The organism is Paenibacillus caui (assembly GCF_019904135.1).
Classification (GTDB): domain Bacteria; phylum Bacillota; class Bacilli; order Paenibacillales; family Paenibacillaceae; genus Fontibacillus; species Fontibacillus caui.
The window spans coordinates 1-57,671 of the sequence record NZ_JAIOGQ010000004.1 but is presented as its reverse complement, the minus strand read 5'-3'; the positions used below and the strand labels follow the sequence as shown (position 1 = coordinate 57,671).

The window sequence follows — 57,671 nt, the reverse complement described above, 5'->3', positions numbered from 1 at the left end:
TTGCTTGGTATGCAGCCTTTATGCAGACAAGTTCCCCCCAGCTTGTCCTGCTCCACAACAATAACGTCCTTCCCCAATTGGGCGGCCCGAATCGCCGCTATGTATCCTCCTGTACCGCCGCCAAGAACGGCCACATCACAGTTGATCGACATGTTTGTCATCCTCCACTCAAGGTCTATTGTTAATTAGTTCTTTTCTTTTTTATTCATAAAGCGCATCCCGCAGCTTGCTGGACATTCTGGGCGCTTTGCCCTGCCATTTAAGCAGCGCCTTGCGCAGCCGCTTGTTCTCAGCTGCCAGTTCACCTATCTCCCGGTACAGCCCAGCAATCAGCAGCCGCGTTTCTTCATTCCATTCAGGGTGGGCCGAAAGCTGTTTCGCAAGGAAATCGTCTTTCGGCTCCAGATCCGTTAGGTCTATTTGCATCCTTACACCTTCTTTGTCTGGTCTCGTCCAATACGATATTTTACCACAAGTAGAAACGGCAAAGCCGTCCTTTTGACAACCGCTCTGAAATTGAATGAAAGGACGTCCGCCGAATGTTAAAGTTGTCAGTGTTCAGTTTACGAATATATAATCAGTTATACAAGCTGTTCAGACGAAAAATCTGGAACTAGACCTAATCAAGGAGATCAACCTGATGAAATACGATGCCATCCTCCGATTTATTGCTGCTGTCGTTCTCTTTACGTTTGTTGCTTTTGTTCAGGATTACCCTTGGGCCGTTACCCTGTTCACGGCAGCCGGCATTTATGCCGCCGTCACCGGTTTATCGAAAATCATGAATTTCGGACGCCGGAGGCCTTAAGGGGGCCTTGTTTGCCAGTACAAAGAACACGAAAAACGCCTTGTCAGAAGCTACTCTGCAGGCAAGGCGTTTGTTGTTAAAGAATGCGAATTAACTGCTTGTTTCCTTGGGCATGGCAGCCGTATCCCGCTCGACAAAATACCGGTTGGTCATATAATGAGCGGGGCCCTTTGGCGTATCGACAAGCCCCTTTTTACTATCCAGAAAAACAATCTCATTACACTTGCTGCAATACCACTTCGTTCTCTTCAGCGATGAATTCGTCAAATAAGAAGCGCCGCACTTACATTCTACCTTGATTAATAATTCGTTTTTTTTGTAAGCGCTTGAGAGTTGTTGCTGTTGATTCAGATTCGGCAGTGCCTGAACAGGCAAAATCGCTTCCTGATAACTGGAGTACTTGTTATGTACCTTGAAATCTGCCACCAGTTCGGGGTTGAGCCCGAAAAATTCCTGCCCGATTTCGGTCAAGAACTTGCTGCCGTCCCTGTAACAGTTCATCCACGTTTTGATCTGGTCAGGCGATAAAGGAACGGTGCCTTTGATACCGCTGTTCAAGGTGTAAGTCATGATGTAAAGCGTATCATTCTGTTTGTTTGGTTGCATTACTATCCTCCTTTGATCATCAGATACTGTACTACATTTTGCGGGTAAAAACAAAATCTCCTCTTCTCCTAAAATAAACTTTTCTGACCAGCCATAAACATAAGGGCGGCTTTTATCCATATTATGAATTATTGCCGGCAAATATACAAATCTCTCTTTATGCTAGTTATACCAAAAAAATCCCCTGAGCCGGTTACTTGAGAACCAGTCAGGGGAGTAAATGATTTTCTGTTAACGATTTTTCATCCAGTCCGGTTTGGAGAAGCCTTTAAACTTGTCGTCAATCACTTTCTCAAAATCCGCAGATTCGACAACTTCCTTCAAATCCTTGGCAAGCTGGCTATCCGCTTCATCGGTGCGGACAACAACCTGGTTCCGGTAATTTTCAGGCATATTCTCCAGCTTGAGCGCAGTGGTCAAATCCAGTTTGGCGGCCAGAGCAAAGTTTCCGGGAATGGCAACCACATCGGCGCTGTCCAAAGTACGGGCAAGCTGCGCCCCTTCAATCGGCTCGATTTTAAAATTGTGCGGATTGTCCGTAACGTCTTTCTCGGAAGCCGTTGCCGGATCAATATTCGGATTCACTTTTACGAGACCGGCATCCTGAAGCAGTCCGAGCGTCCGGGCCAAATTGGTCGGATCGTTGGCGACCGCAATTGTGCTTCCGTCCGCGATTTGGTCAATCGAAGTGAATTTTTTGGAATAGATGCCCATTGGCGCCGTTGGAACGCTGATCAGGGCGGTCAAGTCCATTTTGTTGTCCTCGGCAAATTTCTTCATATAAACAATATGCTGGAACAGATTGGCGTCCAGTGATTTGTTGGCCAGGTTTTTGTTCGGCTGGATGTAGTCGTTGAACTCCACCACTTCAATTTTGTAGCCTTTCTTCTCCAGCAGCGGCTTAATTGCTTGGTTCACCATATCGCTGTATGGGCCTACAGTTGCCCCGATCTTGATGTTCTTGCTGTCTCCGCCGGAAGCGCCTTTACCGCCGCATGCAGCGAGCAGCACGGCAACAATAGCAAGCAGCAGCGATGCTTTCAACCATTTTTTCATTTCGTTTCTCTCCCCCTAAAATGTCTAATGCTGTATATTTCGTCAATGGACTTACCGCTTGTTTACTTTGCGGCTTGTCCAGTCGCCGATAAATTGGATCAGTTGTACGAGCACAATCAGAATGATTACTGTCGTATACATCACCTGATTGTCATAACGGTAATAGCCGAAACGGATCGCCAGATCGCCAATACCGCCGCCCCCGACAATTCCCGCCATCGCTGAATAGCTCAGCAGGCTGATCGCCGTGATCGTTAGTCCGGAGATGATCCCCGGTTTCGCTTCCGGCAGCAAAATGCCGCGGATAATGAGCCAAGGCTTCGCCCCTGCGGCGATTGCCGCTTCAATGACTCCTTTGTCCACTTCCCTCAGGGACGTTTCCACCAGCCGCGCGAAGAACGGGATGGCCGCTACCGACAACGGAACGATGGCTGAAGTTGGGCCAATCGTATTGTGAAGCAGCGCGAACGTAAAGGGAAGCAGCAGCACAAGCAGAATAAGAAACGGTACGGATCTGATAATATTCGATATGACGCCTAAAATAAAATTCAGCCACCGATTCTGCCAAAAGAGGCCCTTGCTCGTTACAAACAGCAGCACGCCCAGGGGAATCCCAAGAATAATGGCGATGATCATCGAGACCCCAACCATGTACAGCGTTTCCCAGAACGCTTTGATCATATCGGGCAAAATGCTTTGATATCTGTCAAGCCATTCGCTCATGGCTTCATCACCTCCACTCCGGCTGTCTTCTCATCCAGCAGCGCAACCGCCTTGTCCACTTCTTCCCGCTCGCCGGTCAGCTCCATCACAAAGAATCCAAGCGGGGCATCCTGAATGTATTCGATCTTCCCATGCAAAATATTGCCCTTAACCTGGCAGCTTTGCAGTACATCGGATACGACAGCCTCTTCCGCCTTCGCTTCGCGGAACAAAATTTTGACGATGGTCCCGCTGCTTGATTTCATCAGCCGATCCGGCAGCGAAAATTGCATCACCTTGTCGATAAAGTCGCGGGTGAGCGATTCCTTCGGATCGGAGAAAATCTGGTAGACTCCGCCTTCCTCTACGATACGTCCGCTCTCCATAACCGCAACCCGGTTGCAGATTTCCTTGACGACTTCCATCTCATGGGTAATCAGCACGATCGTAAGATTGAGCTTCTTGTTAATCTCCTTCAGGAGCTCCAGAATGGATTCCGTCGTCTTCGGATCAAGCGCGGAAGTGGCCTCGTCGCAAAGCAGAACATGCGGATCATTGGCAATCGCGCGGGCAATGCCGACACGCTGCTTCTGCCCTCCGCTAAGCTGGGCCGGATAGTAATCCGCTTTGTCGAGAAGGCCTACCAGATCGAGCAATTCCTTTACCCGACCGGGAATATCCTCCTTCTTCTTTCCGGCTGCTTTCAAATTAAACGCCACATTCTCGGCTACAGTTTTGCTTGTTATCAGATTAAAGTGCTGAAAGATCATGCCGATCTTCTGGCGCGACAAACGCAATTCTTCCTTGGAGAGCTTGGTAAGCTCCACTCCGTTAACGACTACCTCTCCCCGGGTCGGCTTTTCAAGCAAATTCATACAGCGAAGCAGGGAGCTTTTACCCGCGCCGCTATAACCTACAATGCCATAGATATCTCCTTTGGCAATATGCAGGTTAACTTCATCAACAGCCGTTATCATTTTTCCACGGGAACGGTACTGTTTGGTTAAACCGATTAATTCAATCAAATCCCTGACCTCCATATTGTCTAAAGCATATATGCGCAAAATGGACTGGCCATATCCCTAAATCTCTTCAATTAATCTTATAAGCTTACTAGGGTATAGTCAATCTTTTTTTCCGGCGTCTTTCGTTCCTGACTTGATTTATGCCGACCAGTCTTCTACGGTAAAAATAGCCTCTTTCAGCGCTTCCGAAGTCACTTCAAAAGGCATGTTGCCCATCGTCCCCTGCGGAGACAAAGCAATTCGGATAACCTCCGCCATTTCGTCTTCCGATAAAGCCCGGTTGAGCCCAAGCTGTTTCAGATTGGCGGGAAGCCCTGTCTCCGTATAAAAATCAAGCAGTTCCTTAACTTCTTCCATAGGCCGTTTTTCAAGTGCCAGCTGCACCAAAATCCCATAGGCCACTTTCTCGCCGTGGTATGCATGGTGCATTTCCGGAATCGCCGTCAGTCCGTTGTGAACGGCATGAGCGGCAGCTGAGCGGCAGTTATCTTCACCCAGGCCCGCGACAAGACCGCTGAACAAAAAGATGGCGTCGATGACTTGCTGCAGCGCCTTGGAAGAACGTTTCGCCTTTGCGTCTTCCAGCGCCTGGGCACTATGGGCAAGCAGCGTCTCATAGCAGATTTTTGCGGCCTGAATACCGCCGACGGTCGGCAGATGGCCGCTTACTCCCGAAGAGCTGGCGAGCGTTTCGTACCATTTTGCAATCGTATCCCCAATGCCGGCTGCCAAATATCTTACTGGCGCTCCCGCAATGAGACCGGTGTCCACCAGTACAAGCAGGGTGTTGCGGTAAAAGACCCGAAAATCGATATACACCCCTTCTTCCGTATACATCACCGATAAATTGCTGACGGGCGCACATGTTGCCGCCAATGTAGGAACCGCAACAAGAGGAAGCCGGAGATCGATGGACAACTTCTTGGCGGTATCAATGACCTTTCCTGCCCCTACGCCAACAATGAGTTCGGTCCCCTCCGGAACAAGCTTCCCAAGCCGTGCTACTTCTTCATAAGAACATTCGCCGCGATAATGCTCTATATGATAGCTGACTCCTGCTTTCTCCATACTGGCTGTCAGCCGTGTTCCCGCCTGCTCCCAGGACTTCCGGCCTGTTACGATAAACACGCTGCTGCCGTATTTTCCAATCCATTCTCCGGCTGTATCCAGCAGGTTGTCCTCATGAATGTAGGCATTCGGTGTTCCTGCAACAAAATGAACTCCATCCACGCTCGTCTCTCCCCCTCTTAAAAAGAATACAGTTTCAGCAATAAAAACATTTTATATCGATTTTATGCCTACTTGACCCCGGGGTAAAGACTTTTCGTGGATATTTATTAAAATTCCTGAATGTTCCTGTCGAATAAAAGCATTAAATTTCCAAACTTCTTCCCGCAAATTGATATTTTTCATTGTTAAGACCCAGGTTGAGTGTATAACATCGTGCTATTATAGCCTATTGGAACAATCATCTTGAATTATTGGAACCTTTTTTTCGCTACACATAACTCATCAGCCCTAAGCGATTCCCGTTCCCATATCATTCATGCGGATTTGGTTCAATGGCTGAAGCAAAACGATGAACACTACGACATCATCTGTTTAGATACCGGCAATGGGCCTGACTGGATCATTTCGGACACGAACGGTGGTTGCTTTTCCTTTATAGAATTGTTCAGCTCCACTGAAAACTTATAAATTCTATAATCTTCACAAAAACCTCCATCCCAATTTCGGATGGAGGTTTAATGTTGCCAGGTTTTTAGGCAATTTTTCAGTTATTACTTGCCGTTAACGGTAAGTTGTCCTTGTTCAAGGATTCTGTCTTTCACAACAGATGTTTTGGAGCCTTTAATGTTCAGCAGGAAGCTCGGTGCAAATGTGGAATGATGATCTTCAAAGTAGCCTCTGTTCGTCATGTAGCTGGTGATGACGACATTGTTGCCTTTGACTTGCGGAATTGCAAAGTGAGCGTATGTCCAAGTGATATCGTAAGGATTCAGATCCTGATGCAGTACAAGACCCGAGCCGTTGAGCGGCTTGTAAGGACCGGTCAAAGAATCCGCTACATAACCGAACATGTAGATGTCTTCTTTGTCGACACCATCCACGATCATTTTGGCTCCGCGCGAGCTGGTGAACAGATACCATTTGCCGTTCAGCTGGAATACGTTGGCCCGTTCGATCTCATCCGTGACGGTATTTGAAGCAAGCAGCGGCTTCAATTCTTTTTTAAACGTATAATCGTCATTCAGCTCAATGATACCGAGCGCACCGTTCGCAAGCTTCGCAAGTTCCTTGCTAGGGCTTTGCAGCAGCCAGTTTCTTTCGGCTTCGAAGAACTTTTTGTTGCCGCCATAGTAAGCCCGATTGTTGAACGAATCCTCACCCTGATAACCGGTTTCTGTACCCGTATTCGCTTCGAAAACAAGGTATTTGCGGCCGTTCTCTTCCACATAGTGAGGATCTCTCAGCGTATGGTTGTCGTTGTAGTTCTTATCTGCACCGCCGAAGGCTTGGTCAACCGTTTGATAGTTTTTGCCTTCTCCGCCGTCATAGATCGATTTGAAATCTTCCACGCCGTCGACTTTCAGAGTACCGGCATTCGGCTCGGATACATTGATTTGAGCCGTCGTCAACGTTTGCTTGCCGTAAAATCCGCGTCCCTCATCCCAAGGATGACGGTTCGTGTAGAACAAGCGAACTTTGCCGTCTGATGTCATGGTGGCGGAACCCGACCATTCTTCCGCTTGGTTGTTCAGAATCGTGTCGTTCGGTACGTATTTGTCGCTGTCTTTGAACACTCGACCGGCACATTTCCAGCTGTCCAGGGAGTTCTCGCCGGCTTTTTTATAGAACAGGTAAATAAATGTATCCGATCCTCGTTTCGGGTCTCCCGCCAAACCGAAGACGATATTGTAGCCTTTATAATTTGCTACGGTACCGTCCGCATTTTGCAGCGGCCAAGTGTCCCAAACATCCATTTCAATTTTGTTGCCATTTTCATCGACTTTTACTGCGGAAGGAATATTCCGGATTTTCGACGCGTCGAATTGAGGCACTTTGAATTGCTCGTTCTTTTGCTGCTCAGGCAATTTCAACATGTCGGAGCGGAGAATGTGGGAAAAGCCGTAATCCTCTTTGTAGACCGTCTTGCCTTGCGCGAAAGCTTGAGGTACGCCTCCTACCAGAATTGCTGTCGCAAACGTAACTGCCGTTGCTTGCTTGACCAACGTTTTGAGTTTCATGATGCATTCCTCCATTTTCTTAAAAAAATTTATAACTAAAAACTTGTAAATATGTATGGCATCCTCCATTGCTTAGTGAGGAGACGATACTTTTTGATTTACAGGTTCTAGTCAACCAATGATAGACTTTCGAAGTTTCCTCCTATCACGTCTAGCCGAGCTCAGGGCAATTGTAACAATTTTTTAACCTTTTTCATATTTGAAATTTTTAGCAATTATCTTTAGTCTATTTCGAAAAATAGAATTGCTATTTTTTCCATTTTTGATAGCAGCAAATTTTGTTTCAAGTAATGATCGTAATGTTACCGCATTCATAAATCTATGGAATTCAAGCTGCTTTATCGCTTCGCATGCGTTAAATCTCGTTTTCATCTCCAAATATTTTCTGCAAAGTCTTAAATTGCTTATTTCTTCTGTACCCATGATATTTAATTTTATTGAGTAGATTTTCGCAGCGATAATCAATGTTTTCTCTATTTATCTCTCGTTTTCTCTAGTATTCTATGTATTTCATTCGTGTTCCGAAACTGGTGGATAAAAAATGTAATTGAGTAATAATCATGCTGCAAAACGTTCAAATCGATTCTCACCTATACGGCTTTCCACAAGCTTATTTGGACAAATAAAAAAGCACTATCACTGGGATAGTACTTTTATCCATTAAAATTCGTAGCTGCTTTAAAAATGGCTTCTAATAATCCAGAAAAACGAGATTCTAAATCCCCTTTGCGAAGGGAAATGAATCGCTGTGTTCCTTCTATTCGTGTGTTAATTACTCCTGACTCTCTTAATACTTTTAAATGATGGGAAAGTGTCGATTTGGGGATGTTAATTTCAAATGCACTACAAGATTTTTCGGCAGTTTTTTGTAATTCCATTACAATCTTTAAACGAACGGGGTCGCTTAATGCGTACATGATTGTTGTCAGTTGAATATCTTCTCGATTAGGATGGTGTAATGTTCTCATACTTGTATTATAGCAGATGCTATGATATTATTCAAATGTTCGATTATATTGGAACATTTGAATATAAAATTTTGGAGGTAATAAAATGACTATTCTCGACCAATATTTTGAACTATCCTATCAAGCAGGGCATGACAAGGTAGCCTTTAAGGAATTAGTGAACTTATTTTCCGATAAAGCAGTAGTACGTCCAGCAGGTGGGGCAGAAATAAAGGGAAAAGAATCAATTGAAACTTTTTATAAAGAGTTTTTCAGAAAAAATGTAGTTCTCCACCATGTATGGGCAACTCAAACATCCGAAGACAAACTTACAACAGCTTGGGCTGTTGCTGGCCGTCGGGCTGATGGAACCGTTTTTGCTTTACAGGGAACTGATATAGCAAAACTTGATCCGGAAGGGAAAATTCAAACTTTGGATGTGCTTATTTCTAAATAACATTATCAATTACATAAGGCTATTGCTGACGAAGGCATTAGTTGAAATGAATGGAGAGTCATCATTATTTTGATGGCTCTCCATTCATAATAGGGCATTATATTCACATATTAGGCTTGTTTCTTGACTATTAATCTTCTCAAAATGCCTGAATGGATACAAGTTAAAACCCTTCATACACCCTTTCAAGACACTTTATGCTCGATCCGCAGCTTGTCGGCCACCATTGCGATGAACTCGGAGTTCGTTGGTTTGGATTTGCTGATGTTGATCGTATAGCCTAACAGGTGGCTGATCGAGTCGATGTTGCCGCGCCCTTGTGTATCAAGGGTTTGGACGGGCAATCGTGTACTGTCAATGAGGTTACTTCAATTATATAATCAAACCACTAAAAACGAATATTTATCGGGTTTCAGCAGAAGTGTTTATGAGCTTTAAGAGTAGTGGATGAATGTTTATTATGCCCTTCTGGAGGAGGTTTCATCAATAGCGATCCGCTTCACGTTTGACACATCCAGTTCCGACATGGCTTTGTCCACGTAGTAGTGGAAGATCCGCCACATACGGGTATCATGGAGCAGCGGCGTTAACCGGCATTTCGGACATCAAGCGCATAGCCCAGGCTTCGAACAGCAGCGTGAAATGCGAAAGAGGCCTGGCCCACTTGGCATAGACTTGAGTCAATTTGCTGCAGGAGGGACACTTTACCCGTGGCATTCTCGCATGCATGAACGTTTTCCATTGATGTCGCTGTCATAGGCCCTGCATGCAGCCCCGCACAGGGGCATGTAAATGCAGCGCCTCGTTCAAAATCCAAGTCCAAATGCCACGCTTGGTCCTGATCGTTGAATTCAACATGAGTTATCTTCCAAGGATCTTCCAATTGTAAGGCCAGTTTGAACATTTCCATGATGATGTTTTCATTACTGCTAAATGAGGTTCACATTTGCCAATCTGCTCCTATTCACGTATTACTGAGCAGTATTGACTACTTTTCTATGATTCAACCATTAAGTATAGCGACGAAGCAAAAAGATCGATAAACAATTAAACTAGTTTACCGATCTAGATATAATATCAATTTTTATCGTTACTCGCTGAATATATTAAAAGTACAGCAATAATTACTAATAAAATAGGTACAACAAACCATGAGGAACTAATATTAAAAAGATTATACCTGAATGCACCTACATTAACATTGTTGGAGTAATGTACTGACCTTAGCCCCGAGATGATAAATCCTGTACAAAGAATTATTACAGCGGAAATTAGCGATGTACATCCCAAAAAGATCCTAATCATAATTTACCTCCTTTTGAAAATAATTCTACCTAAGAGATATTATACTCTCTTAGGTAGAATGTCTAGTTAATTAGAAAGCGTAAGATAAATTAGTTGCAGTTGTGCTATACCATGTGAGACCGTTTGAATACATGTCACCATTTCCAAATTGATGACTGGCAGAGAAGGAAAGAATTTTATTGGTGGCGTTGATCAGTGCTCCATGACCTACCGTAAATTTGGAGCTCGCTAATCCGTATCCAGAATATAAACTTCCGTTTCTTAAGTAATAATTTGTAGTTAGTCCAGTAGTTTTGTCGCCTAATCCTTGCATAGTAGTTGATGATTTGCCTTGCCACGTATAATTAAAACTTAATTCAATTCCCGTTCCGCTAACATTTGCACCAATTTGATATTCAGTGCCACTATCCAATGACAGTCCAGTTGTATTAGGAGACCAACTTATAAGATAGTTTGAACTTGAATTGGTTCTAATGTTGGATTTATAACCAGCCGTCCAGACAGAATTATTTGAATCTGCTACTCCTGCTGGAGCTATCTGAGAGTCAGCTTTAACAAAAAAATGTGTGCCTGTTGAATTTGCGTACAAAATATAATCAGTTACAGCTTGACCAGCAATATAACTTACATTAGATCCCCCTGGTGGGGTATAGGAACCATTAACTGAAAATGTCTTCCTAATGCTGGTCAATATGTCGCCTACACTAGTGGTAGAGACAACATCTTGATTATTCTTAGATATTTTTCTATTCATATCGTCTTTAAATTCTTGAACAAATTGATTCTCATCTTCTGTATTCACAAATTTTTTAAATGATTTAACCTTGCTCATATCAGCAATAGGTTCCTCATTTTGAAGAACGGTAATTTTACCATTTGCATTATAAACAGCTATCAAAGTTGTTTTGCTTGGAACGATAATATTCTTTTCTTCATTTATCAATGAATTAGTGTCAGAATTTAATTGTGCGTCAGGATTAATTTTGGAAAACTCATCATCTTCTAAGAATAAAGGAATGTGAAGCGGTTGCAAAATCGCTCGATAAAGCGGTAATTTATCAATAACTTCTCCTTTGAATATGATGGTGTTCCCAGGAATATTTATAAAGCTTTTTAATTCATTTATGTTGTGACTAAATTCACTTAGTTTTACAGTATCTAGGTTGTATTCCATCGTAGTGGAATCTGTGGTGGCGGCTTTAGCGTTATTAATAGATGCAGAAGAATAAATAAAGGTTAATAAGCCAAGACATAGAACAAATTTAAAAATTCTCAAAATAACTCCTCCTTATATTATTTTCGTCGGCCCGACAACTATTATTATACACTAAAATTATACAAATGGAATAATATATGTAATATTTTCAAAATAAATAAAAATACATATTGTATTATAATATGTGTTTTACATACTGTCTAATGTGTCTCGATTGAACCCGTTTCGCATCTTCAATTTGAAAATGTTCCTTCAGGTAAACACCAAACAACTTTAACGTTTGCTCGTAACTCGCTAATGTCTTTTTTGCCAAGTTCCTTGATCTACAGTAAAGCATAAAATTTTTGATTTGGAACTGAAAATCCGTCATAAATAAAAACACTCCTTTGTTGGTGGTTTTTGCCCACAGTGAACAAAGGAGTGAAATTTATACATGTACCAAGAAGATATTTGTTGGTTTAAAACCAATAGAATCAAACATTTATACGCAAAATTGTTCTGAATGTAATCTTTTTTCCAAAACCAGTAATCCCTTGCTGTATCAGTCTTCTTCCGGCTTTCACGACACCTTATGCTCGATCCGCAGCTTATCCGCCACCATCGCGATGAATTCGCTGTTCGTCGGCTTCGATTTGCTGATGTTGATCGTGTAGCCGAACAGGTGGCTGATGGAGTCGATGTTGCCGCGCGTCCATGCGACCTCGATCGCATGGCGGATGGCGCGTTCCACGCGGGAAGGAGTTGTTTTGAATTTTTCGGCGATGGCCGGGTACAGCGTTTTGGTAATGGCGCCAAGAATCTCGATGTTGTTGTACACCATCGTAATCGCTTCACGAAGATACTGGTAGCCTTTAATATGAGCGGGGACACCGATTTCATGAATGATCGACGTAATATTGGCGTCCAGGTTTTTGCCTTTGGCAAGAGGAACTACATTATTGGATTTCACAAACAATGAAGAAGCCGGCGCATTTCCCGTAGTCAGTGCCTGAACGTTTACAAGCTGACGAATACGGCTGGCCAGTACGTCCATATCAAAAGGTTTTAAAATATAATAAGAGGCCCCGAGCTGTACGGCCCGTTGGGTAATGTTCTCCTGACCGAATGCGGTTAGCATAATAATTTTAGGCTGAGGATTCAAATTCATTTCACGCAAACGTTCAAGTACGCCAAGTCCATCGAGATGAGGCATAATGATATCCAGTATGAGTACATCAGGTAATTTAGCTGCCTGTTCAATGGTTTGAAGCACTTCTTCCCCATTATAAGCAATGCCCGAGACGATCATGTCGTCTTGTTCGGAAATATATTCCGCAAGTAAATTCGTAAATTCCCGATTATCGTCCGCCAACAATACCTCTATCTTTTGCAAGACTGTTTCCTCCTTAGAATGTGTGAATATTTCTGTAGTTTTTTCCTCTGGTAATATCTTTTCGACACTGCTGGCGGAATCCCTTCTGTCGAAAATTATTTTTCTTTATTTTTTTTTAATACTGAGATATAATTATTTATTTATCTACATAATCATTGTTTTTTCGTTTTGTTTCGACATATTCAGAAAGAAAACAATCTTAAGGGGTCATCCCGCCTTAAGATTGTTTTCTTTCTCGGGAGCGATTGTAATTCCGGCATCCCTCAGCATCCATTCAATAAAGCAGCCATATCCCGATTTTGGGTCATTCACAAAAACATGGGTAACAGCGCCGATCAGTTTGCCGTTTTGCATAATTGGACTGCCGCTCATTCCCTGCACGATCCCGCCTGTTTTATTAATCAGCTTCGGATCCGTAATCCGGATCACCAAGCCTTTCGTTGCAGGCGTATTCTGCTTCGTCACATGCACCACTTCTACTTTGAACCGTTCCACCTGCTGGCCGTTTACAACCGTCAGAATTTCGGCAGGGCCTTCTTTCACCTCTTCGGCAAAAGCGACCGGTACCGGCTCTCCGTAGAGACTGTGGTCAGGATTCCGATTCATTTTTCCGAAGATCCCGAAATTCGTGTTGCGTTCGATCGTTCCAAGCTGCTTGCCTTCTTTAACAAAGATAGCTCTTTTCTCACCTGGTTCCCCATTTTCGCTTTTTGAAATGGAAGTTACACTGGATTGCACAACCTGGCCGCTGCCCACCACAATCGGTGTCTGCGTGTTCATATCGGTAATGACATGGCCGAGTGCACCGTAGACTCCCTGCTGCGGCGCATAAAAAGTTAAAGTCCCAACCCCTGCAGCAGAGTCACGAATATAAAGCCCGAGTCTCCAAAGTTTGTCTTTCTCATCGTACCCCGGCGTCAGCTTGGTCGTTCTTACTTCATTGCCGCGTTTATAAACTACATCAATTGGTTTCTTGCTCCTGCCGGCTTTCTCCACAATGCCGGTTACTTCTTTGGCATCTTTAAGCTTTGTCCCATTCAAATGGGTAATTAAATCCCCCAGTTTGATTCCCGCTTCTTCACCCGGAGAAACTTTACCATGAGCACTTGTGATCTGATGATGTCCCACAACCAGAATCCCGTCCGATTTGACCTTTACCCCGATTGTTTGACCGCCAGGTATTACTTTCAAGTCTGGAAATACATCTACGCGTACGGTCTTATAAGGGAATTTGCCGAACAGCTTCAGCTTCAAATCGGTACGGCCGCTGGTCAATGATGTGAGCTTCAGAGGGTGCCCCGGTTCCACCTTAGCCTCAAGTCCAAGACGCCCATTCATGGCGACGACGCCCGGACGATTGAGTGTAGCCTGAGCCCCGGCCGGCAGCGTAAGCTGTGCTGCCTGTCCTTCGAACATGCGGAGCTCACTGGTCAGAAGTGGGTGTTCCGCAGCTGCTGTGCTGCCAAGGAAACAAAAAAAGAAAGCAACGAAAAGACCGAGAATTCTGTGCTTAAGGTTACGGTTCAATGGCTGTCACGCTCCCTTTGCTTCTTTCGCTTGACGAAAAGGTGGGTCGCCAATTGCGTAACCTTAAGATACCCCCGGCCAGTCGTTTTATTACTGTTAATCATTGTTCCAAGCTTAAAAAATACCCTTTTGAGCTTGGGCCATATTCAGCATTTCCTGAGCATGATGCAGCGTTCTTTCGGTAATTTCGACCCCGCCCAGCATGCGCGCAAGCTCCTTGATCCGCCCTTCCTCGCTAAGCGGTTCGACCACCGTCATCGTTCTGTCGTCCAATACCGTCTTCTCAATCAGAAACTGTTTATCGGCCATGCATGCCACCTGCGGCAAATGGGTGATCGAGAAGACCTGGCACGATGCCGAAAGCTTGCACAGCTTCTCCGCAATCGATTGGGCAGCTCTGCCGCTAACCCCGGTATCCACCTCGTCAAATATAAGCACAGGCACCTGATCATGCTTTGCAAATATACTCTTGAGCGCCAGCATCATCCGTGAAAGCTCTCCGCCGGACGCGATTTTGCTAAGCGGTCTTAACGGCTCGCCCGGGTTCGGGGATATGAGAAATTCCGCTGTATCCATGCCCTGCTTCCCCAAGCGGATTGCTTTGTCCTTCCATTCAACCCCGGAAGGATCTTCGATTACACCAAGCTCAACCTTTAAGGAAGTCCGCTGCATTTGCAGGTCCCTGAGTTCTCCTTCAATTTGAGCGGCCAGATCGGCGGCGCAGCTAGATCTTGCCGCGCTGAGTGCTTCGGCTTCATCAAGAAGTCGCTTAAGAAGCGTTTCCCGTTTAGCCTGCAGCTGATCCAGAATTTCATCTTTGTTCTCCAAAGTTTCGGTTTCCCGGCGAATGTTCTCATAATAATTCAGAATAGCTTCAACGGAATCGCCATATTTGCGGCGAAGCGAAGAAAGTTCGTCAAGCCGGTCTTCAACTTCCCGCAGCCGCTCCGGATTGAATTCCAGGCTGTCGCGGTAATCCCTGAGAGCAAAAGCCGCGTCCTCAAGCTGGTAGTAGGCAGTCTGAAGCTGCTCAACAAGCGGGCTGATCTTTTTGCTGTCGTAATCCGAAATGTCTTCAAGACGGGAGATCGTCTTGGCAATCGTATCCAGACCTTGCTGACCGTACAACAATTCGTATGCTCCAGAAACGGAATCCATCATCTTCTCGCTGTGGGATAGTTTGAGCTTTTCTTCGGCCAGTAATTCATCTTCGCCTATTTTCAGTTTCGCAGCAGCGATTTCTTCCAGCTGAAAACGGTACAGATCCAGCATCTGGAACATTTTCTGACTTGTGTTCCTCAGTTCGTTCCACTCCCGGTTTGTCTTGGCAAACTCGGCGTAAGTCTCCTGATATTTGGCTTTTAGCGGGGCAATCAAGGAGCCTCCGTAAGCATCCAGCAGATCAAGATGACGATCCGGCCGAAGCAGCGTTTGATGCTCGTGCTGGCCGTGAATATTGATCAGCCTTTCTCCTACTTCACGCAGCATGGTCAAATTGACCAGCTGTCCGTTGATGCGCGAAGTGCTTTTACCCTGAAGGCTGATGTCACGGCGGATAATCAAAAGTTCTCCCGGATCCGCGTTCAAGCCGAAATCCTTCAGCTTCTCCCAAACGGGATGGTTTGCGGGCAGATCGAAGGAGGCTTCCATCTCGGCCTTCTCGCAGCCATAACGAATCAGGTCCGCCGACCCTCTGGCGCCCGCGATCAAGCTGAGCGCATCAATAATAATCGATTTACCTGCACCAGTCTCCCCCGTAAGCACATGAAATCCCCGATCAAAGGTAATGTCGACGGCTTCAACGACTGCCAAATTGCGAATCGATAAAGAAAATAACACGCCAGCCCCTCCTAAATTCCTCTTATAGAGTGGAAGTAAGCAAAATACGAGAAAAAATATATTTTCATGTATTTCAAGAAATAAAGCCCATAATCTGCTCAACAACCGAAACGCTATTCTCCTCCGTACGGCAAATCAATAGAATGGTATCATCACCGCAGATGGTTCCCATTATTTCGGACCATTCCATATTATCGATCAGAACGGCTACCGAATTGGCCGTACCCGGCAAGCATTTCATGACAACAAGATTTCCTGTATAGTCGATATGGACAAAGCTGTCCACCAGGGACCTCTTCAACTTCTGTATGGGGTTGTACCGCTGATCGGTCGGCATTGAATATTTATACCGTCCGTCGTCCGTTGGGACTTTGATGAGCAGCAGTTCCTTGATATCCCTTGAAACCGTCGCCTGGGTAACCTGAAAACCGGCTTTCCTGAGCGCATCGACCAGCTCGTCCTGTGTTTCAATGTCCTGTTGGGATATAATTTCGCGAATTTTAATATGACGCAGACCTTTCATGCAATTCCTCCACCTGCCCAAGAGGGCTAGTACTCAATATTCTTCATCTTGAACCAAACGGATCTTTCGAATTTCATTGATTTCGCCATTTATATATAACAATCCTTCACAGTCCGGATAAAGCAGCAGATACGGCAGCAGAGCATCCCGAACCCCGCTTCCCGTCCAGTCCACCGGCTTCCTGTCACGCGCTTCCTTAACCAAAAAGTATTCCCCGTCTTTATGGGCGACATAATCGATAAAAAGCCGGCTGTACAGCAGCTGTTCATCACAATCGAAAGCAAGCGGAACCTTCAGCTTCCCGCTCACTACCTCATATCCGCGCTGTTCCAGCAGATCCACAGAAGGTGTTCGTTCAATCCGTTCATTGACCTCAAAGCCGATGCCCGGCTTGAAGGGAGCAGGTCTGTACAGCCATGATGAAAAAGATCTCCACAGGAGAACAACGACCAGAAGAGCCAATATCGCCATCAGCCATACATCAGATCCAGATCCCACCCGCTGCACCTCACTTTAATGTTTGGATTGCCAATAAAGGAAAGCCTAAACCGTAAGTACATAGCGCTTACACAATTATGCAGAATATTCATCTTTGCCTCTATATTATAGTCAAACAAACGTTCGTAAATCAATCCGAATTATCACAAAAGGCTTCCGGGAGAATGAAAAACTCCGCAGAAGCCTTGTTGTTAACCGCATATTCAGTTTCCAGTGGCACTCTGGAAGGTCCTTGACGCTTGTTCGACCGTTTCCTTGGCCAGTTCGGTCAAACGACCCTGCTCGGCGGAACCTGACCCCGGCACTTCTATATCATTTCCGGCTCTCAAGCCGAAATGAGCCAGAAATTCTATATTTCCTTCTCCCCCGGTAATCGGCGAAAACGTCAGTCCCTTTAAATCCAGACCGAGCTCATCTGCGAAGGTCAAAACGGTAACCAGCACTTCCTCATGCACTTTCGGATCCCTGACAACACCTGATTTGCCGACCTTTTCCCGCCCCGCCTCGAACTGGGGCTTGATCAGCGCGACTATATCCGCAGGCTTCTTAAGCAAGGCCATGAGCGGCGGTAAGATCATCCGCAGCGAGATGAAGGAAACATCAATGCTGGCGAAGTTTGGTGAAGGTCCGTCGAGATCCTCAGGGGTCATATAGCGGAAGTTGGTCCGCTCCTTCACATTAACTCTTTCGTCATTGCGCAGGCTCCAGTCAAGCTGGTTGTATCCCACATCGATGGCATAGACGTATGAAGCGCCATGCTGAAGCGCACAGTCCGTGAAGCCTCCCGTTGACGAGCCGATATCAAGCATGACCCTGTCTCCAAGATCGATCCCGAATGCCTTAATCGCCTTTTCGAGCTTGAGGCCGCCTCTGCTTACATATGGATGTACGGCTCCCTTAACCTTAAGGACACAGTCTCTGGAAAGCTTGGTTCCGGCTTTCTCCACACGTCCATGCTCATCATAGACAAGTCCGGCCATAATGGCGGCTTTTGCTTTTTCCCGACTGTCAAAATAACCCTGCTCTACTAGCAGTACATCAACACGTTCTTTGGAACTTGAACCTGACATTTCTTTCTCCTGTCTTTATCCGATTGATTCATCCCTGCCCCCGTGCTAAGACGGTAACGTTTTTTTGCCGTAAGCAAAAGCTTGTTCCGATCTCGTATGCAGAACCTTTTGAACAACGGCGTCGACTGTAAGTCCGACCTGCTCGCGCTGCTCTTTCACGCTGCCATGCTCGATGAAACGGTCCGGAATGCCCATCAGTTTAACGTCACAGCCTGTAACCTCATGTTCGGCATAAAATTCGAGCACGGCGCTTCCAAGGCTGCCGGCCTGGCAGGCTTCTTCAAGTACAATGACCGTCCGGTGGGTATTCGCCAGCTCCAGCAGCATATGATGATCGAGCGGCTTCAAAAACCGGGCGTTAACGACGGTTACTTTAATGCCGCTTGATTTCAGATGCTCCGCAGCTTCCTCGGCAATTTGCACCATTGGACCAGCGGCCGCAATGGCAATGCCTTCCCCTTCCCGAAGCTTCTCCCAGCTTCCGATCGGAATGGCCTGCAGCACTTGATCCAGTTTGACGCCCGTGCCGTTGATACGCGGATAGCGATAAGCAATCGGCCCATCGTCATAATCCAGCGCCGTCTTCATCATATGGCGCAATTCGTTCTCGTCCTTGGGCATCATCAGCACGATATTGGGAATATGGCGCATGAACGCAATATCATAGACGCCCTGATGGGTCTCGCCGTCGGCGCCGACAAAGCCAGCGCGGTCAATAGCAAACATGACATTGGCATTATGCCGGCAAATATCGTGGACAATCTGGTCATACGCCCGCTGCATGAAGGTGGAGTAAACCGCAAACACAGGTTTCATCCCCTCAAGCGCCAAGGCTGCGCACATGGTAGCCGCATGCTGCTCGGCAATGCCTACATCGATCATTCGATCCGGAAAACGGCCGGCAAACGGGATCAGTCCCGATCCTCCCGGCATGGCTGGAGTGACGGCAACAATCCGCTTATCCTGCTCGGCAAGCTCGATGAGCGTCTGCCCGAAGACTTCGGTATACATCGGGTTGCCGACCGCCTTCAGCACTTGGCCGGACTCGATCTTGTAAGGCGTAATGCCGTGCCATTTATGGGAATCCGCTTCGGCAGGCTTATAGCCTTTTCCTTTTGTTGTGCGCACATGGAGCAGGACCGGTCCGTCAACATTGTCGGCCTGCTTGAACGAATCGATCAGTTTCGTTATATCGTGCCCATCAACAGGTCCCAGGTACGTAAACCCAAGCTCCTCGAACAAAATGCCGGGCACCATCATATACTTCAGACTGTCTTTAACTTTCTCCGCGGTTTTGGCCAGCTTCCCGCCAATGGCCGGAATCTTCCTCAACAAGACTTCAATTTCATCCTTTGCCCTTAGGTAAGTGCGATCCGAACGAATCCGGGACAAGTAGTTATGCATCGCCCCTACATTCGGCGCGATCGACATTTCATTATCGTTAAGAATAACCATCAATTTCTTCTTCTCGTGGCCGATATGGTTGAGCGCTTCAAAAGCCATTCCGCCGGTTAGGGCTCCATCCCCAATGACGGGAATCACTTTGTTGTCTTCCCCTTTGAGATCTCTGGCCAAAGCCATGCCCATTGCGGCAGACAGAGAGGTGCTGCTGTGCCCGGCTTCCCATACATCGTGTTCGCTTTCGCAGCGTTTCACGAAGCCGCATAGGCCATCCAGCTTGCGAAGCGTATCGAATTTATCCTTGCGTCCGGTCAATATTTTGTGAACGTAAGCCTGGTGGCCCACATCAAAAATAAATTTGTCTTTAGGGCTGTCATAACAGTAATGGAGGGCGACTGTGAGCTCGACGACCCCCAGGTTGGAAGCAAGATGACCGCCTGTGACGGACAGCTTCTCAATGAGAAATTGACGGATCTCTGCCGCCAGCGGTGCAAGCTCATCTACGGACAAACGCTTTAAGTCTGCCGGCCCGTTGATTTGCGAAAGCAGCATCTAAAATTCCCCGCTTTCCTTTTGTTTGAAATAACTAACTGTAGTTTTGCCCCCAATTATAACATAAAAGACGGCATAGCAGAAATAACGGCAAAACCAGAGCCTATACTTCGAGATACGAGGTCATTCGGCGCCGGTTTTGCCGTTATCGGACTTATTTATGTTCATGTACGGATCAGTGATCCCGTTTCAGCAAATAATCGGACAATTCAAGCAGACGCTGCGGCTTCGGAATAATCCCGCCTTCAATAGCCTCCTTGGCTTCGGAAATCAGACGATCCGCTTCCTTTTGAGAGGCTTCCAGCCCCAGAAAAAAAGGATAGGTCACTTTCTGCATCTTAACGTCGCTGTTCGTTTTCTTGCCAAGCTTCGATTCGTCGCCAATCAGATCCAGAATATCGTCCTGAATTTGAAAGGCAGTCCCTAGGCAGCGGCCGAAGCGTTCAAGCGCCTCGAGTTGCTCTGAGGATGCCGAAGCGATGCGCCCTCCCGCTTTCAGGGAAAAAACAATGAGGTCGCCGGTTTTGTGCTCATGAATATAGCGGAGCCCTTCCAAATTCGTCGCTCCCTGCTCCGCTTCCATATCGGCAGCCTGGCCGCCGACCATGCCGCAAGGTCCGGCATAACGGGACAGCTCTTCAACGATGGCGAGCGTCTGCTCGGCGGGGACATGGTAACGCTTCGTGGACTGCACTACGCTGTAGAAAGCATGGGTAAGCAGTCCGTCTCCGGCGAGAATGGCCGAAGCTTCGCCAAACACCTTGTGATTCGTAGGCTTGCCTCTGCGGTAATCGTCGTTGTCCATAGCAGGGAGATCGTCATGAATCAGGGAGTAGGTATGAATCATTTCGACCGCACAGGCGACCGGCAATGCCGCTTCCCTGCTCCCACCGAGGCTTTCTGCCGCAGCGACAACAAGGACGGGACGAAGACGTTTTCCTCCCGCCGTAAGCGAATAATCCATCGCTTTCCTTAAGGTATCCGGAACGTTCCATTCATCCGGAAGAAAGCTTTCCAGTTCAAGATTGACAAGGTCACATATTTCTTGCATGTATATTTTGAAGGAAGCTGCCGGGCTCAAGCCTGATCACCGCTTCCCCCGTTAGGCTCTGTGTAAGGCTTCTTGGCGGGAGCCCCGTCAACCTCTACAATCATTTCGATCTTGCGTTCAACCTGCTCCAGCTTTTGTCCGCACAATTGGGACAGCTTCATGCCCTTTTGGAATAAGTCAATCGCCTTTTCCAGGGGCACATCCCCATTCTCCAGCTCGGAGACGATCGCTTCCAGCTGGTTCATGGCCTCTTCAAAGCTAATTTCCTGTTCCATCGTTCTCTCCTTCCGGCTTCATGCCCCATACCTGGCAGTCCAGTTCTCCGTCCGTCACTTTTACTTTCACAAGATCGCCGGGCTGAACCTGGCGAAGTGATTTAATCAGCCTCTGTCCGGCAGCGTCATAAACCAGGCTGTAGCCCCGGCTCATTACCTTTAGCGGACTTAGCGCGTCAAGCTGTCTGATCGCTGCATTCAGCTGCGCTGAACGATCCTTGAGGATCGAAGTCATGCTCTGCTTCAGCTGGCGGGTAAGCTCGGCTTCCCGCCGGGAGGCATGAAGCAGCTGGGATTCGGGATGAAAGCGAAGCAGCATTTCGTGCAGCTTTCCGTACCGCCCTGCCGCAAGCTTCACCTTGCCGTCCATCGTTCCGGACAACCGATGCTTCAGCATATCCAGACGCTGGACGTGCTGAAGCAGCTGGCGGCGCGGCTGGGTCAGGGCAGGAGACCGCTGCAGCCGGTCAAGCCGCTCGCGTTCTCTGGCCGCTTTATGCTGAAGCCCCTGCCGCAGCGAGCGCTCAAGCTTAAGCAGCGACTCCTTCAGCTCGGCGATATGGGGAACGGCCAGCTCGGCGGCTGCCGTCGGCGTCGCCGCCCTTAAATCCGCCACAAAATCAGCGATGGTAAAATCCGTCTCATGGCCAACCGCCGAAATGATCGGAATTACGGACTCGTAAATGGCCCGCGCGACCATTTCCTCGTTAAAAGCCCACAGCTCCTCAAGAGATCCGCCCCCTCTGCCGACAATAAGGACATCGGCTTCGTTCATGATATTCAGCTCACGGATCGCCTTCACAATTGAAGGGGCCGCCCCCTTGCCCTGAACAAGCACGGGATAAAGGACGATATGGGCCTGCGGATACCGGCGCTGAAGCGTGATCATAATATCGCGGACTGCCGCGCCTGTCGGCGAAGTCACTAGGCCTATGCTGCGCGGGAACTTCGGAATCTCTTTTTTGCGATCGGGATCAAATAGCCCTTCCAGCTCCAGCTTTTTCTTAAGCTGCTCATAAGCCAGGTACAGACTGCCAATACCGTCAGGCTGCATATGCGTGGCATAGAACTGGTATTGTCCATCCCGTTCATACACCGAAACATTGCCCCTGGCGATCACTCTCGCCCCTTCTTTCGGCATAAAAGGCAGCCGCTGGTTGTGCGAAGCAAACATGATGCATTTGATCCGGCTGTCCGCATCCTTCAGCGTAAAATACATATGCCCGCTCGAATGGTGCGTAAAGTTGGATATTTCGCCGCGGATCCATACCTCTGAAAGCAGCGGATCGCTTTCCATTTTCATGCGGATATATCGGTTCAGTTCCTTGATTGAATAGATGCGCTGTTCCATATAAGCCAAGCCCCCTTTTATCAGGCCGCTTTCATGCCGGAAAAGCCTCAGGCTAACCCGTTCAGCCGCTTGGCGGCAATCAAAGTATTCTTCATCAGCATCGTGATGGTCATCGGGCCTACACCGCCGGGCACCGGCGTAATCGGACCGGAAATTTCCTGAACACTGGCGAAGTCGACATCACCCGCAAGCTTGCCGCTGTCCAGCCGGTTCATGCCGACATCAATGACAACCGCCCCGGGTTTGACATAAGAAGCGTCCACAAAATTGGCCCGTCCAATTGCGACCACAAGAATGTCTGCCTGTTTGGTCAATTCTTTCATGTTGCTTGTGCGGGAATGGCACATCGTCACCGTTGCATTCTCGCGCTGCAGCAGCAGCGATACCGGTTTGCCGACAATATTGCTGCGTCCGATGACAACCGCGTGCTTGCCGCTCATCTCAATGCCTGTCCGCTTGATCAGCTCAATAACGCCTGCTGGCGTACACGGCAGAAGGCTGTCGTCCCCGATGACCAGATTGCCTACGTTTACCGGATGGAATCCGTCAACGTCTTTTTCAACCGCAATGGCGTCGATCACCGGCTTCTCGACAATATGGGACGGCAACGGAAGCTGTACAAGAATCCCGTGGATCGTGGCTTGTCCGTTCAGCTTGTCGATCAGCCCAAGCAGTTCTTCCTGGGTCGTCGAAGCCGGAAGGCGATGTACCTCCGAGTAGTAACCAAGATCGATGCAGGCCTTCTCTTTGTTGCGAACGTAAACCTGCGATGCAGGATCCTCGCCTACCAGGACAACGGCCAGACCGGGCTGAACGCCCTTAGCCTTCAAAGCATCCACTTCCTGACGCAGCTGGCTGCGAATATCTGCCGAAACCTGTTTTCCGTTAATAATGGTTGCGCTCATGATTCTCCTACTCCTTATGCATATGATTTGATTGTTGTTGTGATTGATCGATATCCTGGATCATCTTGCCCAGAACACCGTTTACAAACTTGCCCGATTCCTCGGTTCCAAAATGCTTGGAAAGCTCGATCGCTTCGTTAACAGCAACTTTAGCCGGAACGTCATCGCGAAAGACCATTTCGTATGCCGCAAGGCGAAGAATTTGACGATCGACACGGGACAAGCGGCTGATTTGCCACCCCTTCAGATACTGCTCCAGCATGCCGTCAATCGCCGTCTTGTTAGCGGAAACCCCGGCAACAAGCTCCAGGATCAATGATTGTGCGGCCTCAGGGTCTTTGATACTGCCCACCGCGCTTTCATTGTCGCCTGCGGCTTCGGCAAGCAGCATCGTAATCGCCTCTTCCGCGTTCACCTCATTCATTTCCATCTGGTACAAGCTTTGAACCGCGATTTCTCTAATTAAACGTCTTTTCACTGGATTTCCTCCTGATATTAATTCAATACTTGTCATAAAACGAAAAAACCTGTGACATGCTATTCTCCACCGCCAAATGAGGCATTATTCAGCTAAGCTCTGGTTTGCAGGGAGAAAAGCGTATCACAGGAATTATTTGAAAGGACGTCAGCGGTTGCCAAGCCAGTCCCTCAATTCTTTCCATGGTATCAAAGAGCCTTGGTCCAAATCTTTATATTTGCCTACCGTATAACCGATATAGAGGACAAGAGCGCAGAACAACATGTTCCAAAACCCGGAAATCAAATAAATGATAATCAAAAAAACAGCAGCTGCCACTCCCAGCAAGCGTCCCCTATAGCTGCTCCACATTTCTTTCCAAAACATCGGGACGTTCTCCCCCTATTCAACCCGGCTTTTGATGACAGGCGATTGTACAAGGTTGGCTATGTACACGGTGACAAAAGAAACCGGAATGCCAGTAATTTCCTCTACATGGTCATGAACCTGTTTCTGCACTTCTTCCGTAAGCGGCGGGATTGCCGTTTCTCCATCCACCAGCGCACGAATATGAATTTCGAGTCCTGCATCCGAGACGCGGATTCGGGTCTTGACATCTCTTACACCGCGAATGCGCGTAGCAGCTTTATAAGACAGATTCTCGATCGTTTCCACTGAAATCTGAATATCCCCATAATCCGTTCTTTGGTCAATCGACGGCAGCGAAGCCCTGTCCCGCCGGATGGAGATGTAAAAGAAGCGGACGCTCAGCAAAAACAGCACCGCAGCAATAACCAATGCGGAAATATAAAGAGTGTCCTTTTGAAGGGCATCAAAAGAAACCGGCACCGCATTTGTCAGCAGGAGGATTGCAATCACACATACTATGCCGATACTGAGACTGTATATAAACAGCAAAAGTCTGTCCAAAATTTTTGCCACGAAGCTTGCAGCCTCCTTAAATTATAGTAAACCCCTGACAAGAATCGTCGGGGGTTTAATTGTCATTTATTTTACCCTGTTGCTGAGGTCCGTTGTTTCTTCCGCCTTGTCAGCCGGCTTGAAAATCACATCATGAATGTGCACGTTCACTTCCACAACGGAAAGTCCCGTCATCTGTTCGATGGACCGTTTGACATTGCGCTGAACTTCTGTCGCCACTTCAGGAATCCGGTTGCCGTATTCCACAATAATCGAAACGTCAACAGCCGCTTCGCGCTGGCCTACTTCCACTTTCACGCCTTTGGACAAATTCTTTCGTCCAAGCAGTTCGGCAATACCTCCGGCGAAACCGCCGCTCATGCCGGCAACGCCCTTCACTTCCACGGTTGAAAGCCCGGCAATGACTTCAATGACTTCAGGCGCGATTTGAATTTCTCCAATATCGGTACGTTCAAATTCAGTCGGCAAAGTACTCATGTTCTTCTCCACCTCTCAGGTAAGTTGCGAAAGTCCCCGCATCGATAGAGGCAAGCGCACTTATTATAAATACTATATCATTTTGCCCCTATTATGACAAACTTGGTCCAGTTCTTTAGATCTCGTTCTCTTCCAGAAATTTGATATCAAAATCACCGCGGACAAATACCGGATGTTCCAGCAGCTTCTGGTGAAACGGAATAGTTGTTTGAATCCCTTCGATCGCAAACTCGGCCAAGGCGCGCTTCATTTTGACAATCGCTTCTTCGCGCGTCGGAGCCCATACAATCAGCTTCGCAATCATGGAATCGTAAAAAGGAGAAATGGTGTACCCCGGGTACGCCCCGCTGTCCACCCGAACTCCAGGACCGCCGGGAGGAAGATAGAACTGGATCTTCCCTGGAGCCGGCAGAAAATTGCGTGACGGGTCTTCGGCATTGATCCGGCATTCAATGGACCAGCCGTTCAGAACGACTTCGTCCTGCTTGAAGGATAGCGGATTGCCTTCGGCCACCGAAATCATCTCTTTAATCAAATCGACGCCGGTTACCATTTCCGTCACCGGATGCTCGACCTGAATCCGCGTATTCATTTCCATGAAATAAAATTGTCCGTCCGGACCAAACAGGAACTCAAGCGTCCCCGCGCCGGAATAGCTCACTGCGAGCGCCGCTCGGACGGCCGCTTCACCCATTTCTTTGCGTTTGTCCTCGGACAGAACAGGGCAAGGAGCTTCTTCCACCAGCTTCTGGCGGCGGCGCTGCACCGAACAGTCGCGCTCTCCGAGATACACCGCATTGCCGTGACGGTCCGCCATAATCTGGATCTCCACATGCTTCATGCCTGTCAGGTATTTCTCCAAATAAACGCCGGCATTGCCGAACGCCTTCTCCGCTTCCTGCTGCGCAGTCGTAATCTGCTGAATCAGTGCAGCTTCATTCTCCGCCAGGCGGATGCCTTTGCCGCCCCCGCCCGCCGTAGCTTTGATGATCACTGGATAGCCGATTTCCTTGGCAACTTTAACCGCCTCATCCAAATCCTCGATGATGCCGTCAGAACCGGGTATGACCGGCACCCCGGCGTCCTTCATCGTCTGCTTAGCTACGGACTTGTCGCCCATCCGGCTGATGGCGTTTGCCGAAGGGCCGATAAAAGTGATATTGCAGGAATCGCAGATTTCCGCGAAGTCCGCATTTTCGGACAAAAAGCCGTAGCCCGGATGGATGGCATCGCATTCTGTAAGCGTCGCAATGCTCATCAGGTTCGTGAAATTAAGATAGCTGTCTTTGGCAAGCGTAGGACCAATACAGTACGCCTCATCAGCCAGACGTACATGAAGCGAATCTTTGTCGGCTTCGGAATAAACCGCTACGGTAGAAATGTTGAGCTCCCGGCAGGCTCGTATAATCCGAACCGCGATTTCGCCGCGGTTGGCAATCAGTATTTTATGAAATTTCATCGTTTTATTCCTCCTGGTACCTTAATTAAAAGCGCTTTTATTCCGGCTTCACCAAGAAGAGGGGCTGACCATACTCCACAAGCTGGCCATTTTCAACCAATACATCGACGATCTGACCATTGATTTCGGCTTCGATCTCGTTCATCAGCTTCATCGCTTCGATAATGCAAACGACGGTCTTTGCGGAAACCCGGTCCCCTACATTGGCAAAAGGAGTTGCGTCAGGTGACGAGGCACGATAGAACGTACCCACCATCGGGGATACAATTGTATGTAAACTAGGATCCTGGGGCTTCTGCTCCGCCGGTTCAGCTGCGGCCTTCACTTCTTGCTGCACCTGAGGGACAGGAGCAGGAACGGCTTGTTGAACCGCTGGTTGTACCTGAACCACTTCCGTTTTGCCCGGTTTGCGAATCACGAGGCGCGTGCCCTCATTTTCAATTTCCAGTTCATGTACGGAAGTTTCATTCACCAATTTGATCAATTCTTTAATTTCACTCAATTTAAACATACCAACAAATCACTCCTTCAGCTTTTTTGAAGAACAGCCTTTCCTGAATCCGGCCAAGACGTGCAAAGGTTCAGGCAAGCCATTCTTGGTAAAGAAAGTAATCCCCGCTTGAGATGGCACCTGCAAACGCAACTTCCTTTAACACCTGCAAAAGCTTTTAGTACTGGATCAAGAACATAACTTTATGTATTATATCACAATGTGATGAAATAGAAAGAGCCCGAGGTTCGCCCTGGACTCTTTACGCTTTATTTTCGGTTGGAAACGATTACTTGGTGCTAATGTACTCCACTTTGACTTTTTCTTGGGAGACGCCAAGCTCGCTGATGACAAGATCAATAATGGACGCAGCCTCTTTGGCCTGCAGCTTGTCGTTCTTCACAATGACTTTATAGCCGCTGTCCCCTTCAGTGACTACCGTGTCGCCGAACTTCTGCGAAATTTGCTCTTCGATGCTCGTGATTTTTGACTCTTTGTCCTGCAGAGCATTCAGTTCATTGCCGGCCTTCGCATTCTCTTCAGGGGACTTGCTGAGGTCGCTCATGGCCTGGAGCAGTTCATCTTCCTTCTTGGCGTTGGCCGCTTGGCGCTCATATTGATAATTTGTGATGATGTCGCTGCCAGCCGTCCCTTGGGCCTCAACCGTTTGAAGCACTTCTTCGTCGGATTTGGACGTCTCACTTTGTTCAGCGGCTGCGGACTTGCCATCGGTTTCCGCTGCCGAAGCGTTGCTGCCATCCTTGCCGGCTGCCTGATCCTTGGAAGTGCCGCCGTCAGCTGTTTGGTTGCCCGCTGCTGCATTGTCCGCCTGTGTTTGGCTGCCGTCACCCGCGGCTGCGCTCTGGTCATCCGATGCGGAGGTAGAGGAAGCCGTTCCGTCTTGTGCTTCATCACCCGTGATTTCCGTAGCCACAGCGCCATCTTCCCCGGCTGGATCGTCCGCAGCCGTAGCATCGTCCGTTCCCTTGCCGTCGTTTACTGTAACCTGCTGCCCTTCAGCGGCTTTAGGGTTAGACGAACCGGAATCTTCCGTGAACAAATAATACGCCGAGAGAATGACCATCAAACTAAGCATGGAGACGAGCCAAATGGTTTGTCTTTTCGTTTTCATCTTTATTTCCTCCTAATTGGTTGGTTTTAAACTGCTCTGATACTTTTGTTACTCTGATACTTTTCTGGGGGCTACCGAGATCCTGAAGGACGGAACGTTTAGTCCCTTTTCCACCGCATCGATGATCATTTGCTTGACCAGCTTGTTTTCCGCCCCCTTGGCTACAACAAGCACGCCGCGGATCTGGGGCTTCACTCGCTTCGTTACGATCGGCTGCTGGTCGCCAGATACTTCATACGTCACGATTTCACCGTCTCTTGTATACTCCGTGATGTGCCTTTTCCCGCCGCTCGCATCAGTTTCGTCAGTTAACTGCTGACTGTCTTTCACATTGCGCTGAAAGACGGTTTCTTCTGTCGAATCAACCGTAACCATGACATCAACGGAGCCGACTCCAACAATTTTCTCGAGAATGTCCCTTGTTTTGCTCTCCATTTGGACTTCAATGCTGTCAAAGGGACTGCCGCCGGTTCCTTGCTCGGGAGCTTGTACGGAAGTATCAACCGCGCCGGAGGGAGGTTCCCGTCCGACACCGCCCGTGTCCATCTTTTTGACATGTACAAACGAATTGAACAGCATAAACGCGATGCCGATAAGACCGATAATAATGAGCAGCCTGAAGGTATGTAGTTTCTTTCTTCCGCCTTCACCCCCTCCGATCCACTCTTCCACCTTCTTCAGCCATTTCATCAAGCCTCACCTCCTTTACCGCTGATTTCCTTCACTTTCCGTCAGAAGCTGAATCATGCTCCGATCAATCCCCCAATTTCCTCCCAGAAGCGTATATATTTTTTCTGTGTCGGCCGTTTCCGGCGCAGCCGTCACTTTTTGATCATCACGATCATCCGGCCCCGCCTGGTTTTCAGCCGTTTTGCCCGAATCGCTCTGTCCCGTTACCCCCTTATCCGCATTCTGATCTGCAGCAATGATGCGACCAACTCCTATGTGAACCGGCTCAACTGCGGGAACCTGAATCGTTCCTTTGGATGAACCGGGTGATTTCCCGGAATTTGTATCCGCCATAACCGCTTCATCCGCTTTCTCCGGAGGGCTCAGATAAACCTTGACACTGCTGATGACCGGCTTGTCATATTCTTCCGCATCTTTTCCTTCCCCGGTTTTGGAACGTTCAATCTTTAAAGTGACGGCAACCTTGTCTACATCAAGCCCCGTTCCCGCCTCGATCTGATTCTTCATCTGCCGAGCCGTCTCCGAGCCCGCCCATTTCAGCGTATCTTCCTGCTGCGACAGCCTCAGCTTCTCGCCCTCCTGCAAAATCTGTTCGAGGCTTGACCGCTGCGATTGCTGAGGCTTCAATTGCTCTTCAATCGCCGCTCTCAGTTTTTCCGCGGGATTGCCCCTGAGAAGCTCCATCAGCGGCGTAAGCAGCGCCATCAGAATCAGAAGACTGAGCACCAGTTTCACATACCTTTCCATCGAGCGGTTTGGCAGCAGCATTTCGATAAAGACGGACAGCAATACAATAAAGATGATTTCTTTGAGCCACTCGCTGAGCCACGCCATGTTTGTCAATTCCCCCGCCTTTCAAGCTTTTAGCGCATCATAACCGTTATATTGCCGGCCGTAATCATGATCGTTATCGCCAGGAAGAACATCAGGCCCACCGCTGCCAAGACGGCGAATACATAGATCATGCTTTTGCCTATCGTTTCAAGGCAGGCGACGATCGGCGTGTCGCCCAGCGGCTGCATAACCGCCGCCGAAAAATTGTATATCAGCGCAAGCGTGAGGATTTTGATAGCCGGAAAAGCGCAAAGAAAAAGGATGATGACCACGCCGACCAGACCAACCGCATTTTTGACAAGCAGGGAAGCCGATATGACCGTATCCGTCGCATCGGAGAACACTTTGCCCACAACCGGAACAAAGCTGCCCGTTAAGAACTTGGCCGTTCGGATCGTAACTCCGTCCGCCACGGAGGCCGCCACCCCTTTGACTGAAATGACGCCCAAAAAGACGGTCAGCAGAACGCCGAGCAGGCCCATGGCCACTATGCGGAACAAATCGGCGAGCTGCGTAAGCTTGTACTTCTCGCTCATCGAGCTTACGATGTGCAGAACCGCCGAGAAGAACAGCAGCGGGAACACCACGACGTGAACAAGGGTTCCTACCGTATGGACCATGAAGACAACTAGCGGGTGCGTAACGGATACGGTAACGACGTTGCCCATAGAGGCCAGCAGCGCAAACAGCAGCGGCACCATCGCCATCATAAAATCAATCATTCCCGTAATGGCCTTGGTCGCGTAGCTTATGGCCACACGGAAGCTGTTGATGGCCAGAATAATCATGACCATATGACAGATGGAATAGGCGATTTTACCGACATTGCCTTTCTCAAAAGCGCTCTGCAGCGTTTCCAGCAGCATGCTCAAAACCGTAAGCACTACGATGGTCACCAGTATCTTTGCGCTATACATCACTTCATGCCACATGAATCTGAACAAACCGGTGAGCCCCGCCGAAATGCTGAAGCCGTCTCCTCCGGGAAGGATCATGTCCTTGAACGCAGGCAGGCTTCCTTCAGGAAAAAAGCCTCCGTACTCCTTCAACAGTTGCTGCCAGTAATTTTCAATTTCTTCTGTCTTCAGCTCTTGCCCGCCGGATTGATTTCCTTCCTGTTCGTCTGCCGGGGAAGCAAGAGCATGCGCCGGTAGCAGAAAAAGCAGCCAGAGCAGCGTTACCAGTGCCGCAATTGTAATGCAGAGCCGGTGTTTCATGAATGATTCCTCGTTTCTAGGCGGGCAGCAGATTTACAACCGTTTCGATAATAATGCCGATGATCGGGATAGCCAGCACCATGATCAGGACCTTTCCCGCCAGCTCGATTTTGGAGGCAATTGCTTCCTGGCCGGCATCACGTACGGTTTGGGCACCGAGCTCTGCGATGTAAGCAATGCCGATTATTTTGAGTATCGTCTTCAAGTAGATGGTTTGTATGCCCGATTCGGCTGCGAGCTGTTCCAAAGTGTCAATGATCGTGCCGATTTTTCCAATCAGAAACAAAAAGATCGCAATTCCCGCAAATGCCGCAATCAGAAAAGCAAAGATCGGTTTCTGTTCCTTCAGAACAAGCGACAGAATCGCTGCAATGAGTCCAAGACCGACAATCTGGATCATTTCCATTCCAGCTCACCTACTGAAACAGAAAGATCGTCTTAATTTGCTGAAATAGGCTGTCCAGCATGCGAACAACCATAAACAGGACCACGACAAATCCGATCAGCGTCACCCAATGTGCCATATCCTCTTTTCCCATCTGCTTAAGCACCGTATGAATCATCGCGATAATGATTCCGATACCGGCAATTTGAAATATAGCGTTCACTTCTATGTTCATGAAAAAGGCACCTCGCTGTTTTCTCCGTAAATCCGCGTCCGAGAAAGTCACTGTTTCTAGTAGATCAAGATCACAATGAATGCGCCGACAAGCAATCCAAGGCTTCTGGACATCTTCTCATAGCGCGACTGCTCTTCCAAAGCCTGAGCTTCCTCCGTCTCCAGTGCCCTGACAGCCGATTGGATGTGGCTTTTCTGGCTGGTCCGGTCGCTCGTTCCGAGTGTAAAAGCGAGCTGGTACAGCACTTCCCTTTCGGGCGTTTTCATGGAAGTATTGCTCCAGTTCGCTTTTAGGGCATGATGCATGCTGTCCTGAGCAGTCCAGCTGCGGGGAGCTTCCATCGCATCGGCCGCGTCTGTAAACAGCTTTTTGAGCGGCTCGCGGTTTTGGGCTCCGATTCGTCTCAGCGCTTCCGGGAGAGGGATAAAGCCATAGCCGATTTCCGTCTCCAGCCTTTGAAGCGATAAGATCAGCCGCCTGATCTCGCCGGGCCTGGCCGCAAACCTTCTCGCCTGAATCCATCCCGCCACCGTACCGGCCAATAAAATCATGATAGCCCCAAGCATTTTCAGCATCTGGTCCACCGCCTTTCCTAAAATCGTGATGACTTTTCACTAAAGCAGCGGTTTTTGCTCTCCGTCGAAAACCCTGAACCTAAAGCCGTGTTCTCCGCGGCTCAGCGACACAAATCGCTGAAACAGCTTCCCGCCGGCCATTTCGGCAAGCAGCGGACTAAGCGCGGCCCCGCTGCCAATGCCTTTTCCATGTGCCGTAGCGATCACCCGGACACCGGCATGGAGCGCTTCAACCAGGGCGACCGCATCTTCGGGACGCCCGATCTCGTCCACCATAATGACGTCAGGCGACATGGAGCGGATCATCATCATGATCCCTTCCGCTTTCGGACAGCCATCCATGACGTCGGTTCGGGGGCCGACATCAAAGCTCGGGACTCCCTTGCGGCTGCCGGCAATTTCCGAGCGTTCGTCGATGATGGCTACTTTAAGTCCCGGCCATTTCTCCCGGGCGGGTCCGAAGCTGCCGCTGCTGATCGCCCGGGCGAGGTCCCGCAGCAGCGTTGTCTTTCCCTGCTGCGGGGGTGAAACAATGAGCGTATGGAGCACGCTTTTTCCCCGGATGTCCAGAAGATGCGGGAGCACGCTGTCGGCTGCGCCTTTCACTTCTCTCGCAATCCGCAAATTGAAGCCGCTGATATCCCGGATGTGTTCCACGCGTCCCTTGCTCAGGACGGTTCGTCCCGAAAGCCCCATCCTGTGGCCGCCCGGCAATGTGATAAATCCCTTCCTCAGTTCTTCCTCCATGGTATACACCGAATGGTTCGTAATGAGATCAAGCAGGCGATGACTTTCTTCCCGGCCTGTCCGGACGGCTTCCCTGGCATTTACCGTCAGTCCCCCATCCGCCTTCAGGAAGTAAAAGCGGCCCCCTGCGTTGATCTCCAGCGGACGTTCTTCCCGAATCCTTACCTCCTCCAGTTCCTTGAGCAGCTGTTCCGGAAGCCGAAGCAGCAGAGAACGGATCGTCTCGGGAAAAACGGACAGCCAGGCTGCATCCATCCAGGCCACACCTCCATCACTGCAAGCTAGATTCTTGTTCTTCGAAGTCTATATCATTTTATGCTTGTACCTATCTTTTATGACGGAATCTATCTATCATTTCTTCAAAATTCCGATTAAGAGGCAGGCTACACCGCAAGCAATCCAGGCCATTTTGCTCCAGGAAAGCTTGTCAGCCATGCCGGCAAGTCCGATGGAGGTGGTTATAAGCAGGACGGTAGGACCGACAAAGGCAAGCGCCGAGTTGACAGCAAGCGCTTTGTCCACCCGCCCGAGCCTAATCATCAAAAGTGCGGCCAAAATCTCGAGCGAGCCGGATAGAAACCGGAGTGACGCCATGCCGGCGACGAATTTATCTAGCATATAAACCTCCTCTACTTGTCCGGATGTACTTAATCGATATGCAGCCTGGCCACTTTTTAGTCCAGTTTGGAGCATAAAATATACCTGCCAATTCCTCGTAAAGCGGCGCAAGGACAGCGTTAGATTTTCGCAAAAAAATAAAGAAGCTGCCCGGGGAGTCTTCGTTCAAAGACCCGGACAGCTTCCGAACAGCTTCTTCATATCATTAGTAAAGAGCCGCTTTATGATTTTTTATTCTTCTCTAAGAGTTCTGCCGCGATTTATTTAGCGGCGCACCTGCGGGCCGCCGACAAATGCTTTCTCAGCCGTATCCAATCCGTAAGCGGTATGGAGCGCCTTGACTACTTCGTTCAGCTTCTCGCTTTCGATTACGCATGAAGTTTTGATCTCGGATGTACTTACCATCTTGATGTTAACACCCTGTTTGGAAATGACACCGAACATTTGCGCAGCCACGCCCGGATGGCTGACCATTCCGGCGCCAACAATCGAAACCTTGACCAGATTCTCTTCCGAGGTAACTTCGCGATAAGGCAGCTCGCTGCGAATGCCTTCAATCACATCAAGCGCCTTCTGGCGATCATTAAGCGTTACGGTAAACGAAAAATCCGCTTCCCCGTTCTCAACACCGCTTTGTACAATGATGTCCACGTTGATTTGAGCTTCGGCCAAAGAGCCGAAAACTTTCGCTAGTACGCCCGGGACATGGGATACACCCATAATCGTAATGCGGGCGACATTTTTGTCATAGGCAATGCCGCTGACTACGACGCCTTGTTCCATCTTGACTTCCTCCTTCACAACCGTTCCTTCATTATGGTTAAAACTCGACCGTACCACCAGCTTCACTTGATGATGCTTCGCGTATTCCACCGCTCGAGGATGCAGAACAGCGGCGCCAAGATTGGCGAGCTCCAGCATTTCATCGTAAGAGATTTCGTTCAGCTTGCGGGCACAAGGTACAATGCGCGGATCCGTAGAGTAAATCCCGTCCACATCCGTATAAATTTCGCAGACATCGGCCTTGATGGCTGCGGCCAAAGCTACTGCAGTCGTATCGGAACCGCCTCTGCCGAACGTAGTGATTTCATTATTTTCGGTCATGCCCTGGAATCCTGCCACAACAACAATATGGCCTTCCTCGAGCGAAGCCAGCACGCGCTGAGGCTGTATGTCGGTAATGCGGGCATTGCCATGTACAGACTCCGTACGGAAACCGGCTTGCCAGCCAGTATAGGAAGTGGCTTTGCTGCCAAGCGCTTGGATTGCGATGGAGAGCAGAGCAATGGAAATTTGCTCGCCGGTGGTCATCAGCATATCCATTTCCCGTGCGGGCGGCTCAGCGCTAAGCAGCTTGGCCTGATCAATGAGATCATCCGTCGTATCGCCCATGGCGGACACAACAACGACGCATTGATGGCCTTCTTTTTGTTTCTCAACGACACGTCTTGCGACACGCTGCATCCGCTGGATATCCCCAACGGAGCTGCCGCCGAACTTCATAACGTATAAAGCCAAAATATTCACTCCATTTCAGGTCTTCAATCAATATAAAATGAAAGATCCCTATCACTGAAAATAAAGCCTTTAGAACACCCGTGCCGAATTATTCTATTATTTAGAATAGAACAAATCCGCTCTACGTTTATTTTAGTTATCCAGCGCTTCTTTGGTTCATTCATTTTATCTGACTTCCGCTGTTATGTTAACACTTTAAATCAGTATAATATGAAAGCAGGTAGAGAAGTCAATGATTTTGCTTCTATTCCAAAAAAATTCCTCCACCAGGCGGTGGAGGAATTCTTTCCGCCTGCAGACGGCGGCAAGCTGATACCCAAATTCCTAACCGGCTGCAGGACGAACTTGGGTTAGGCGCGGGAAATATATTTGCCCTCGCGCGTATCGATCAGAAGGACATCGTCTTCATTAATGAAGAGCGGAACCTGAACGCTCAGACCTGTTTCGAGTTTGGCGTTTTTGGTCGCCCCGGTTGCGGTATTGCCTTTGATTCCGGGTTCGGTTTCAACGACTTTCAACTCGACGTTAGTCGGCAGGTTGATACCTAGAATTTCGCCTTGGTAGCTTACAATCTTAACATTCATATTTTCTTTGAGGAAGTTGAGTTCCCATTCCAGCTGTTCGGAAGTCAGGCTGAATTGGTCATAAGTCTCGTTATCCATAAACGCATGCTCCTGCCCGCTTGCATACAGGTATTGCACGTCACGGTTCTCGATTTGGGCACGGCCGATGGTTTCGCCAGCACGGAATGTACGCTCAACCGTGTTGCCGTTGCGAAGGTTCTTCAGCTTGGTGCGGACAAATGCTGCACCTTTGCCTGGCTTAACGTGCTGGAAGTCGAGAACCGTAAAGATATCTCCCTCCACTTCTACTGTAAGTCCTGTCTTCAAATCGTTAACTGAAATCACACAAGTAACCTCCTCAAAATAGATGCAGCATGATGCTATGCTAAATGTTGTTCTTCTGTTCACCCGCTCAGCAGTGTGATATTGCCTGCCTGGCAATAATTACAGAATGATAAAGTCTTTGGGAGACTCTGTCAAGCGGCGAATTCCCGTCTCGGTAATGACTACGTCGTCTTCGATCCGTACGCCTCCAACTCCCGGCAGGTAAATGCCCGGTTCTACCGTAACAACCATGCCCGGCTTAAGAATATCGTCGCTCAGCTTGGACAATCTTGGAGCCTCATGAACTTCCATGCCGAGGCCATGGCCTGTGCTGTGGCCAAACTGCTCGCCATACCCGTATTTTGCGATAATATCGCGGGTAAGAGCGTCCGCTTCGCGGCCTGTCATGCCCGGGCCCAGTTTCGCCAGCCCGTTCAGCTGGGCTTCCAGCACGATATCATAAATTTCGCGAAGCTGATCAGACGGCTTGCCGACCGCTACCGTTCTGGTAATATCCGAACAGTACCCGTTCAGCAGAGCGCCGAAATCCATCGTCACAAAATCTCCGCTGCCGATTACACGCTCGCTTGCAACGCCGTGAGGCAGAGCGGAACGCTCGCCGGAAGCGATGATCGTATCGAAAGAAGAAGAGGTCGCCCCGTTTTTACGCATGAAAAATTCCATTTCAATGGCAACTTCCAGTTCGGTAAGACCGGGTTTGATGAATTCCAGCATGTGCATGAAAGTGCGGTCAGCCAGATCGGCCGCCTCTTTCATAACAGCCAGCTCCTCGTCGTCCTTGATGATGCGAATCTGCTCAACAAGCCCGCTCGCTGGAATAAGCTGAACACCCGCAAGCTCCTCCGCATATTTGTTATAAGCAGAGAAAGACAAGTTGTCGCTTTCAAAGCCGAGCCGGGTTGCCTTCTGGGCCTGAAGCAGTTCTTGAAGCGATTGCGATACGGAAGGGCCATGCTCGACAACGTCAAAACCGACAGCCTGCTGAGGCGCCTGCGTCATGTAACGAAAATCTGTCAGAAGATACGCTTTCTCCGCCGTGATCAGCACATAACCGGAGGAACCGGTAAATCCGGTCAGATACCGGCGGTTAATGGAGCTTGTGATTAATAAAGCATCCAGATTCCGCTGCTGCAGCGCTTCGCGCACCTTGATTACTCGTTTGTTAGCCATGTTCATATCTCCTTATTTCCCGCTGATGTATCCCGAATCAAGCGCAAAGAAAGCCCGTTCAACAGATGTGGCACGTTGCCAGATGGTTTATCAGCTTGGCACCGGCGGAAGAAGGTGTTGTATGCACATTACTTCAAACGCGCGGATGCCTGAAATATGTACGAAGGCAACCGGAATTTTCGCTCTCCTACAAGAGTACCGCATACTGGAGACATATAGCTTACAGAGTTTGCGTTTACCGGGTTCGGCAGGAATCCGTCAATGTCCCCTCAGGGCCGCTAGGAAACGGCGATCAGGGCTACTTCATCAGTAGATGGAATCTTCTAAACAACCAAAACCCATTTTAACACAGGAAAGCTAGAATTGAGAAGTATTTTCCCCTAAGCGGGCGATTTCTCGGGCTCCCTGAGCCGGTCCTCCGTAAATTCAAGCGCCGTCGTATATCCGATAAAAAGTCCCCACAGCACAAACAGGCAAAATTCGCTGATCACGCTGGTCCATCCCATCGTTCTCAAAGGCTCGGTCAACATAAGGCTTGGGGACAACACGCCATAGATGACAACCCACCACCATATGCCGTAGAGGATTCCGGGCCAGGGCCCCTTTAGCTTGCGAAGGATAAGTACATACAGCAAGGAGGCAATGACGGAGAATACGGTGAAGTACAGCCAACCGATAAAGTATCCGGGCTGTGTTTTCAAATACGCATGTTTAAAAAAAGGCTCCGCCAGAAATCCGGGAATCACGATCGTAAAGCGCATGAAATAAAAAAATCCGTGGACGGCGCCCCAAATGAGGCCCGCGAAAAAGCCGAGCTCAAGCGCGAACCAAACAGGATCCGTCTTCTTTTTTGTATTTTCATTTTTTTGCTGAGCCATTGGAATTCTTCCCTTCCTTCCCTATCTGCTGTTTGAATTTGGATCGCACCTTAGTATGACCAATTTGAATAAGCCTAAACCAACTAGAATTTATGCCCGAAATTCGATACAATGAAAAATACCAAAGGGAAGCCGGTTAACGCTTCATTTGGGGACGAAATCCGTCATACCATTTCATTGATTAGGGAAGGTGAAGTTGTGCCGAAAGCATCCAAACCGGGCATCTATGGCGGCCAGGCCGTTATTGAAGGCGTAATGTTCGGCGGAAAACATGTTAACGTAACCGCTGTGAGACGTAAATCCGGTGAAATTACATTCCTTGAAGTTCCGAGAGAGGACAAGGCGTGGGTTAAAACGCTACGTAAAATTCCGTTTGTCCGTGGAATTGTCAGCATTATAGATTCCAGCGCCAAGGGATCCAAGCATTTGAATTACTCTGCAGAGGCGATGGCCGATGACCAGATGAATCCCGAAGAGCGCGCCAAGCAGAAAGAGAAAGAGGAGTCCTCCTTCTCCCTGACCATGATCGTAGGGGTCGCTGTCGCGGGAATTTTGTCGTTTATAGTTGGCAAACTTATTTTTACGCTTGTTCCTGCAGTACTTGAAGACCTGTTGTTCAAAAGTATCATCAATCACCGCGTCCTCGACACGATCATTGAAGGGGTTATCAAAATCGTGCTGCTGCTGGCGTATCTGTGGATTATATCCCAAACGCCCGTCATCAAGCGCCTGTTCCAGTATCACGGCGCCGAACACAAGGTCATAACGGCATACGAGGCCGGCGAAGAATTAACGCCAGCCAACGTCCAGAAGTACAGCCGCCTGCATTACCGGTGCGGCAGCAGTTTTATTATTTTGACGGTGATTGTCGGCATTATCGTGTATTCCCTCTTCCCCTGGGACAATATTTGGGAAAGGGTATTCATCCGGATTCTCCTGCTTCCGGTCGTTATCGGTCTGTCCTTCGAGCTGCTGAAATTCACCAACTCCGTGCGTGACATTCCCGTTCTCCGGTTTCTCGGTTATCCGGGGCTTTGGCTGCAGCTTCTGACTACAAAGGAGCCTAGCGACGATCAGGTAGAGGTATCGATCGCCTCGTTCAACCGGATGCGGGAACTTGACGTCCAGTTGCAAAGCGAAACAGCGAAGAGCAGTTTGCCGGAAAGTCCAACACTTGATCCCGTGAAAGGGTGATAAAGCCATGAGAAGACATGCGATTATTTTTTGGACGGTTATGCTTTTGGCAGCGGCCGGACTGGTCAATTCGCTCATGTATAATTGGGTGTCTTTAATCATTCCGGTAGCGCTTCTCGTTCTGGTGTATGTTCTGTACAAATATCCGCCGAAACGTTACCGCAAAGGCCCAAAAATCAAGCCTTCCGCAAAAACCGCGGCTAAGATGGCCGCGTCGCAGCGGCGCTCGTCGGCTGCATCCCAAGGTTTGCCAGGCGGGAAGCGCAAAAGTTATCCTTTTCAGGTTATCGATGGCCAGAAAGGAAAGAACGACGACGATATTCCCAAATTTCATTAATTACTATCACACCTATCACGCATCACGAATCAAGCCTTAAATGCCTGCAGATATTTCAGGAATTGAACTTCATAATCCTTGGCGTTCCACTCGCCAAAAAATTTATGGCCTGCGCTTACTCCCGATTCAAAAAGCTGCAGGCTTTTTTCTTTTCCAAGATCAAATTGGGTGGTGCCGACGCCAAGCGTCGGTATTTTGATTGTACGGAACCGCTTGGATTGTTCGATATATCTTTGATCATGCGCGGACAGCATCGTTTCCACCATGGCTTGAAGCATCGTAAAAGGCCCCTTTATGCGATTGGGACGACCAGTCGTCTCTCCTACCATTTGGAAACCTACGGTGGGAATCAGCTGTCCTCCGGGCCGCGGTCCATCCTGGTCAAACAGCCATAAAGGCAAATTGCTGAGCATTCCCCCATCCACTACATAGACAAACTGGTCGGAAAAAGGGCGTGCCATCGCTTTCCTGGATGGAAGGCGCAGCATCACAGGATCAAAGAAATAAGGGATGCTGCAGCTCATCCTGACGGCACGGGCAACTTCAAAGCTCCCCGATTCGAGGCCCAGCTTGCCTAAATCATCCGGCAAAACGAGAATTTTCCCATTGGTAATGTCGGAAGCTACAATGGACAGCTTTCCTTTCTCCAAATCACGGAAAGTCCGGATTCCTTTCGCCGCAAGAATTTTTCGAATCCAGTTCTCAAGAGCTTCTCCGGAATACAAGCCTTTCTTAATCAATACGCGCAGCGCCGGACCGATGAGCCCCATGTTGAATATAGGGGCGCGTTTCAGAAAAAGGGTGAATGAGGTACCCATAATAATGTCCTTCATTTCATCCGCTGTGTACCCCGCGGCCAGCAAAGCCGCGACGATCGATCCGGAGGACGTCCCGGCCAGCCTGTTAAAACGCACACCGTGCAGCTCAGCCGCTTTGACGGCGCCCGCAAGTGAAATCCCTTTGACTCCGCCGCCTTGAAATACGCCGTTTATCAGCACAAAAACAGCCCCCATCCCTATACATAGGTAAACCTTTCGGTTACTGCTTATGTATGAGGCAAGGGGGCTGTCATATGCTAATAACTCTAATAATATTAGTTAAGTCCGTAATATGTTCTCAGGAGCTCAATTAGTCCGAGCGGATTTTTGCGCAGGTGGCTCGCATTGTAGAAAATGCTGCCCTGAATCTGGTCATACCTTTCATTATATTTCAGCTGATCGATAATTTCCTGGGCAGTCTGCCAACCTTTCTGCGGAGATCCGATCTTGTAAGGCGCATGCCCAATATACAACTTGACGGAGGTGCCGGAGACTTCATTCGCCCACCAATCCACAACTTTGTTGTAGGCTGCAACGGTATTGTCGAAGCTCCAATATACCTGCGGGGCGATATAATCGATGTATCCGTTTTGAATCCAGGTTCTGGCATCGGCATACATGTTGTCATAAGCGGGAGTTCCCGAAGTGTCCGATCCGGTCGGATCGGCCGAACTGTTGCGCCAAATTCCGAAAGGACTGATACCGAAAGAGACTTGCGGCTTGGCGCCGTGGATGCTCTGATCCAGATCGCGGACAAATGTATTGATGTTGTCGCGCCGCCAGTCTCCCTTTGTCTGGAAGCCCTTAGGATTATATTCTTTGAAAGCCAGGTCATCCTCAAAAGGATCGGAATCCGATTCATGAGGATAGAAGTAATCATCCAGATGTACCCCATCGATGTCGTATTGATCTACGACTTCCATGACAGCATCGATAATATGCTGCCTGGCGGCCGGTATTCCCGGGTTGATGTACAACTTTCCGCCCTGATCAATAATCCATTCAGGATGCTGAACCGAGACGTGGTTCGATGCCAGCTTGCTTGAATCGCTACCGCTGGCCGTGGCCCGGAAGGGATTGAACCAGGCGTGGAACTGCATGCCGCGTTTGTGCGTTTCCTCGATCACAAAAGCAAGGGGATCATAGCCCGGATCTTTGCCTTGGTTTCCGGTCAAATATTGGGACCACGGAATAAGCGAAGAACGATAGAGCGCATCCGCCGCTGGACGGACCTGTAAGAATACGGCGTTAATCCCTGCAGCCTGCAGATCATCCAGCAGCCTTGTATATTCTTGCTTCTGCATCTCCTCATTGCCTTTCGATAAGCTGCTGGGCCAATCAAGATTCATGACCGAGGCGATCCAGGCGCCGCGCAGGCTGTTGCTGCCGGTCAAATTGCCGCTTCCTCCACCATTCTCCCAGCCTGGGGTCGTCAGCGTAATGACCCGGGCGGCCTGGTTCCAACTGACGGTCAGCCCGAGGTGTTCGCCTACAAAACGCAGCGGAGCCATCGTCCGGCCTGCAACGGCCTGCAGCGGGACATCCAATGTGACGCTGCCGCCATTTACGGTTGCCGTCTTTTTCCCCAGCGTAAGCTTGATCGTGGAACCGTCCTTCTGAATGGTCACCGACTTGCTGGTTTGGTTCCAGACGACCGAAGCGCCGATCCCGTTCGAAATGACCCGCAGGGGAACCAGAGCCGTTCCCGACGTAACATAAGGAGCCACATCGCTGGCCAAGGCTTGGCCGTCGAGCATCATCGCGATCGGAGCTTCTCTTGCGTTTGCTTCCCCGGACATGGCGCTGAGCGGAAGCAGCACCATAAGCACCGTCATGGCCATGAGGGACCATTTCCAAAATTTCATTCCGTTTCCTCCCCAAATGACACGAATTACAAATTTAAAGTTTTGCTTCCGAAATAAATAAGCATCTGCCGCAAGACAGACACCTTATCAAGAACCGCTTAACAACTCATTATGAATATTGCTCAGCTCTTCCAGCCGGCTTTTGTCGCGCCGAAAATATTCAACCAAAGTTTCAATGCATGTAATGGAGTCCCAGCTTAAGTGATGCTCTATGCCTTCAACATCTTTATATATGTTCTCTTCCTGAACACCGATCATTTCCAGAAACTCTTCCAGAAGCGCATGACGGTCCACCAGCCGTTTTCCGACCTTCTTCCCTTTGCTGGTCAGCACCAATCCACGGTACTTCTCATAGATCAAGTATTCATCTTTGTCCAGTTTCTGGATCATTTTCGTAACTGATGATGGATGAACCTCCAGTCCTTCCGCTATATCGGACACGCGGGCATACCCTTTCTCATCAATCAGCTTATAGATGCGCTCCAAGTAATCTTCCATGCTGGGCGTTGGCATCTGCTTCCCTCTTTTCCTTAGTTCAAACGGTCACGGCCGCTCTTCTTCACTCTGTAATGATACATGTTTCTGCAACTTCTTGGCAAGTCCCGAAGCCCTGCGGCACAGTTCCGTGACAAATTTGCCACGACTTTGATGGCCCCAAGGGTGAAGGCCGCAAGGGACTAGAAATCGGACTGGCCTATGGCTAAAATAGAAATTATTTCCTCAAAATGCGAGCCATGCCGGCGTGATCTGCTGCAGCCATATCGTGATCCGCGTTAAACGTCCGCTAAACAGCAGAATGCCCATCAGAATCATGATCAGGCCACCGCATTTCATGATCCAGCCGGAATGCTTACTCAAATTTCTTGCCGACCCGACATAGAACGCGAACATAAAAAACGGCACTGCAAAGCCTGCCGTATAAGCGGTTATCAGCTTAAACCAAGCGGTGTGCTCGCTTGCGGCCAAAGCGATGACTCCGGCCAGTATCGGTCCGACACAAGGCGACCAGCCTGCCGAAAATCCGATGCCTAGCAGAAATGAACCGAGATATCCGGCAGAACGGCGAGTTAATCCGGGCTTCCATTCATGCATGAACAAACGCGGCTGAATGGCCCCTGTAAGAAAGAGTCCCATTCCGATCATGACAAGCCCTGCTGCTTTCCGAATCCAGTCCCTGTAGCTGTGGAACACGAAGCCGAATATTCCGGCGCCATAGCCGAGAGAGTAGAATACGGCAGAGAAGCCCAGAATGAACACCGCAGTATGCATGAACACCCTGAATCGTACGGAATTCCGGTTTAGCCCTGTCTTCAACGTATTTAGCGACAGGCCGGTTATGTATGAAATGAAAGACGGATAAAGCGGAAGACAGCAGGGCGATATAAACGAGGCCACCCCGGCTGCAAACGCCACGCCGACAGAAATATTCCCCAACCCAAAAACCTCCTCGCAGCTTTAGCTAAGCATCCTGTTAAAAACTTTCGCAAGTCTTATACAAGCTACTATCAGCTTACGCCGCAGGACAGGAGACAAGAACCGGCCGGGCCGGATGAAGCAGTCCAACACAACCTTTCACGGCTTTTTGCCGTGACAAGTTTGATTCGTACATAAGACTGTGCCGCAAGGATCGTTCCGCGCAAAATAAAGACCTTCCGAGGCGGAATCATGGTACCGCTTCGAAAGGTCCGATCCGAAATTTCAGGCGGGTTTCGCTTAAAGCTTTCAGCTCTTCGTTCTTCTGCTCGAAGCCCTATGCTGCGATCTACTTGACGATCGCTCCGTTAGGCATTCCTTCCGGTACAGACGCAATCGTCAGCTGGTCACCCTGTGAGGCAGCCAAAATCATGCCCTGCGACAGCTCCCCGCGCAGCTTGACGGGCTTCAGATTGGCCACGACAATGACCTTACGTCCGACAAGCTCTTCCGGCTTGTAAAATTTGGCGATGCCGGAAACGACCTGGCGCTGCTCAAAGCCCAGATCCAGCTGCAGCTTGAGCAGTTTATCCGCCTTCTTGACCGGCTCGCACGCCAGAACTTCAGCTACGCGCAGCTCCACCTTAGCGAAATCCTCGATCCCGATTTCTTCCTTGTGTTCCGCTTCTTCCTCCGCCTTCGCAGGCTCGGACGGTTTGGCAGCAGCTTCAGCCCCCTCTGCCTTTGCCGCCGGGACGCCGCCAGTCATCGACTCGGCAATATACGCAATTTCCTGTTCGGCATCCAGCCGCGGGAAGATCGGTTCCGCTGCGCCAAGCCGCGTGCCGGCCGGAATGAGGCCAAAGGTCTTTGCGCTTTCCCAGACGGTCAGCTCGCCTTGTTCAATGCCAAGCTGGCTCCAGATTTTCGCCGGAGCGATCGTCAGAAACGGCTGGAGCAGAATGGACGCAATCCGGAGCGATTCGAGCAGATGGACCATGACTGACGCAAGCTGCTCACGCTTCGCTTCATCCTTTGCCAGCACCCATGGCTGGGTTTCATCAATGTATTTGTTCGTCCGGCTGATAAACTGGCCAATGGCCGTCAGGGCCACCGAGAACTCCATGTTCTCCATGACCTCTTCGACCTTCTCCACCGTACGCTTTGCCGTAGCGGTCAGCTCCGCGTCAAATGGAGTGGCGTCCGGTACATAGGTCGGTACGACACCGTCAAAATATTTGCCGACCATCGCCACCGTTCGGTTCAGCAGATTGCCGAGATCGTTGGCGAGATCGGAGTTGACCCGCTCGACAAAGCTTTCCGGCGTAAAGCTGCCGTCTGCGCCGAACGGCACCTCCCGCAGCAAATAATAACGGGTGGCATCAAGTCCGTACCGGTCGATCAGCGTATTCGGATCCACTACGTTGCCCTTGGACTTGGACATTTTGCCGCCTTTCATCAGCAGCCAGCCGTGGGCGAATACCTTCTTCGGAAGCGGAAGGCCAAGCGCCATCAGCATAATCGGCCAATAGATCGTGTGAAAGCGCACAATTTCCTTGCCGACCAGATGAACATCGGCCGGCCAGTAACGGTCATAAAACTCCGTATTGTCCGATCCGTAGCCAAGCGCCGTAATGTAATTGGACAGGGCGTCGATCCAGACGTAAACGACATGCTTCGGATCGCCTTTCACTTTTACTCCCCATTCAAAGGTCGTACGGGATACCGCCAAATCCTCCAGACCCGGCTTGATGAAGTTGTTGATCATCTCATTCTTGCGGGATTCCGGCTGAATGAAACCCGGATTCTCGTCATAGAACTGAAGCAGACGATCCGCATATTTGCTCATACGGAAGAAATAGGATTCTTCCTTTACGAGCTCAACGGGATGACCGCTGTCCGGGCTCTTGCCGCCGATAATTTCGCCCTTTTCATTTTTGACAGGGTCAACGAGCTGGGTTTCGGTGTAATACGTTTCATCGGGAATGCTGTACCAGCCTTCGTATTCACCCTTGTATATGTCTCCTTGCTGCAGTAGGCGGTCAAAAATGTCCTGAACCGCTTTTTTATGCTTTTCATCGGTCGTCCGGATAAAGTCGTCATTGGAAATATCAAGCTTCTTCCACAGCTCCTTGATGCCCGCAACAATGCCGTCAACGAATTGCTGCGGCGTTTTGCCCTGCTCCTGCGCTTTGCGTTCGATCTTCTGGCCGTGTTCATCCGTCCCCGTCAAATAGCGCACATCATAGCCGCGAAGACGCTTGTAGCGAGCCATGGCATCGCCTGCGACCGTCGTATAGGCATGGCCGATATGCAGCTTGTCGCTTGGATAATAAATAGGCGTCGTAATGTAAAATGTCTTTTTTTCAGCCATTACTATAAACACTCCTCTTTCAAAATAAAGTTCCGGTAAGCGAAAAAAACTCCCGCCCCACATTCGGGACGAGAGAGTTCTCACGCGTTACCACCCAATTTTCCCCGCTTCTTCACAGTCAGCAGGCTTAGCAGGTTCATTTCTGAACCGTTCCGTTAACGCCGGATTTCGCGCCCCTCCCTTACCGCATGACCTGCGGCTCGAAAGGAGTTCCTCCCGGACCATCTTCCAGCGATTCTTCAGACCGGTTCCCAGCATTCCCGGCTCTCTGTGCTGATTCCTCACTGTACTTATCCGTTCAATGGACAACATATTCAAGCATTATTATTTCCTAATATATGAAAAGTAACCCTCACTGTCAAGCATGGCCGCCTTGTTTCGTTCCAATTTTTTCCTTGACGCCGCGTTTTGGCGGAACCGGGTCAATTCCCCCCGGATGAAAAGGATGGCATTTGGCAATCCGTTTGGCGGCAAGCCAGGTGCCTTTCAAAGCGCCGTGAACCTCGATGGCCTCAAGGGCATATGCCGAACATGTCGGATAAAATCTGCAGGTCGGCGGCTTCAGCGGCGAGATGAATTTACGGTAAACATGAATAGGAGCCTGGACGGCTTTTCTGGTGATCTTCATGATTTTGAAGTCTCATGGCCAGTCACGTCCTGGCCGGGAACGTTCTGTGCCGGATTCAGATTGGAACGGCAGTTCTTGCAATAACCGAATACTTCAAATTTATGCTTCACAACCTGGAACTGATCCGGCGCGTCGGCAAAGGTCATAGGGCAGAAATGAATCGGATATGTCTTCTCGCAGCCCAGGCAGATCATATGATGATGGTGATGTTCTTCACTGCAGCCTACCCGAAACTTCAGGCCATCCTCAAATACAACCTGTTCCAGGACCCCCATTTCTTCCATGATGCGCAAATTCCGGTACACCGTATCGAAACTGAGTCCGCTGTACTTCTTGCACATAAAGTCGTACACGTCTTTAGGCGTCAAGTAGCCGTCGGTATCCGCAAAAAGCTTGGCTAACGTTCTGCGCTGATCCGTGATCCGCAGACCTTGGCTGGACATCGTATGAATAATTTCGTCTGCAGAAAGCATAGAGGCGGTTCCTCCTTTTGGCATTGCTGTACATCCAATAAAAGTCTTTTATTCTCTGATATCTATAATGCCCCAAATCGGTTGGAGCGTCAATGAACCCTGCTCCTTCTCCGGCGAACAGACAAAAATGAAAGCGGCAGGCGGCATAACATGCCTTAACCTGCCGCTTTATGTTCAGCGCCTTCCCGGTCAATCGGTCATTCGGCTTTCATTTCCGGTAAAGGCTGGAAGAGAAGATTGATGGACAAATTGCTGCCCGGCGCTGCGGTAAACAGAAAATCAACCGTTTCCGTAGTATCTCCTGTACGATACAGGACGGCTGTATCGTTCGGAGCATTGAGCACGCCATTCACGGGAAGGTCGACGATCATGCCATTTACCATGATAGCCCCGGAGTAGGTGCCGCCGCGCGGATTAAAAGTAATCAGCGTATGCGGCGCCACATTCGTGGCTTTGATCTTGTAGAACACACCAAAGTTGCCCGCATTTTTCGCCTCCGTATAGTTCGGGGTATCGATTCCGGACTGGAACGGATCGCTCACATTATCTCCGATCAGCAGACGTTTCGGAACATCGCCGAGCAATTCGTCATATTGGATAATGCGTGTGGCATCAGGATAAGTGCCGCGATTGTGGACGCCGTCACGCGGCAGAACGCTAAGCGTAGGCAAGGTTGCAATCGGATCTTTATTCGCGTCGATCATAATGACATCGAACTGAATGGGATAGTCTGTATAGATGTCCGAAAGCAATGAAATGACCTGGTGCAGCTTCATTTTGCCGGCACTCAGTTCGCTGAAGATGACCTTGCTTTCTCTCGGGGCCAGGGTAATATCCTGTTCCGCCGAACGGGTCTGGATGGATGTGAAATAACGTTTCGCGGACAATTTGCCCGTTGCGGTCGCATTTTCATTTGGACCAGCAAATCCTAACGAGTCGATATACAAGCTGGCAGCCTCGTCATTCGTATTGGTTGCAATGACATACATCCGCACATCCTTGCCGGTTTCATTCGCATGATGGATCATGAAGCGGGCTCTTCCGACCGATGTTTCGGAATAGAGAATGCCTTCACTTGTCGTTGTTTCGGGACTGTTGCTTCGAATCAGCGTTACAGGCTCGGTCGAAAATGTATAATTGACCTTCGCCCAGCCTGGAACCTGGGTCCCGTCAAACGTATATTTATCGCCAACCGGTACAAACAGCTGGTTAAAATCCGATTCGTTGTAAAGCGTTTCGCCCGTTATATTAACGGTACGCTCTACAGTTGACGACAAGCCGTATTTATTCGTCACCTTCAGCCTGATCGTCTGAGGCCCCGGCTCAAAGAACGCTAATTTGTTGTTCTCCCATTGAACCTTGACGATAGAATTCTCTTCATCGGTGCTTTGATTCGTATAAGTAATCTTCTCGCCCATTCTATAAGTATCTTTGTCGGTTGTAAAAGCGGCTACCGGTGGTGTATGCGGTTTAACTACGTTGATTGTCAGCACGTACGGATCACTCCATTGGCCGGAAGCGTCCTGTACACGGTAAGTGACAACATAGCTGCCCGGTGCGGAAAAAATCTCTTCACGCCCGGTCCATTCCTCATTCACGATGGACTGCCCCGTCGGTGAAAAAGAAGACGTAATGTAATTGACCCGGGTCTCACCCGCAACGATCTCGCTTGGCCCTACCGTAAACTTGGCCACCGGCTTCGTGGATACGGTTAGGGTAATTTTCTTGGCTTTCAAATCCAGGGTGTAAGGCAAATGAAGCGCTGCTGTAATCGATGTGAACGGCACCATAAATACGTTCTTTTTCGTGGAATAGGATTTGCCTTTCATCGTTTGGATAACGCCGTTCACTTTGTAGGTATTGCTGTTCAGCTTGAAACGAAGCTCATCCGCTCCGCGCGTGATCACCGTTTCTTTGGTTGCGCTGTCATAACGGATCGCAAGCCCTGCGCGGTCAACCAGAGAACGGATGGCGACGTAAGAAACTCCGTTCTTCACGGTCATCGGTTCGGCCGCCTTGTACTGGATACCCCCCTGATACATTAAATTGCTGTTCAAGATCAGGATTAGCTGATCCGCTGACAAGGCGGATTGATAAGTGGCGGACACTGCACTTTCTGCCGATTGCGCGGCTTGACCTGACGTACTAGGGCTAATCGCCTCAGTCTGGCTGCTGTTCTGCGTTTCTTGCTCTGCTTGCTGAGAGTCTGTTTGCTGAGAGCCGGCTTGCTGACCCGGGTTCTGTGTATCTGAAGCTGAGGTACCGGATGAACTTGCATCCCCCTGACCATAGGTCTGCTGGGTAACTGTGTCTCCACTGCCATTCTCGGCACCCGCGCTGGGAAGGACCGTGGCAATCTGTGATGCGGCTAGGACAGTTGATAGTAATAATTTCCGGAATTTCATTGTAGGCTCCTTTATGTCTGTATTTGAACCAATCGTTCAAAAGTCACATTCTATTAAACGCTTTGCAGCCCGAAAAGTTTCTAAACTTCCGAAAAAAAAGAAAAATCCGGTAGAATTGCCGAGAATTAAGGCAGGTTCTTCCGATTGTTATACTTCGTCCAGACCTTCTAAACGATTCCCGTTTCGATTCTGTACATTTCATTCAAGCTGACAGGAAGCTTACCACTGGGCTGTTCCGCTCTGCTAGAACTTTACCAACGCGCATCTAAAAAACAAAAAGAAAGCGGTTCAGCCTCACACGAAGTGAGCGTTCACCGCTTTCGTTGTTATTTACGCATCATTTTATTGGCGGGACGTTATTCCGCTGATCACTTTGTCCACATATGCTTCTTTCATGCCTTGCTCAACAAGACGGTAGGCTCTGTCAACCTCTTCGGAAGTTGGAGAAGGCACGCCCTCAAGCGGATATTCCCACTTCAAGGCTTCCCATTTGTATACTCCCATTTGGTGATACGGTAAAATTTCAAATTTCTCTACCGCGTCCAAACCGCCCATAAATCGGCCAAGCCGGAGCAAATCCTCTTCATCCGTGTTGATGCCGGGAACTAGCACATGTCTGATCCACATCGGGCGGTTATGATCCGACAGCCACCGGGCCATTGCGAGCATGCGCTCGTTTGGTTTACCAGTTAGCTTGATATGCTTCTCGTTGTCGATGTGCTTCAGGTCAAGCAGCACCAGATCCGTTACATCGAGCAAATCCTTGATTTTGTCCCCATCATTATATCCGTTGGTATCCAGTGTCGTATGAAGATTCCAGCGCCGCTTCACTTCGCGGAACAATTCGGTAACAAACTGAGCCTGAAGGGTAGCTTCTCCGCCGGAGACGGTTAATCCGCCGCCGGAATTACGATAGTAACGGAGATACGGTTCAATTTCGGAGAGCACCTCTTCCAGCGTCATATCCTTGCCGCCTTCAAGATTCCATGTGTCCGGATTGTGGCAGTACTGGCATTTCAGGAGACACCCCTGCATAAAGAGTACGAAACGTATTCCGGGGCCATCGACCGTTCCGAAAGTTTCCAATGAGTGTATATGCCCTTTAATCATGTTACGTCATCCTTTCTGCAGGGGCTGCAGGAAATATATACCCTTGGATTACATCGATTCGTGGAATGTCCGGCTGATGACATCCAGTTGTTGTTCACGACTCAGTTTGATGAAGTTAACGGCATAACCGGATACGCGAATCGTAAGCTGCGGATAGTTCTCCGGATGCTCCATGGCGTCAAGCAGCTGCTCACGGTCAAAGACGTTAACGTTCAGGTGATGCGCATGGCCGCCGAAGTATCCGTCCATCATCGCTACCAGGTTGCTCTTGCGAGTTTCAGCTTCTTTACCAAGCGCCTTAGGAACGATGGAGAAGGTGTTGGAAATACCGTCAAGGCTGTGCTCGTAAGGCAGTTTCGCTACAGAGCTCAGGGATGCAAGAGCACCTTTCTTGTCGCGTCCGTGCATTGGGTTCGCACCAGGTGCAAACGGTTGACCGGCTTTGCGTCCGTCCGGTGTAGTACCTGTTTTCTTACCATACACAACGTTAGAAGTAATGGTCAGAATGGATTGAGTAGGCAATGCGTTCCGGTACGTTTTGTGTTTGCGAATCATGCCCATGAAGGTTTCCACAAGATCAACGGCAATGCTGTCAACGCGGTCGTCATTGTTGCCGTAGCAAGGGAATTCACCTTCGATTTCAAAATCAACGGCAATGCCTTGTTCGTTGCGGATCGGTTTTACTTTGGCATATTTGATAGCGCTCAGGGAGTCGGTTGCTACAGACAGACCGGCGATACCGCAAGCCATTGTCCGAAGAATGTCACGGTCATGGAGAGCCATTTCAATTCTTTCGTAAGAATATTTATCGTGCATGTAGTGAATGACATTCAGCGCATTTACATAAAGTTTTGCGAGCCATTCCATCATAGGAATCAAACGTTTCTTAACTTCATTGTAATCCAGCACTTCTGAAGTGATAGCCGGATATTCAGGTCCTACTTGAACGCCTGATTTTTCGTCTTTACCGCCGTTGACGGCATACAGCAGAACTTTTGCCAGGTTCGCGCGGGCGCCGAAGAACTGCATTTGTTTGCCGATTTCCATAGCGGATACGCAGCAGGCGATACCATAATCATCGCCGTAAATCGGACGCATCAAATCGTCGTTCTCATATTGGATGGCACTGGTTTCAATAGATACTTTCGAGCAGAATTTCTTGAAGCTTTCAGGCAGATTCTCGGACCAGAGAACGGTAAGGTTTGGTTCCGGAGCCGGTCCCAGATTGTACAAAGTATGCAAGAAGCGGAAGCTGTTCTTGGTGACGCGAGTTTTGCCGTCTACGGCCATACCGCCAATGGATTCCGTTACCCATGTAGGGTCGCCGCTGAACAGTTCGTTATATTCTGGAGTACGCAGGAATTTAACGATCCGCAGTTTCATTACAAAATGGTCAACCAGTTCTTGCGCTTCTTGTTCTGTCAATGTTCCTTCAGCCAGGTCGCGTTCGATATAAGCATCAAGGAAGGAGGATACGCGTCCAAGGGACATTGCCGCACCGTTTTGTTCCTTAACAGCAGCGAGGTAACCGAAGTATACCCATTGGAAAGCTTCTTTGGCTGTAGCAGCCGGTTTCGAAATATCAAATCCGTGCATGGCAGCCATTTCCTTCAATTCGCCAAGCGCGCGAATTTGTTCGGAAAGCTCTTCACGAAGACGAATCACATCTTCATCAATCACATCTACTTCAAGCTCTCTTTGTTCTTGTTTCTTTTGCGCAACAAGGAAGTCAGTACCGTAAAGAGCTACCCGGCGATAGTCGCCGATGATGCGGCCGCGGCCGTATGCGTCAGGAAGTCCGGTAATAATCCCGGCTTTACGCGCTGCTCTCATTTCAGGAGTATATGCATCAAACACGCCTTGGTTATGTGTTTTGCGGATATCCGTAAACATCTTCACGATTTGCTCAGGAACTTCAAAACCGTATGCTTTGCAAGCATCGATCATCATCCGGATCCCGCCGAATGGTTGAAGGGAGCGTTTGAATGGCTCATCGGTTTGCACACCAACGATTTGTTCTTTTTCTTTATCCAGATAGCCTGGTTTGTGGGATACGATCGTAGCTGGCGTATTCACATCAACATCCAGTACGCCGCCTGCTTCGCGTTCTTTTTTGGACAAATCGGATACAATTTTCCAAAGGTCTTTCGTATTTTGAGTTGCGCCTTGAAGGAAAGACTCATTTCCGTAATAAGGAGTGATGTTTTGCGCGATAAAGTCGCGGACATTCACTTCTTTTTCCCATTTGCCGCCTTTAAAACCTCTCCAACCCGGTTGTGCATTCGTAACTTCTCTTTCAATCACCGACATTTGTATTCCCTCCATTTATATAGTTTGGAGTACGAAGGCTTGAAGGTTATCCTCCGCCTCTAGATCCCTAAAATTTGTGATGTATTTCACAACTCAGAGTCTGATGAGGCCAGTTTCGATGCTATATCCGCTGTTCCCATCATGCCGTGCGGGATCTTTTATGCCATTATATTAGCTTATCCCCTGCGTAAAAGGATGTGACAAATATCACTTTTCGGGTGATATTTGTCACTTTTTTCACAATCTTTCTATTACTCTTCAAATCTGCCGTAGAAGGCGTCTCTGTACACTTCTGCCAGTTCGGTTACGAGCGGAAGTTTAGGGTTCGCAGTTGTACATTGGTCTTCAAATGCGCGGTCTGCAAGGTAGTCAACACGCGATTCGAAATCTTTCGGATCAAAGCCTAGCTCCTGGAAGGATTCAGGGATGCCCAGTTTTCTGTTCAGATCGCGAATCGCATTGATCAGGCTCTTCACGCCTTCCTCGGTTGTGCGCGCAGGCAGTCCCAGAATGCGGGCGATTTCGGCATAACGTTGGTCCGCCACGAAGTTTCTGTATTTAGGCCATGCTGCGAATTTCGTTGGTTTCCTCGCATTGTAGCGGATAACGTGCGGCATCAGGATTGCATTAGTGCGTCCATGCGCCGTGTGGTATTGTCCGCCCCATTTATGAGCCAAGCTGTGGTTAATTCCCAGGAAGGCGTTTGCAAAGGCCATACCTGCCAATGTAGAAGCGTTATGCATTTTTTCCCGGGCCAGCTTGTCGCCGGTCAGCGCCGATTTCTCCAGGTACCCAAATACCAGCTGGATCGCTTTGATGGCAAGGCCATCGGTATAGTCGCTCGCCATAACCGATACATAGGCTTCAATCGCATGTGTCAATACGTCCATACCGGTGTCGGCAACAGCTACTTTCGGCAAGCTGTAGACGAATTCCGGGTCGATGATCGCTACGTCCGGCGTAAGTTCATAGTCAGCCAAAGGATACTTGGTATTGCCGCTCTCTTTGTTCGTGATGACAGCGAATGGCGTTACTTCCGAACCTGTGCCCGAAGTTGTCGGAATCGCAACAAATTTTGCTTTTTGACCCAGGCTCGGGTATTTGTACGTCCGTTTGCGAATATCCATGAATTTTTGTTTCAAATTGTGGAAATCGGTATCCGGGTATTCATAGAACAGCCACATGCCTTTCGCGGCATCCATTGGCGAACCGCCGCCAAGCGCGATGATGCAGTCCGGCTGGAATTTGGCCATCAGCTCCGTACCGCGTGCAACGGTTGTTGTCGATGGATCCGGTTCAACATCCGAGAACACTTCGATGGCAACAGGCGTTTGGCGCTGACGCAGATAATGCTCCACTTTTTCCACATAACCGAGTTTGACCATCATCGGGTCGGTTACGATCATGACGCGGCTGATATCCGTCATTTTGGCAAGATATTGCGTAGCGCCTCTTTCAAAATAAATCTTGGAAGGTACTTTAAACCACTGCATGTTCACGGTACGATGATTCACCCTTTTCACGTTGATCAGGTTTACGGCTGAAACGTTCTGCGACAAGCTGTTGCGTCCGTAAGAACCGCAGCCGAGTGTCAGGGATGGCAGGTTCGTGTTGTAGATGTCGCCGATACCGCCTTGCGAAGAAGGTTGGTTCACCAGAATCCGGCAGGTTGGCATCCGATCCGAGAACTTTTGAATAATCTCTTCATTATTGGAATGAATCACCGACGAGTGGCCCATACCGCCAAAATGAACGATTTCTTCAGCAAGGTCAATGCCTTGTTCTGCTGTCTTCACTTTATAGCAAGCCAGTACCGGGCTGAGCTTTTCGGCAGACAACGGATATTTAGGTCCAACTCCCTCAATTTCAGCCACCAGGATTTTGGTTCCCGCAGGAACTTGAATCCCGCACATTTCAGCGATCTTAACGGCAGGCTGGCCTACAATCGAAGGATTTACGGCGCATTTATCGGCAATGATAGCCCCAGCCGTCAGTTTGGCGGCTTCTTCCTTGTTGACGAAGTAGCAGCCGTTCGCGATCATTTTCTTCTTCACTTGATCAAAAACAGGCTCTTCAATAATGACCGCTTGCTCGGAAGCGCAAATCATGCCGTTATCGAACGTCTTGGACAAGATCAAATCGTTAACCGCTTGATCCAGGTCGGCGCTCTTCTCAATGAAGCAAGGAACGTTGCCGGGTCCTACGCCGAGAGCGGGTTTCCCGCAGCTGTATGCCGCTTTCACCATTGCGGAACCGCCGGTTGCCAGGATGCAGGCTACGTCTGGATGGTTCATAAGCGCACCCGTTTTGTCCATGGAAGGAGCTTCGATCCATTGGATACAATCTTCGGGAGCGCCATGCTTGATTGCTGCTTCCAGCAGAATTTTGGCTGCTTCGCGGCTGCATTCCTGGGCTGACGGGTGGAAGCCGAAAATGATCGGGTTGCGTGTCTTGATCGCGATCAGAGATTTGAAAATCGTTGTTGAAGTCGGGTTCGTTACCGGAGTAATCCCCATGATGATGCCGACAGGTTCGGCAATCTTTTGGTAGTATTCGAATTCGTTGTCTTCAATAACGCCGACTGTTTTGTTGTTCTTGATGCTGTGCCAGATGTATTCTGTTGCAAACATGTTTTTGATGATTTTGTCTTCATATACCCCGCGTCCGGTTTCTTCTATGGCTTTCTTAGCGAGATACATGTGCTTGTCGAGTCCGGCCAGAGCCATGGCCTGCACAATATCGTCTATTTGTTCCTGGTTCATGCTGGAAAAAGCTTCGGAAGCTTTCTTTGCTTTGTCAATCAGACCTTGAACATACTCCGCTGCAGTTGGCTGTGCGTTGGTGGTCGCTTCATTTTTAACGGCCATCTCTCTCATCCTCCCAGGATATTACTTTGTAACACTTTGTTACAAAGTTTTTCGCTTTAAAATGTTTGTGAATTTATTCACGTACTCATCATAGCATAACAATTTTAATTTTGTAAAGTGAATTTTTTCACAAACATTATTTTTATGAAAAATAGTCTTTTCATCGTCTTCTTCCTTTTCGTTTCTGCCCCATTGACCCGGTTAAACCAGTTTTTTCGCTGCCAACCTTCCGTCTTAAGCTCGTTGCAATCATCCTCATTTTTTTGTTATGTTTAAACCAATGAATCCATATTTAAAGTGAAATTAGTCACAATGTTAAAAATTTCGCCACTTTTTCCGCCTGCAAAAGCCACACATCCCGTTTTATACAGGTTATAATTAATTTAAAATTTCAGAAAAATTTGGAGTATAAAGGGGCAACCAATAATGAGTGAACAAACCAATAGTGTTGAAACCCAAGGGAATACCAACTGTTTCTCGGAACAAAACTTCAATCGGCTTCTGGTTATGATGAAAGAAAAAAACTATCCACAAGGCTCCCATTTGTTCTGGGAAGGCGACTTGTCGGATAAGCTGTTCTATATTAAACGCGGCCGGGTTAAAATGACGAAATCGACGGATGAAGGCAAAGAGCTTATTCTCTACATGTATGGACGCGGCGACCTGATCGGCCAGGCCGACCCGTTCTTCAGCTCGAAGCACAGCTTTACGGCTGAAGTCGTTGATGATTGTGAAGTCGGCATTGTAGAGCATAAGGATTTGGAGATTCTGATTTGCCAGCATTGTGATTTCGCGATTGACTTCATGAAATGGATGGGGATTCATCATCGCTTGACCCAAACGAAATTCAGAGATTTGATGATGTACGGCAAGCCGGGGGCTCTTTGCTCCACACTTATTCGCTTGAGCAATACCTATGGCGAGCAGCATGAGGATACGATACTTATCAATAAAAAGATTACCCACACCGATCTTTCGAACATGATCGGCGCTACCCGCGAAAGTGTCAACCGGATGCTCAGCGACCTGCGCAAAAAGGATGCTCTGGATTATGAGAACGGGATGATCGTCATTAAAGATTTGGTCATGCTGCAGGATATTTGCCACTGCGAGCTTTGTCCAAATGAAATTTGCCGCATTTAATCAGGCTGCCATGGAAATATGCTAGAGTAAAGGGCAGAAAGTTCTGCCCCTCCTCATCAAACCGTACGTGAGGTTTTCCCTCATACGGCTTTCCGATGTTCGTCATTCATGTGCATGCAGATCACAAGAGCGTCTTTAGTTCGAGCTGGTTGGTCATGAACTTTACTTCGGCAAACGAGCTCATCCACTTCTTTCGCTGTCTCTTCTTGGCATACCATCGGGTCAGTCTTTGCAGGATGTACCAATCCAGTTTGGCCAGCTTTCCCTG

The 57,671-nt window shown here is 48.9% G+C and carries 58 protein-coding genes and 1 pseudogene (1 of these 59 running past the window's edge); 5 read left to right on the top strand and 54 right to left on the bottom strand.

Annotated features, from left to right (window positions below):
* Both lpdA and K7397_RS03535 read right to left on the bottom strand, forming a co-directional pair.
* A protein-coding gene (gene lpdA / locus K7397_RS03540) for a dihydrolipoyl dehydrogenase (protein WP_223066568.1) crosses the window boundary here: on the bottom strand, window positions 1-152 show its 5' end (the start). It extends 1,270 nt beyond the left edge of the window; 152 of the gene's 1,422 nt are visible here — the first part of the coding sequence; it begins with the start codon at window positions 150-152; its stop codon lies beyond the left edge, outside the window.
* 49 nt (window positions 153-201) lie between these two features.
* Window positions 202-426 (bottom strand): hypothetical protein, encoded by a 225-nt coding sequence (locus tag K7397_RS03535; protein WP_223066567.1) that lies wholly within the window; start codon window positions 424-426, stop codon window positions 202-204.
* Window positions 427-640: 214 nt separating this feature from the next.
* Here K7397_RS03535 and K7397_RS03530 point away from each other — a divergent pair, with 214 nt between their 5' ends.
* A complete protein-coding gene (locus K7397_RS03530; protein ID WP_223066566.1) occupies window positions 641-808 on the top strand; it encodes a hypothetical protein in 168 nt (55 codons plus the stop codon).
* A gap of 90 nt (window positions 809-898) precedes the next feature.
* On the opposite strand, the gene K7397_RS03525 is transcribed toward K7397_RS03530, so the two are convergent.
* The 7 genes from K7397_RS03525 to K7397_RS03495 all read right to left on the bottom strand — a co-directional run bounded on the left by K7397_RS03525 (window position 899) and on the right by K7397_RS03495 (window position 8,413).
* The gene (locus K7397_RS03525; RefSeq protein WP_223066565.1) at window positions 899-1,414 is read right to left on the bottom strand and encodes a hypothetical protein; all 516 of its coding nucleotides are present in this window, start codon (window positions 1,412-1,414) and stop codon (window positions 899-901) included.
* A gap of 231 nt (window positions 1,415-1,645) precedes the next feature.
* The gene (locus K7397_RS03520; RefSeq protein WP_223066563.1) at window positions 1,646-2,470 is read right to left on the bottom strand and encodes a MetQ/NlpA family ABC transporter substrate-binding protein; all 825 of its coding nucleotides are present in this window, start codon (window positions 2,468-2,470) and stop codon (window positions 1,646-1,648) included.
* A gap of 51 nt (window positions 2,471-2,521) precedes the next feature.
* Window positions 2,522-3,193 carry a methionine ABC transporter permease gene (locus K7397_RS03515; protein WP_223066562.1) on the bottom strand — a complete coding sequence of 224 codons (672 nt, stop codon included), beginning with the start codon at window positions 3,191-3,193 and terminating at the stop codon, window positions 2,522-2,524.
* A complete protein-coding gene (locus tag K7397_RS03510; RefSeq protein ID WP_237690644.1) occupies window positions 3,190-4,197 on the bottom strand; it encodes a methionine ABC transporter ATP-binding protein in 1,008 nt (335 codons plus the stop codon). The genes K7397_RS03515 and K7397_RS03510 overlap by 4 nt, the downstream gene beginning before the upstream one ends.
* Window positions 4,198-4,335: 138 nt before the next feature.
* A complete protein-coding gene (locus K7397_RS03505; RefSeq protein ID WP_223066561.1) occupies window positions 4,336-5,427 on the bottom strand; it encodes an iron-containing alcohol dehydrogenase family protein in 1,092 nt (363 codons plus the stop codon).
* Between the two features lie 551 nt (window positions 5,428-5,978).
* Complete coding sequence (locus K7397_RS03500) at window positions 5,979-7,445, bottom strand: glycoside hydrolase family 68 protein (RefSeq protein ID WP_223066560.1); 1,467 nt, start codon at window positions 7,443-7,445, stop codon at window positions 5,979-5,981.
* A gap of 653 nt (window positions 7,446-8,098) precedes the next feature.
* Complete coding sequence (locus tag K7397_RS03495) at window positions 8,099-8,413, bottom strand: ArsR/SmtB family transcription factor (RefSeq protein WP_223066559.1); 315 nt, start codon at window positions 8,411-8,413, stop codon at window positions 8,099-8,101.
* 85 nt (window positions 8,414-8,498) lie between these two features.
* Between K7397_RS03495 and K7397_RS03490 the strand changes: the two genes are divergently transcribed.
* Window positions 8,499-8,849, top strand: a complete 351-nt coding sequence (locus tag K7397_RS03490; RefSeq protein ID WP_223066558.1) for a nuclear transport factor 2 family protein — start codon at window positions 8,499-8,501, stop codon at window positions 8,847-8,849.
* Window positions 8,850-9,034: 185 nt separating this feature from the next.
* On the opposite strand, the pseudogene K7397_RS03485 reads toward K7397_RS03490, so the two are convergent.
* The 34 genes and pseudogenes from K7397_RS03485 to K7397_RS03320 all read right to left on the bottom strand — a co-directional run.
* Window positions 9,035-9,163 (bottom strand): annotated as a pseudogene (locus K7397_RS03485) (sporulation initiation factor Spo0A C-terminal domain-containing protein); the annotation flags it as partial.
* A gap of 256 nt (window positions 9,164-9,419) precedes the next feature.
* A complete protein-coding gene (locus tag K7397_RS22130) occupies window positions 9,420-9,566 on the bottom strand; it encodes a helix-turn-helix domain-containing protein (RefSeq protein ID WP_420488748.1) in 147 nt (48 codons plus the stop codon).
* Window positions 9,567-10,224: 658 nt separating this feature from the next.
* The gene (locus K7397_RS03475; protein ID WP_223066556.1) at window positions 10,225-11,430 is read right to left on the bottom strand and encodes a hypothetical protein; all 1,206 of its coding nucleotides are present in this window, start codon (window positions 11,428-11,430) and stop codon (window positions 10,225-10,227) included.
* Between the two features lie 115 nt (window positions 11,431-11,545).
* Window positions 11,546-11,707 carry a site-specific integrase gene (locus tag K7397_RS03470; protein ID WP_237690661.1) on the bottom strand — a complete coding sequence of 54 codons (162 nt, stop codon included), beginning with the start codon at window positions 11,705-11,707 and terminating at the stop codon, window positions 11,546-11,548.
* A gap of 222 nt (window positions 11,708-11,929) precedes the next feature.
* Window positions 11,930-12,742: a sporulation transcription factor Spo0A gene (spo0A, locus tag K7397_RS03465; protein WP_223066554.1), complete on the bottom strand. Its 813-nt coding sequence runs from the start codon at window positions 12,740-12,742 to the stop codon at window positions 11,930-11,932.
* A gap of 207 nt (window positions 12,743-12,949) precedes the next feature.
* Window positions 12,950-14,269, bottom strand: a complete 1,320-nt coding sequence (spoIVB, locus tag K7397_RS03460; protein WP_223066553.1) for a SpoIVB peptidase — start codon at window positions 14,267-14,269, stop codon at window positions 12,950-12,952.
* Window positions 14,270-14,383: 114 nt separating this feature from the next.
* Complete coding sequence (recN, locus tag K7397_RS03455) at window positions 14,384-16,108, bottom strand: DNA repair protein RecN (protein WP_223066552.1); 1,725 nt, start codon at window positions 16,106-16,108, stop codon at window positions 14,384-14,386.
* Window positions 16,109-16,181: 73 nt separating this feature from the next.
* Window positions 16,182-16,631, bottom strand: coding sequence for a transcriptional regulator AhrC/ArgR (ahrC, locus tag K7397_RS03450; protein ID WP_223066551.1), 450 nt, complete (start codon window positions 16,629-16,631; stop codon window positions 16,182-16,184).
* A 33-nt stretch (window positions 16,632-16,664) separates the two neighbouring features.
* Window positions 16,665-17,129 carry a hypothetical protein gene (locus tag K7397_RS03445; protein WP_223066550.1) on the bottom strand — a complete coding sequence of 155 codons (465 nt, stop codon included), beginning with the start codon at window positions 17,127-17,129 and terminating at the stop codon, window positions 16,665-16,667.
* A gap of 203 nt (window positions 17,130-17,332) precedes the next feature.
* Window positions 17,333-18,199: a TlyA family RNA methyltransferase gene (locus tag K7397_RS03440; RefSeq protein ID WP_223066549.1), complete on the bottom strand. Its 867-nt coding sequence runs from the start codon at window positions 18,197-18,199 to the stop codon at window positions 17,333-17,335.
* A gap of 45 nt (window positions 18,200-18,244) precedes the next feature.
* Window positions 18,245-20,152, bottom strand: coding sequence for a 1-deoxy-D-xylulose-5-phosphate synthase (dxs, locus tag K7397_RS03435; RefSeq protein WP_223066548.1), 1,908 nt, complete (start codon window positions 20,150-20,152; stop codon window positions 18,245-18,247).
* A 175-nt stretch (window positions 20,153-20,327) separates the two neighbouring features.
* A complete protein-coding gene (locus K7397_RS03430) occupies window positions 20,328-21,203 on the bottom strand; it encodes a polyprenyl synthetase family protein (RefSeq protein ID WP_223066682.1) in 876 nt (291 codons plus the stop codon).
* A gap of 26 nt (window positions 21,204-21,229) precedes the next feature.
* Window positions 21,230-21,478 (bottom strand): exodeoxyribonuclease VII small subunit, encoded by a 249-nt coding sequence (gene xseB / locus K7397_RS03425; protein ID WP_223066547.1) that lies wholly within the window; start codon window positions 21,476-21,478, stop codon window positions 21,230-21,232.
* Window positions 21,462-22,829, bottom strand: a complete 1,368-nt coding sequence (xseA, locus tag K7397_RS03420; protein ID WP_223066546.1) for an exodeoxyribonuclease VII large subunit — start codon at window positions 22,827-22,829, stop codon at window positions 21,462-21,464. Before xseA ends, xseB begins: the two co-directional genes overlap by 17 nt.
* Window positions 22,830-22,876: 47 nt before the next feature.
* Complete coding sequence (folD, locus tag K7397_RS03415; RefSeq protein WP_223066545.1) at window positions 22,877-23,734, bottom strand: bifunctional methylenetetrahydrofolate dehydrogenase/methenyltetrahydrofolate cyclohydrolase FolD; 858 nt, start codon at window positions 23,732-23,734, stop codon at window positions 22,877-22,879.
* Window positions 23,735-23,741: 7 nt separating this feature from the next.
* Window positions 23,742-24,212: a transcription antitermination factor NusB gene (gene nusB / locus K7397_RS03410; RefSeq protein ID WP_223066544.1), complete on the bottom strand. Its 471-nt coding sequence runs from the start codon at window positions 24,210-24,212 to the stop codon at window positions 23,742-23,744.
* Between the two features lie 147 nt (window positions 24,213-24,359).
* Window positions 24,360-24,578 carry a DUF2273 domain-containing protein gene (locus K7397_RS03405; protein WP_223066543.1) on the bottom strand — a complete coding sequence of 73 codons (219 nt, stop codon included), beginning with the start codon at window positions 24,576-24,578 and terminating at the stop codon, window positions 24,360-24,362.
* A gap of 15 nt (window positions 24,579-24,593) precedes the next feature.
* Complete coding sequence (gene amaP / locus K7397_RS03400) at window positions 24,594-25,133, bottom strand: alkaline shock response membrane anchor protein AmaP (protein WP_223066542.1); 540 nt, start codon at window positions 25,131-25,133, stop codon at window positions 24,594-24,596.
* A 66-nt stretch (window positions 25,134-25,199) separates the two neighbouring features.
* The gene (locus tag K7397_RS03395; RefSeq protein WP_223066541.1) at window positions 25,200-25,610 is read right to left on the bottom strand and encodes an Asp23/Gls24 family envelope stress response protein; all 411 of its coding nucleotides are present in this window, start codon (window positions 25,608-25,610) and stop codon (window positions 25,200-25,202) included.
* Between the two features lie 115 nt (window positions 25,611-25,725).
* On the bottom strand, window positions 25,726-27,069 hold the full coding sequence (gene accC / locus K7397_RS03390; RefSeq protein ID WP_223066540.1) for an acetyl-CoA carboxylase biotin carboxylase subunit: 1,344 nt from the start codon (window positions 27,067-27,069) through the stop codon (window positions 25,726-25,728).
* Window positions 27,070-27,106: 37 nt separating this feature from the next.
* Entirely contained in the window at window positions 27,107-27,580 is a 474-nt protein-coding gene (gene accB / locus K7397_RS03385) for an acetyl-CoA carboxylase biotin carboxyl carrier protein (protein WP_223066539.1), read from the bottom strand.
* Window positions 27,581-27,848: 268 nt separating this feature from the next.
* Window positions 27,849-28,691 (bottom strand): SpoIIIAH-like family protein, encoded by an 843-nt coding sequence (locus tag K7397_RS03380; RefSeq protein ID WP_223066538.1) that lies wholly within the window; start codon window positions 28,689-28,691, stop codon window positions 27,849-27,851.
* A 48-nt stretch (window positions 28,692-28,739) separates the two neighbouring features.
* Window positions 28,740-29,381, bottom strand: a complete 642-nt coding sequence (gene spoIIIAG / locus K7397_RS03375) for a stage III sporulation protein AG (protein WP_420488743.1) — start codon at window positions 29,379-29,381, stop codon at window positions 28,740-28,742.
* 15 nt (window positions 29,382-29,396) lie between these two features.
* A complete protein-coding gene (gene spoIIIAF, locus K7397_RS03370; protein WP_223066536.1) occupies window positions 29,397-30,215 on the bottom strand; it encodes a stage III sporulation protein AF in 819 nt (272 codons plus the stop codon).
* Window positions 30,216-30,244: 29 nt separating this feature from the next.
* Complete coding sequence (gene spoIIIAE / locus K7397_RS03365) at window positions 30,245-31,432, bottom strand: stage III sporulation protein AE (RefSeq protein ID WP_223066535.1); 1,188 nt, start codon at window positions 31,430-31,432, stop codon at window positions 30,245-30,247.
* A 16-nt stretch (window positions 31,433-31,448) separates the two neighbouring features.
* Window positions 31,449-31,838, bottom strand: a complete 390-nt coding sequence (gene spoIIIAD / locus K7397_RS03360; RefSeq protein WP_223066534.1) for a stage III sporulation protein AD — start codon at window positions 31,836-31,838, stop codon at window positions 31,449-31,451.
* A gap of 10 nt (window positions 31,839-31,848) precedes the next feature.
* On the bottom strand, window positions 31,849-32,052 hold the full coding sequence (spoIIIAC, locus tag K7397_RS03355; RefSeq protein ID WP_068696094.1) for a stage III sporulation protein AC: 204 nt from the start codon (window positions 32,050-32,052) through the stop codon (window positions 31,849-31,851).
* 56 nt (window positions 32,053-32,108) lie between these two features.
* Window positions 32,109-32,627, bottom strand: a complete 519-nt coding sequence (gene spoIIIAB / locus K7397_RS03350) for a stage III sporulation protein SpoIIIAB (RefSeq protein WP_223066533.1) — start codon at window positions 32,625-32,627, stop codon at window positions 32,109-32,111.
* Between the two features lie 39 nt (window positions 32,628-32,666).
* Entirely contained in the window at window positions 32,667-33,629 is a 963-nt protein-coding gene (gene spoIIIAA, locus K7397_RS03345) for a stage III sporulation protein AA (RefSeq protein WP_223066532.1), read from the bottom strand.
* 96 nt (window positions 33,630-33,725) lie between these two features.
* Window positions 33,726-33,992 carry a YqhV family protein gene (locus K7397_RS03340; RefSeq protein ID WP_223066531.1) on the bottom strand — a complete coding sequence of 89 codons (267 nt, stop codon included), beginning with the start codon at window positions 33,990-33,992 and terminating at the stop codon, window positions 33,726-33,728.
* A gap of 264 nt (window positions 33,993-34,256) precedes the next feature.
* The gene (locus tag K7397_RS03335; protein WP_223066530.1) at window positions 34,257-35,510 is read right to left on the bottom strand and encodes an aspartate kinase; all 1,254 of its coding nucleotides are present in this window, start codon (window positions 35,508-35,510) and stop codon (window positions 34,257-34,259) included.
* 350 nt (window positions 35,511-35,860) lie between these two features.
* Complete coding sequence (gene efp / locus K7397_RS03330) at window positions 35,861-36,418, bottom strand: elongation factor P (protein ID WP_223066529.1); 558 nt, start codon at window positions 36,416-36,418, stop codon at window positions 35,861-35,863.
* 99 nt (window positions 36,419-36,517) lie between these two features.
* A complete protein-coding gene (locus K7397_RS03325) occupies window positions 36,518-37,588 on the bottom strand; it encodes a M24 family metallopeptidase (protein WP_223066528.1) in 1,071 nt (356 codons plus the stop codon).
* A gap of 380 nt (window positions 37,589-37,968) precedes the next feature.
* Entirely contained in the window at window positions 37,969-38,466 is a 498-nt protein-coding gene (locus K7397_RS03320) for a YqhR family membrane protein (RefSeq protein WP_223066527.1), read from the bottom strand.
* Window positions 38,467-38,664: 198 nt separating this feature from the next.
* Between K7397_RS03320 and K7397_RS03315 the strand changes: the two genes are divergently transcribed.
* Both K7397_RS03315 and K7397_RS03310 read left to right on the top strand, forming a co-directional pair.
* A complete protein-coding gene (locus tag K7397_RS03315; RefSeq protein WP_223066681.1) occupies window positions 38,665-39,660 on the top strand; it encodes a DUF1385 domain-containing protein in 996 nt (331 codons plus the stop codon).
* Between the two features lie 7 nt (window positions 39,661-39,667).
* Window positions 39,668-39,997 carry a hypothetical protein gene (locus K7397_RS03310; RefSeq protein WP_223066526.1) on the top strand — a complete coding sequence of 110 codons (330 nt, stop codon included), beginning with the start codon at window positions 39,668-39,670 and terminating at the stop codon, window positions 39,995-39,997.
* Window positions 39,998-40,026: 29 nt separating this feature from the next.
* On the opposite strand, the gene K7397_RS03305 is transcribed toward K7397_RS03310, so the two are convergent.
* The 11 genes from K7397_RS03305 to adhE all read right to left on the bottom strand — a co-directional run bounded on the left by K7397_RS03305 (window position 40,027) and on the right by adhE (window position 56,260).
* The gene (locus K7397_RS03305) at window positions 40,027-40,995 is read right to left on the bottom strand and encodes a patatin-like phospholipase family protein (RefSeq protein WP_223066525.1); all 969 of its coding nucleotides are present in this window, start codon (window positions 40,993-40,995) and stop codon (window positions 40,027-40,029) included.
* Between the two features lie 95 nt (window positions 40,996-41,090).
* On the bottom strand, window positions 41,091-42,680 hold the full coding sequence (locus tag K7397_RS03300) for a family 10 glycosylhydrolase (RefSeq protein ID WP_223066524.1): 1,590 nt from the start codon (window positions 42,678-42,680) through the stop codon (window positions 41,091-41,093).
* 87 nt (window positions 42,681-42,767) lie between these two features.
* Window positions 42,768-43,193: a transcriptional regulator MntR gene (gene mntR / locus K7397_RS03295; protein ID WP_223066523.1), complete on the bottom strand. Its 426-nt coding sequence runs from the start codon at window positions 43,191-43,193 to the stop codon at window positions 42,768-42,770.
* Between the two features lie 207 nt (window positions 43,194-43,400).
* Window positions 43,401-44,114, bottom strand: coding sequence for a cytochrome c biogenesis protein CcdA (locus tag K7397_RS03290; protein ID WP_223066522.1), 714 nt, complete (start codon window positions 44,112-44,114; stop codon window positions 43,401-43,403).
* A gap of 328 nt (window positions 44,115-44,442) precedes the next feature.
* Window positions 44,443-46,467: a methionine--tRNA ligase gene (metG, locus tag K7397_RS03285; RefSeq protein WP_223066521.1), complete on the bottom strand. Its 2,025-nt coding sequence runs from the start codon at window positions 46,465-46,467 to the stop codon at window positions 44,443-44,445.
* A 358-nt stretch (window positions 46,468-46,825) separates the two neighbouring features.
* Window positions 46,826-47,095: a membrane protein insertion efficiency factor YidD gene (gene yidD / locus K7397_RS03280; protein WP_223066520.1), complete on the bottom strand. Its 270-nt coding sequence runs from the start codon at window positions 47,093-47,095 to the stop codon at window positions 46,826-46,828.
* Complete coding sequence (locus K7397_RS03275) at window positions 47,092-47,568, bottom strand: Fur family transcriptional regulator (protein WP_223066519.1); 477 nt, start codon at window positions 47,566-47,568, stop codon at window positions 47,092-47,094. The genes yidD and K7397_RS03275 overlap by 4 nt, the downstream gene beginning before the upstream one ends.
* 197 nt (window positions 47,569-47,765) lie before the next feature.
* Window positions 47,766-49,973, bottom strand: coding sequence for a stalk domain-containing protein (locus K7397_RS03270; RefSeq protein WP_223066518.1), 2,208 nt, complete (start codon window positions 49,971-49,973; stop codon window positions 47,766-47,768).
* Between the two features lie 342 nt (window positions 49,974-50,315).
* Complete coding sequence (gene pflA / locus K7397_RS03265) at window positions 50,316-51,083, bottom strand: pyruvate formate-lyase-activating protein (RefSeq protein ID WP_223066517.1); 768 nt, start codon at window positions 51,081-51,083, stop codon at window positions 50,316-50,318.
* Window positions 51,084-51,131: 48 nt separating this feature from the next.
* Entirely contained in the window at window positions 51,132-53,393 is a 2,262-nt protein-coding gene (pflB, locus tag K7397_RS03260; protein WP_223066516.1) for a formate C-acetyltransferase, read from the bottom strand.
* Window positions 53,394-53,644: 251 nt separating this feature from the next.
* Window positions 53,645-56,260, bottom strand: coding sequence for a bifunctional acetaldehyde-CoA/alcohol dehydrogenase (adhE, locus tag K7397_RS03255; protein WP_223066515.1), 2,616 nt, complete (start codon window positions 56,258-56,260; stop codon window positions 53,645-53,647).
* Window positions 56,261-56,686: 426 nt separating this feature from the next.
* Here adhE and K7397_RS03250 point away from each other — a divergent pair, with 426 nt between their 5' ends.
* Entirely contained in the window at window positions 56,687-57,403 is a 717-nt protein-coding gene (locus K7397_RS03250; RefSeq protein WP_223066514.1) for a Crp/Fnr family transcriptional regulator, read from the top strand.
* Window positions 57,404-57,671 lie beyond the last annotated feature (268 nt).

Excerpts from the sequence above, each read along its gene's own strand:
- spoIIIAE (WP_223066535.1), bottom strand. The coding sequence starts at position 31,432 with ATGAAACACCGGCTCTGCATTACAATTGCGGCACTGGTAACGCTGCTC.
- K7397_RS03250 (WP_223066514.1), top strand. The coding sequence starts at position 56,687 with ATGAGTGAACAAACCAATAGTGTTGAAACCCAAGGGAATACCAACTGT.
- adhE (WP_223066515.1), bottom strand. The coding sequence starts at position 56,260 with ATGGCCGTTAAAAATGAAGCGACCACCAACGCACAGCCAACTGCAGCG.
- K7397_RS03325 (WP_223066528.1), bottom strand. The coding sequence starts at position 37,588 with ATGGCTAACAAACGAGTAATCAAGGTGCGCGAAGCGCTGCAGCAGCGG.
- spoIIIAF (WP_223066536.1), bottom strand. The coding sequence starts at position 30,215 with ATGGCGTGGCTCAGCGAGTGGCTCAAAGAAATCATCTTTATTGTATTG.
- xseB (WP_223066547.1), bottom strand. The coding sequence starts at position 21,478 with ATGGAACAGGAAATTAGCTTTGAAGAGGCCATGAACCAGCTGGAAGCG.
- pflB (WP_223066516.1), bottom strand. The coding sequence starts at position 53,393 with ATGTCGGTGATTGAAAGAGAAGTTACGAATGCACAACCGGGTTGGAGA.
- K7397_RS03520 (WP_223066563.1), bottom strand. The coding sequence starts at position 2,470 with ATGAAAAAATGGTTGAAAGCATCGCTGCTGCTTGCTATTGTTGCCGTG.
- yidD (WP_223066520.1), bottom strand. The coding sequence starts at position 47,095 with ATGAAGATCACCAGAAAAGCCGTCCAGGCTCCTATTCATGTTTACCGT.
- K7397_RS03380 (WP_223066538.1), bottom strand. The coding sequence starts at position 28,691 with ATGAAAACGAAAAGACAAACCATTTGGCTCGTCTCCATGCTTAGTTTG.
- accC (WP_223066540.1), bottom strand. The coding sequence starts at position 27,069 with ATGAAATTTCATAAAATACTGATTGCCAACCGCGGCGAAATCGCGGTT.
- K7397_RS03340 (WP_223066531.1), bottom strand. The coding sequence starts at position 33,992 with ATGCTAGATAAATTCGTCGCCGGCATGGCGTCACTCCGGTTTCTATCC.
- spoIIIAB (WP_223066533.1), bottom strand. The coding sequence starts at position 32,627 with ATGCTGAAAATGCTTGGGGCTATCATGATTTTATTGGCCGGTACGGTG.
- accB (WP_223066539.1), bottom strand. The coding sequence starts at position 27,580 with ATGTTTAAATTGAGTGAAATTAAAGAATTGATCAAATTGGTGAATGAA.
- K7397_RS03405 (WP_223066543.1), bottom strand. The coding sequence starts at position 24,578 with ATGTTTTGGAAAGAAATGTGGAGCAGCTATAGGGGACGCTTGCTGGGA.
- folD (WP_223066545.1), bottom strand. The coding sequence starts at position 23,734 with ATGAGCGCAACCATTATTAACGGAAAACAGGTTTCGGCAGATATTCGC.
- spoIIIAG (WP_420488743.1), bottom strand. The coding sequence starts at position 29,381 with ATGAAATGGCTGAAGAAGGTGGAAGAGTGGATCGGAGGGGGTGAAGGC.
- ahrC (WP_223066551.1), bottom strand. The coding sequence starts at position 16,631 with ATGAAAGGTCTGCGTCATATTAAAATTCGCGAAATTATATCCCAACAG.
- K7397_RS03515 (WP_223066562.1), bottom strand. The coding sequence starts at position 3,193 with ATGAGCGAATGGCTTGACAGATATCAAAGCATTTTGCCCGATATGATC.
- K7397_RS03300 (WP_223066524.1), bottom strand. The coding sequence starts at position 42,680 with ATGAAATTTTGGAAATGGTCCCTCATGGCCATGACGGTGCTTATGGTG.
- K7397_RS03430 (WP_223066682.1), bottom strand. The coding sequence starts at position 21,203 with ATGCAAGAAATATGTGACCTTGTCAATCTTGAACTGGAAAGCTTTCTT.
- K7397_RS03530 (WP_223066566.1), top strand. The coding sequence starts at position 641 with ATGAAATACGATGCCATCCTCCGATTTATTGCTGCTGTCGTTCTCTTT.
- K7397_RS03275 (WP_223066519.1), bottom strand. The coding sequence starts at position 47,568 with ATGCTTTCTGCAGACGAAATTATTCATACGATGTCCAGCCAAGGTCTG.
- K7397_RS03440 (WP_223066549.1), bottom strand. The coding sequence starts at position 18,199 with ATGTCAGGTTCAAGTTCCAAAGAACGTGTTGATGTACTGCTAGTAGAG.
- dxs (WP_223066548.1), bottom strand. The coding sequence starts at position 20,152 with ATGCTGCTTTCGCAAATCAACGGGCCGGCAGACTTAAAGCGTTTGTCC.
- spoIIIAC (WP_068696094.1), bottom strand. The coding sequence starts at position 32,052 with ATGAACATAGAAGTGAACGCTATATTTCAAATTGCCGGTATCGGAATC.
- K7397_RS03320 (WP_223066527.1), bottom strand. The coding sequence starts at position 38,466 with ATGGCTCAGCAAAAAAATGAAAATACAAAAAAGAAGACGGATCCTGTT.
- K7397_RS03270 (WP_223066518.1), bottom strand. The coding sequence starts at position 49,973 with ATGAAATTCCGGAAATTATTACTATCAACTGTCCTAGCCGCATCACAG.
- K7397_RS03535 (WP_223066567.1), bottom strand. The coding sequence starts at position 426 with ATGCAAATAGACCTAACGGATCTGGAGCCGAAAGACGATTTCCTTGCG.
- pflA (WP_223066517.1), bottom strand. The coding sequence starts at position 51,083 with ATGATTAAAGGGCATATACACTCATTGGAAACTTTCGGAACGGTCGAT.
- K7397_RS03500 (WP_223066560.1), bottom strand. The coding sequence starts at position 7,445 with ATGAAACTCAAAACGTTGGTCAAGCAAGCAACGGCAGTTACGTTTGCG.
- K7397_RS03495 (WP_223066559.1), bottom strand. The coding sequence starts at position 8,413 with ATGAGAACATTACACCATCCTAATCGAGAAGATATTCAACTGACAACA.
- xseA (WP_223066546.1), bottom strand. The coding sequence starts at position 22,829 with ATGGAACAGCGCATCTATTCAATCAAGGAACTGAACCGATATATCCGC.
- K7397_RS03310 (WP_223066526.1), top strand. The coding sequence starts at position 39,668 with ATGAGAAGACATGCGATTATTTTTTGGACGGTTATGCTTTTGGCAGCG.
- K7397_RS03490 (WP_223066558.1), top strand. The coding sequence starts at position 8,499 with ATGACTATTCTCGACCAATATTTTGAACTATCCTATCAAGCAGGGCAT.
- spoIIIAA (WP_223066532.1), bottom strand. The coding sequence starts at position 33,629 with ATGGATGCAGCCTGGCTGTCCGTTTTTCCCGAGACGATCCGTTCTCTG.
- K7397_RS22130 (WP_420488748.1), bottom strand. The coding sequence starts at position 9,566 with ATGCCACGGGTAAAGTGTCCCTCCTGCAGCAAATTGACTCAAGTCTAT.
- metG (WP_223066521.1), bottom strand. The coding sequence starts at position 46,467 with ATGGCTGAAAAAAAGACATTTTACATTACGACGCCTATTTATTATCCA.
- K7397_RS03525 (WP_223066565.1), bottom strand. The coding sequence starts at position 1,414 with ATGCAACCAAACAAACAGAATGATACGCTTTACATCATGACTTACACC.
- spoIIIAD (WP_223066534.1), bottom strand. The coding sequence starts at position 31,838 with ATGGAAATGATCCAGATTGTCGGTCTTGGACTCATTGCAGCGATTCTG.
- K7397_RS03470 (WP_237690661.1), bottom strand. The coding sequence starts at position 11,707 with ATGCTTTACTGTAGATCAAGGAACTTGGCAAAAAAGACATTAGCGAGT.
- mntR (WP_223066523.1), bottom strand. The coding sequence starts at position 43,193 with ATGCCAACGCCCAGCATGGAAGATTACTTGGAGCGCATCTATAAGCTG.
- K7397_RS03395 (WP_223066541.1), bottom strand. The coding sequence starts at position 25,610 with ATGAGTACTTTGCCGACTGAATTTGAACGTACCGATATTGGAGAAATT.